At 59.5% G+C, this 57,671-nt stretch carries 43 protein-coding genes and 2 rRNA genes (2 of these 45 only partly in view); 18 read left to right on the forward strand and 27 right to left on the reverse strand.

Features of this window, described 5'->3' with window-relative positions:
- From E4T63_RS18675 to E4T63_RS18685, 3 genes are all read right to left on the reverse strand, one after another.
- Positions 1-1,134 carry the 5' portion of a lipoprotein-releasing ABC transporter permease subunit gene (locus tag E4T63_RS18675; RefSeq protein WP_041068958.1) on the reverse strand. Its footprint begins 111 nt before the window's first position, so 1,134 of the gene's 1,245 nt are visible here — the first part of the coding sequence; its start codon is at positions 1,132-1,134; the stop codon falls past the left edge of the window.
- A gap of 169 nt (positions 1,135-1,303) precedes the next feature.
- Positions 1,304-1,990, reverse strand: a complete 687-nt coding sequence (gene lolD / locus E4T63_RS18680) for a lipoprotein-releasing ABC transporter ATP-binding protein LolD (RefSeq protein ID WP_167797081.1) — start codon at positions 1,988-1,990, stop codon at positions 1,304-1,306.
- Between the two features lie 7 nt (positions 1,991-1,997).
- On the reverse strand, positions 1,998-3,248 hold the full coding sequence (locus E4T63_RS18685) for a lipoprotein-releasing ABC transporter permease subunit (protein ID WP_041068963.1): 1,251 nt from the start codon (positions 3,246-3,248) through the stop codon (positions 1,998-2,000).
- Between the two features lie 94 nt (positions 3,249-3,342).
- On the opposite strand from E4T63_RS18685, the gene E4T63_RS18690 reads away from it, so the two are divergent.
- Both E4T63_RS18690 and E4T63_RS18695 read left to right on the forward strand, forming a co-directional pair.
- A complete protein-coding gene (locus E4T63_RS18690; RefSeq protein ID WP_007968195.1) occupies positions 3,343-3,924 on the forward strand; it encodes a PilZ domain-containing protein in 582 nt (193 codons plus the stop codon).
- A gap of 14 nt (positions 3,925-3,938) precedes the next feature.
- Complete coding sequence (locus E4T63_RS18695; protein WP_003226579.1) at positions 3,939-4,661, forward strand: glycerophosphodiester phosphodiesterase; 723 nt, start codon at positions 3,939-3,941, stop codon at positions 4,659-4,661.
- 42 nt (positions 4,662-4,703) lie between these two features.
- Here E4T63_RS18695 and sthA read toward each other — a convergent pair whose 3' ends face one another.
- Together sthA and E4T63_RS18705 are read right to left on the reverse strand one after the other, a co-directional pair.
- Entirely contained in the window at positions 4,704-6,098 is a 1,395-nt protein-coding gene (sthA, locus tag E4T63_RS18700) for a Si-specific NAD(P)(+) transhydrogenase (RefSeq protein ID WP_003226580.1), read from the reverse strand.
- Positions 6,099-6,295: 197 nt separating this feature from the next.
- Positions 6,296-7,345, reverse strand: a complete 1,050-nt coding sequence (locus E4T63_RS18705) for an FAD:protein FMN transferase (protein WP_209318216.1) — start codon at positions 7,343-7,345, stop codon at positions 6,296-6,298.
- Between the two features lie 72 nt (positions 7,346-7,417).
- On the opposite strand from E4T63_RS18705, the gene E4T63_RS18710 reads away from it, so the two are divergent.
- On the forward strand, positions 7,418-8,719 hold the full coding sequence (locus tag E4T63_RS18710; RefSeq protein WP_096797170.1) for an MFS transporter: 1,302 nt from the start codon (positions 7,418-7,420) through the stop codon (positions 8,717-8,719).
- A gap of 181 nt (positions 8,720-8,900) precedes the next feature.
- On the opposite strand, the gene E4T63_RS18715 is transcribed toward E4T63_RS18710, so the two are convergent.
- Positions 8,901-10,364 (reverse strand): glyceraldehyde-3-phosphate dehydrogenase, encoded by a 1,464-nt coding sequence (locus tag E4T63_RS18715; protein WP_003226583.1) that lies wholly within the window; start codon positions 10,362-10,364, stop codon positions 8,901-8,903.
- A 354-nt stretch (positions 10,365-10,718) separates the two neighbouring features.
- Here E4T63_RS18715 and mfd point away from each other — a divergent pair, with 354 nt between their 5' ends.
- Genes mfd through E4T63_RS18730 form a run of 3 tightly spaced genes read left to right on the forward strand, consistent with a single transcriptional unit; the run spans position 10,719 to position 17,447 of the window.
- Positions 10,719-14,168: a transcription-repair coupling factor gene (gene mfd, locus E4T63_RS18720; protein WP_135296245.1), complete on the forward strand. Its 3,450-nt coding sequence runs from the start codon at positions 10,719-10,721 to the stop codon at positions 14,166-14,168.
- Positions 14,169-14,178: 10 nt separating this feature from the next.
- Positions 14,179-14,745: a CsiV family protein gene (locus E4T63_RS18725; RefSeq protein ID WP_135296246.1), complete on the forward strand. Its 567-nt coding sequence runs from the start codon at positions 14,179-14,181 to the stop codon at positions 14,743-14,745.
- A gap of 11 nt (positions 14,746-14,756) precedes the next feature.
- Positions 14,757-17,447 carry a DEAD/DEAH box helicase gene (locus E4T63_RS18730; protein ID WP_097088554.1) on the forward strand — a complete coding sequence of 897 codons (2,691 nt, stop codon included), beginning with the start codon at positions 14,757-14,759 and terminating at the stop codon, positions 17,445-17,447.
- Between the two features lie 125 nt (positions 17,448-17,572).
- Here E4T63_RS18730 and E4T63_RS18735 read toward each other — a convergent pair whose 3' ends face one another.
- From E4T63_RS18735 to E4T63_RS18750, 4 genes are all read right to left on the reverse strand, one after another.
- Positions 17,573-20,866, reverse strand: a complete 3,294-nt coding sequence (locus E4T63_RS18735) for a DEAD/DEAH box helicase (protein ID WP_135296247.1) — start codon at positions 20,864-20,866, stop codon at positions 17,573-17,575.
- A 9-nt stretch (positions 20,867-20,875) separates the two neighbouring features.
- Positions 20,876-21,613 carry an S-methyl-5'-thioinosine phosphorylase gene (locus tag E4T63_RS18740; protein ID WP_123588508.1) on the reverse strand — a complete coding sequence of 246 codons (738 nt, stop codon included), beginning with the start codon at positions 21,611-21,613 and terminating at the stop codon, positions 20,876-20,878.
- Between the two features lie 11 nt (positions 21,614-21,624).
- Positions 21,625-22,635 (reverse strand): beta-N-acetylhexosaminidase, encoded by a 1,011-nt coding sequence (gene nagZ, locus E4T63_RS18745; protein WP_135296248.1) that lies wholly within the window; start codon positions 22,633-22,635, stop codon positions 21,625-21,627.
- A gap of 158 nt (positions 22,636-22,793) precedes the next feature.
- Positions 22,794-23,501, reverse strand: coding sequence for a TetR/AcrR family transcriptional regulator (locus E4T63_RS18750; protein WP_007961819.1), 708 nt, complete (start codon positions 23,499-23,501; stop codon positions 22,794-22,796).
- Positions 23,502-23,730: 229 nt separating this feature from the next.
- Here E4T63_RS18750 and lexA point away from each other — a divergent pair, with 229 nt between their 5' ends.
- Together lexA and sulA are read left to right on the forward strand one after the other, a co-directional pair.
- Entirely contained in the window at positions 23,731-24,339 is a 609-nt protein-coding gene (lexA, locus tag E4T63_RS18755; protein ID WP_003226590.1) for a transcriptional repressor LexA, read from the forward strand.
- A gap of 10 nt (positions 24,340-24,349) precedes the next feature.
- On the forward strand, positions 24,350-24,823 hold the full coding sequence (gene sulA, locus E4T63_RS18760) for an SOS-induced cell division inhibitor SulA (protein WP_003226591.1): 474 nt from the start codon (positions 24,350-24,352) through the stop codon (positions 24,821-24,823).
- A 94-nt stretch (positions 24,824-24,917) separates the two neighbouring features.
- On the opposite strand, the gene E4T63_RS18765 is transcribed toward sulA, so the two are convergent.
- The 7 genes from E4T63_RS18765 to E4T63_RS18800 form a co-directional block, all read right to left on the reverse strand.
- A complete protein-coding gene (locus tag E4T63_RS18765) occupies positions 24,918-25,151 on the reverse strand; it encodes a hypothetical protein (RefSeq protein ID WP_003226592.1) in 234 nt (77 codons plus the stop codon).
- 106 nt (positions 25,152-25,257) lie between these two features.
- Positions 25,258-25,782: a DUF6586 family protein gene (locus tag E4T63_RS18770; protein ID WP_097088548.1), complete on the reverse strand. Its 525-nt coding sequence runs from the start codon at positions 25,780-25,782 to the stop codon at positions 25,258-25,260.
- A gap of 144 nt (positions 25,783-25,926) precedes the next feature.
- A complete protein-coding gene (gene topA, locus E4T63_RS18775; protein ID WP_095140031.1) occupies positions 25,927-28,557 on the reverse strand; it encodes a type I DNA topoisomerase in 2,631 nt (876 codons plus the stop codon).
- Positions 28,558-28,671: 114 nt separating this feature from the next.
- Positions 28,672-28,908: a DUF1653 domain-containing protein gene (locus tag E4T63_RS18780; RefSeq protein ID WP_134786957.1), complete on the reverse strand. Its 237-nt coding sequence runs from the start codon at positions 28,906-28,908 to the stop codon at positions 28,672-28,674.
- 100 nt (positions 28,909-29,008) lie between these two features.
- Positions 29,009-30,184, reverse strand: coding sequence for an acetyl-CoA C-acyltransferase FadA (gene fadA / locus E4T63_RS18785; protein WP_135296249.1), 1,176 nt, complete (start codon positions 30,182-30,184; stop codon positions 29,009-29,011).
- A gap of 29 nt (positions 30,185-30,213) precedes the next feature.
- Positions 30,214-32,361 carry a fatty acid oxidation complex subunit alpha FadB gene (gene fadB, locus E4T63_RS18790; protein WP_024013640.1) on the reverse strand — a complete coding sequence of 716 codons (2,148 nt, stop codon included), beginning with the start codon at positions 32,359-32,361 and terminating at the stop codon, positions 30,214-30,216.
- A 527-nt stretch (positions 32,362-32,888) separates the two neighbouring features.
- A complete protein-coding gene (locus tag E4T63_RS18800; RefSeq protein WP_098964812.1) occupies positions 32,889-33,326 on the reverse strand; it encodes a hypothetical protein in 438 nt (145 codons plus the stop codon).
- Positions 33,327-33,429: 103 nt separating this feature from the next.
- Between E4T63_RS18800 and E4T63_RS18805 the strand changes: the two genes are divergently transcribed.
- The gene (locus E4T63_RS18805) at positions 33,430-33,867 is read left to right on the forward strand and encodes a universal stress protein (RefSeq protein WP_135296250.1); all 438 of its coding nucleotides are present in this window, start codon (positions 33,430-33,432) and stop codon (positions 33,865-33,867) included.
- Between the two features lie 181 nt (positions 33,868-34,048).
- Here E4T63_RS18805 and E4T63_RS18815 read toward each other — a convergent pair whose 3' ends face one another.
- A complete protein-coding gene (locus tag E4T63_RS18815; protein WP_098964816.1) occupies positions 34,049-35,971 on the reverse strand; it encodes an ATP-binding cassette domain-containing protein in 1,923 nt (640 codons plus the stop codon).
- 214 nt (positions 35,972-36,185) lie between these two features.
- On the opposite strand from E4T63_RS18815, the gene E4T63_RS18820 reads away from it, so the two are divergent.
- Positions 36,186-38,114: a transglycosylase SLT domain-containing protein gene (locus E4T63_RS18820; RefSeq protein ID WP_027611441.1), complete on the forward strand. Its 1,929-nt coding sequence runs from the start codon at positions 36,186-36,188 to the stop codon at positions 38,112-38,114.
- Between the two features lie 85 nt (positions 38,115-38,199).
- Here E4T63_RS18820 and E4T63_RS18825 read toward each other — a convergent pair whose 3' ends face one another.
- On the reverse strand, positions 38,200-39,978 hold the full coding sequence (locus E4T63_RS18825; protein ID WP_098964819.1) for an ABC transporter transmembrane domain-containing protein: 1,779 nt from the start codon (positions 39,976-39,978) through the stop codon (positions 38,200-38,202).
- A 256-nt stretch (positions 39,979-40,234) separates the two neighbouring features.
- Here E4T63_RS18825 and E4T63_RS18830 point away from each other — a divergent pair, with 256 nt between their 5' ends.
- The gene (locus tag E4T63_RS18830; protein WP_027611439.1) at positions 40,235-40,414 is read left to right on the forward strand and encodes a PA1571 family protein; all 180 of its coding nucleotides are present in this window, start codon (positions 40,235-40,237) and stop codon (positions 40,412-40,414) included.
- A 78-nt stretch (positions 40,415-40,492) separates the two neighbouring features.
- Here E4T63_RS18830 and pdxB read toward each other — a convergent pair whose 3' ends face one another.
- A complete protein-coding gene (gene pdxB, locus E4T63_RS18835) occupies positions 40,493-41,635 on the reverse strand; it encodes a 4-phosphoerythronate dehydrogenase PdxB (protein ID WP_135296252.1) in 1,143 nt (380 codons plus the stop codon).
- Between the two features lie 171 nt (positions 41,636-41,806).
- Between pdxB and E4T63_RS18840 the strand changes: the two genes are divergently transcribed.
- Positions 41,807-43,216 (forward strand): MATE family efflux transporter, encoded by a 1,410-nt coding sequence (locus tag E4T63_RS18840; protein WP_027611437.1) that lies wholly within the window; start codon positions 41,807-41,809, stop codon positions 43,214-43,216.
- 136 nt (positions 43,217-43,352) lie between these two features.
- Here the strand turns inward: E4T63_RS18840 and tusA are convergent, their stop codons facing one another.
- Both tusA and rlmM read right to left on the reverse strand, forming a co-directional pair.
- Positions 43,353-43,604 carry a sulfurtransferase TusA gene (gene tusA / locus E4T63_RS18845; protein ID WP_003226616.1) on the reverse strand — a complete coding sequence of 84 codons (252 nt, stop codon included), beginning with the start codon at positions 43,602-43,604 and terminating at the stop codon, positions 43,353-43,355.
- Positions 43,605-43,782: 178 nt separating this feature from the next.
- The gene (rlmM, locus tag E4T63_RS18850; protein WP_135296253.1) at positions 43,783-44,856 is read right to left on the reverse strand and encodes a 23S rRNA (cytidine(2498)-2'-O)-methyltransferase RlmM; all 1,074 of its coding nucleotides are present in this window, start codon (positions 44,854-44,856) and stop codon (positions 43,783-43,785) included.
- A 222-nt stretch (positions 44,857-45,078) separates the two neighbouring features.
- Here rlmM and acnA point away from each other — a divergent pair, with 222 nt between their 5' ends.
- On the forward strand, positions 45,079-47,820 hold the full coding sequence (gene acnA, locus E4T63_RS18855) for an aconitate hydratase AcnA (RefSeq protein WP_135296254.1): 2,742 nt from the start codon (positions 45,079-45,081) through the stop codon (positions 47,818-47,820).
- A gap of 352 nt (positions 47,821-48,172) precedes the next feature.
- On the opposite strand, the gene E4T63_RS18860 is transcribed toward acnA, so the two are convergent.
- Together E4T63_RS18860 and E4T63_RS18865 are read right to left on the reverse strand one after the other, a co-directional pair.
- Positions 48,173-49,000: an aminoglycoside phosphotransferase family protein gene (locus E4T63_RS18860; RefSeq protein ID WP_432431708.1), complete on the reverse strand. Its 828-nt coding sequence runs from the start codon at positions 48,998-49,000 to the stop codon at positions 48,173-48,175.
- On the reverse strand, positions 48,990-49,478 hold the full coding sequence (locus E4T63_RS18865; protein ID WP_025111040.1) for an SRPBCC family protein: 489 nt from the start codon (positions 49,476-49,478) through the stop codon (positions 48,990-48,992). The genes E4T63_RS18860 and E4T63_RS18865 overlap by 11 nt, the downstream gene beginning before the upstream one ends.
- Positions 49,479-49,675: 197 nt before the next feature.
- On the opposite strand from E4T63_RS18865, the gene E4T63_RS18870 reads away from it, so the two are divergent.
- The 5 genes from E4T63_RS18870 (at position 49,676) to E4T63_RS18890 (ending at position 52,849) form a co-directional block, all read left to right on the forward strand.
- Positions 49,676-50,596, forward strand: coding sequence for an ADP-ribosylglycohydrolase family protein (locus tag E4T63_RS18870; protein WP_134786965.1), 921 nt, complete (start codon positions 49,676-49,678; stop codon positions 50,594-50,596).
- Between the two features lie 56 nt (positions 50,597-50,652).
- Complete coding sequence (locus E4T63_RS18875) at positions 50,653-51,057, forward strand: lysozyme inhibitor LprI family protein (protein WP_135296256.1); 405 nt, start codon at positions 50,653-50,655, stop codon at positions 51,055-51,057.
- A 220-nt stretch (positions 51,058-51,277) separates the two neighbouring features.
- Positions 51,278-51,883, forward strand: coding sequence for a DUF2975 domain-containing protein (locus E4T63_RS18880; protein WP_095140016.1), 606 nt, complete (start codon positions 51,278-51,280; stop codon positions 51,881-51,883).
- 9 nt (positions 51,884-51,892) lie between these two features.
- Positions 51,893-52,099 (forward strand): helix-turn-helix domain-containing protein, encoded by a 207-nt coding sequence (locus tag E4T63_RS18885; protein WP_003226632.1) that lies wholly within the window; start codon positions 51,893-51,895, stop codon positions 52,097-52,099.
- 78 nt (positions 52,100-52,177) lie between these two features.
- Positions 52,178-52,849, forward strand: a complete 672-nt coding sequence (locus E4T63_RS18890; protein WP_135296257.1) for a hypothetical protein — start codon at positions 52,178-52,180, stop codon at positions 52,847-52,849.
- Positions 52,850-52,917: 68 nt separating this feature from the next.
- On the opposite strand, the gene mrdA is transcribed toward E4T63_RS18890, so the two are convergent.
- The 3 genes from mrdA to E4T63_RS18905 form a co-directional block, all read right to left on the reverse strand.
- A complete protein-coding gene (gene mrdA / locus E4T63_RS18895) occupies positions 52,918-54,810 on the reverse strand; it encodes a penicillin-binding protein 2 (RefSeq protein WP_027611428.1) in 1,893 nt (630 codons plus the stop codon).
- Positions 54,811-55,046: 236 nt separating this feature from the next.
- Positions 55,047-55,162 (reverse strand): 5S ribosomal RNA (rrf, locus tag E4T63_RS18900).
- Between the two features lie 153 nt (positions 55,163-55,315).
- A 23S ribosomal RNA gene (locus tag E4T63_RS18905) occupies positions 55,316-57,671 on the reverse strand (it continues 536 nt past the right edge of the window).

Here is a 57,671-nt window from a genome sequence, read left to right on the forward strand (position 1 = left end):
CCCGCCCTGCAATTCCGAAGGCAGGTTGCTGACGAAGTACACGTCGGAACTGAAGATGTGCTGCCCGGTAACGCGCTCAACCCAGCCGACCATCTCGCTGACATTCAGTGCCGCGATCACGCCGAGCACGCCGCCAATCAGTGTGCCGACAATGCCGATCACCGTACCCTGCACCATGAAGATCGCCATGATCTGCCGTGGCGTGGCGCCGATGGTACGCAGGATCGCGATGTCTGCGCCTTTGTCGTTCACCACCATGATCAGCGTGGCGATGATGTTGAACGCCGCCACAGCGACGATCATCAGCAACAGCAGGCCGATCATGGTTTTTTCCATTTTCATCGCGCTGAACAGGCTACCCTGGGTGTGAGTCCAGTCGTCAGCCTTGAACTCGGCACCGAGGCCTGCGGCGATGTCCGAGGAGACTTTCGGCGCGGCGTACAGATCCTTCACCGCCAGGCGCACGCTCTGCACCTGATTCGGCTGCCAGTGCTGCATGGTCGCGGCATCGGCCACGTGGATCAGCCCCATCGAACCGTCCAGTTCGGCGCCGACCTTGAACACACCGACCACGTTCAGGCGCTGCATGCGCGGGGTAATGCCCCCCGGTGCGGTGCTGACCTCCGGGACGATCAAGGTGATCTTGTCGCCGACGTTGAGGCGGAAGCGGCGCGCGGTGATTTCACCGATCACTACACCGAACTCGCCCGGTTTCAGGTCATCGAGACGTCCCTGCACAATGTGCTGGGCCACGATCGACACCTTGCCTTCCTGGGCCGGATCAACACCGCTGATCTGGATCGGCTGCATCAGGCCCTTGTAGGACAGCATGCCTTCCATCTCGGTGAACGGCACGGCGGCGGTCACTTCAGGATTTTTCAGCGCGGCGGCGGCGACCGGCTGCCAGTCATCGATCGGCTTGACGCCAACGATGGTCGCGTGCGGCACCATGCCGAGGATGCGCGAGCTCATTTCACGCTGGAAGCCGTTCATCACCGACAGCACCACGATCATCGCCAGCACGCCGAGGGCGAGCCCGATCATCGAAGTCATCGAGATGAACGAAACAAAGCGATTGCGGCGCTTGGCGCGGGTATAGCGCGTGCCGATAAAGATCGATAACGGTCTGAACATTCGCTGGGGCACCGTATAAAAAATCAAGCTTAAAAAAGCGGCCAATCGCTTGAGAGCGTAGCGAGCGAAGGAAAGACAAGGCAAAAACAGGCGAGGAAGCGGAGTCTACTGGCTGTAAATGAGCATTCCGAGCCTGTTTTTAACGCAGTATTTCCGAGCGCAGTAGCTCTCAAGGGATTGGAGTCAGGCAGCCTTCCTGCAATTGAAGGACGCGGTCCATCTGGCGGGCCAGGTTCATGTCGTGAGTCACCACCAGGAACGCCGTGCGCATCGAAGTGCTGAGTTCCAGCATCAAGTCCTGGATGCCTTCGGCGGTGTGCGAATCAAGGTTGCCGGTTGGCTCGTCGAGCATCACCAGGCCTGGATTGTTCACCAGCGCACGGGCGATAGCCACACGCTGGCGTTCACCACCGGACAGCTCGGCCGGTTTGTGCTCCAGACGATGGCCCAGCCCCACCCGCTCCAGCAACGCGGTAGCGCGCTGACGTGCTTGCGGGATCGCGGTCTTGCCGATCAGCAGCGGCATGCAGACGTTTTCCAGCGCGGTGAATTCCGGCAGCAAGTGGTGGAACTGGTACACGAACCCCAAGGCACGGTTACGCAGCAGGCCACGCTTCTTCTCGCTCAGCGCCGACAGTTCTTCGCCGTCGAGCCAGACGCTGCCTTCAGTCGGCGTGTCGAGACCGCCGAGCAGGTTGAGCAAGGTACTTTTGCCGGAACCGGACTTGCCGACGATCGCCACACGCTCGCCCGGGTGCAACTCCAGTTGCAGACCGGCCAACACTTGCACCGACTCCGGGCCTTCCTCGTAGGATTTGCCCAGGTTGCGGCAGCTCAAAATTGCTTTATCACTCATGCCCGACTCACTCATAACGTAGCGCCTCCGCCGGCTGGGTGCGCGCAGCACGCCAGGCGGGATACAGGGTGGCGAGGAAACTCAGGACCAACGCAGCAGCGCAGACCATGACCACGTCCTGGCTCTGCACCTGCGACGGCAGGTAATCAATGAAATACACATCGGCGTTGAGGAACTTGTGGCCGATCAGCCCTTCGAGGGCGGAAATCGCCGCACTGACGTTGAGCGCAGCGAGAATACCGAGCACCGCACCAATCGCCGTACCGACCACGCCGATCACGGTGCCCTGCACCATGAACGTGCGCATGATCGTCCCCGGCGTGGCGCCGAGGGTACGCAGAATGGCGATGTCGCTCTTCTTGTCATTTACCACCATCACCAGCGTGGAAATGATGTTGAACGCAGCCACCGCGACGATCAGCAGCAACAGCAGACCGATCATGGCTTTTTCCATGCGGATCGCCTGATACAGGTTGCCGTGGGTGCGGGTCCAGTCGCGGGCGTAGTAATGGTCTTCGCCCAGTTGCTGGGCGATGGTCCAGGCCACGCGCGGCGCCTGGAACAGATCATCGAACTTCAACCGGATGCCCTGCACCTGATCAGGCTTCCAGCGGTGCATTTTCGCCAGATCCTGCAGGTTGGTGACGCCCAGATAGCCGTCCAGCTCACCGGCGCCGACATGGAAGATGCCGACCACGGTAAAGCGCTTCATGCGCGGGAACATCCCGGCGGGGGTCACGCTGACCTCCGGCGCGACGAAGGTGACCTTGTCACCGAGGCCCACGCCGAGCTTGGTCGCAGCCTTGTCGCCGATGACGATGCCGAAGCTGCCCGGCGTCAGGTCGTCGAGTTTGCCCTGCTTCATGAAGTTGTCGATGATCGACACATTGCGCTCGAGCGCGGGGTCGATGGCGTTGAGCAACACCTTGGACACCTGGCCGTTGTTGGTCAGCAAACCCTGCATCTGAGTAAACGGCGCAACGGCCGTCACCTCAGGGTTGCGCTTGACCTTGGCGGCCAGGCTCTGCCAATCGTTGATCGGTTCGCCGGTTTCAAGAGTCGCGTGGGGCACCATGCCCAACACGCGGGTGCGCATCTCATGATCGAAGCCGTTCATCACCGAAAGCACCACGATCATCACGATCACGCCGAGGGCGAGCCCGATCATCGAAGTCAGGGAAATGAATGACACAAAATGATTGCGACGCTTTGCACGGGTATAACGCGTGCCGATAAATACGAAGAGAGGTCTGAACATGTCGGGGCTTGTTCGGAGGGAAAAGGAACGTCCTTGTGGCGGGGGTCGATAACCAGCTTTACACTCAGACCACCGCCGCTACCATGGGTTCGCCATGTCGACATTAGATGAAGAAGATCGCCGCGAATACTACCGTATCGAGGACATGATCGCACTGGAAATTCGGCCCCTGTCCGCTCCCGAAGCCGCAGGCCAGGAAGTGTTGCAGGATGCTTCCCCGCTGTTCAACCTGCTCAGCGAACTGCACCTGAGCGAATTCGAGTCGCAGCACCTGTTACGCCAGATCAGCGAGCGCGACCGGGCGATCGCCGCGTTTCTCAAATCCCAGAACAAACGCATCGACCTGCTCAGCCAGGTGGTCGCCCTGACCGTGCTCGGCCATATCGGCGAGCCGCAACCGGTGATCATCTCCGAAGGCGGGATCGACTTTCAGCACCCGACCCCGATTGCCACTGGCGCGCACCTTTCGGTGAAACTGGTGCTGATGCCGCAGGCACTGGGCCTGCTGCTGCGCGCCCGCGTCACCCATTGCGACCGCAAGGGCGACGGCTACGACGTCGGCACCGAGTTCGAACACTTGACCGACGCCCAGCGCCAGTTGCTCGCCCGCTATATCTTGCAGAAACAGGCCCAGGAACGACGCCTGGCCCGTGAACAGAACGAATCAGGCATTTAAATTAAGGAAGCACCGTGACCCTCATCTACGGCCACCGCGGCGCCAAGGGCGAAGCACCGGAAAATACCCTGACCAGTTTTCAGGAATGTCTCAAGCACGGCGTGCGCCGTTGCGAACTGGATCTGCACCTGTCCAAGGACGGCGAGCTGATGGTGATCCACGACCCGACCCTCAAGCGCACCACCGACCGGCGCGGCAAGGTGGTCGAGCACACCGCCGCCGAACTGGTGACCTACGACGCGCGCAAGGGCGGCCCGGGCTGGATCAAGCCGTGCCCGATTCCGACACTGGAAGAGCTGTTCGAAAAATGTGATTTCGAGCACTGGCAGCTGGAAGTCAAAAGTGCATCGCGCACCCGCGCCGCGACTACCGTACTGGCGATTCGCGAAATGGCCCAGCGTCATGGCCTGCTGGACAAGGTCACCATCACTTCGAGCTCGCGGGAAGTGCTGAAAGCGGCGCTGGACCTGGTACCGGACGTGTCGCGTGGACTGGTGGCCGAATACGCCTGGCTCGACCCGCTAAAGGTCGCGGCCAGCTATGGCTGTGAGATTCTGGCTCTGAACTGGACGCTGTGTACGCCGGAACGCCTGCAGAAGGCGCAGCGTCAGGGGCTGCATGTCTCGGTGTGGACCGTCAACGAGCCTGCGCTGATGCGCAGACTCGCCGACTTCGGCGTTGACAGCCTGATTACAGACTTTCCCGGTTTGGCCACTGCCACCCTCGAGAATTGCTGAAATCGGTCTCCCCGGCCGGCTCAGGCCACCGGCCGGAGCCCGTCAAAAAAGCCGGTTGAGGCCGTCGTACGCCGCTACCCGATAGGCTTCGGCCATTGTCGGGTAGTTGAACGTGGTGTTGACGAAGTACTTCAGCGTATTCAACTCGCCCGGCTGGCTCATGATCGCCTGACCGATGTGCACGATCTCCGACGCCTGATAACCGAAGCAGTGGACGCCCAGCACTTCCAGGGTTTCACGGTGGAACAGGATCTTCAGCATGCCTTGCGGCTCGCCGGCGATCTGCGCACGCGCCATGCTCTTGAAGAACGCCTTGCCGACTTCGTACGGCACCTTGGCCTGGGTCAGCTCCTGCTCGTTCTTGCCGATCGAACTGATCTCCGGAATGGTGTAGATACCGGTCGGCACGTCATTCACAAAGCGCCAGCTGCCGTTATCGACGATGCTGCCGGCAGCCGAACGACCTTGGTCGTGGGCGGCACTGGCCAGGCTCGGCCAGCCGATCACGTCGCCAGCGCCATAGATGTTCGGCACGCAGGTGCGGTAGGCCTCGTCGACTTCGATCTGGCCACGGCTGTTGACCTTGACCCCGATGTTTTCCAGACCGAGCTGGTCGGTGTTACCGGTACGGCCGTTGCACCAGAGCAAGGCATCGGCCTTGATCTTCTTGCCGGACTTCAGGTGCAGGATAACCCCGTTATCGACGCCCTCAACGCGATCGTAGTCCTCGTTGTGGCGCACGGTGATGTTGTTGTTGCTGAAGTGATAGCTCAACGCCTGGGAGATTTCCGAGTCGAGGAAGCTCAACAACTGACCACGGTTGTCCACCAGCTCAACCAATACACCCAGACCGCTGAAGATCGAGGCGTATTCGCAACCGATCACACCGGCGCCGTAAACGATGAGTTTGCGCGGGGTGTGGCCGAGGCTGAGGATGGTGTCGCTATCGTAGATACGCGGGTGATTGAAATCGATGTCCGCCGGGCGATAAGGGCGCGAACCGGTGGCGATGATGATGTGCTTGGCCACCAGCTTCTCGACCACGCCGTTGGCGCAGACCACTTCGATGGTTTGCTCGTCGGCGAAGCTGCCGGTGCCGAAGAACACGTCGACGCGGTTACGGGCGTAGTAGCCAGTGCGCGAAGCGACTTGTTTGGAGATAACCTTTTCAGCGCTTTTCAACACGTCCGGGAAGGAGAACCAGCGCGGTTCGCCGATCGCCCGGAACATCGGGTTGGTGTTGAACTGCATGATCTGCCGCACCGAGTGACGCAGGGCCTTGGACGGGATGGTTCCCAGGTGGGTGCAGTTACCGCCGACCTGGCGACGGCTGTCGACCATCGCCACCTTGCGCCCTGCTTTGGCGGCGTTCATTGCCGCGCCTTCTCCCGCCGGGCCGGAACCCAACACCACCACGTCGTAGTTGTAGACAGCCATGCGTACTCCTCAGAACAGGCCGCGGTGCCAGCAGCACCGGCGGCTAAATCACGCCGAATCGCGGCGCGAAGGAACAATTGGGGGTCAGTAAAGAACCCGGACACAGTCTATAGAAGCGTCAACGCCGCGCACATTAACCCTTGGTCGCGTCGTAGGCTACTTTTGCCTGCACTACAACGCCAGCTTTCGTACTGTTTTCAGTCAACTTTTGCGCCACTGAGGCGTTCGAAAGCCGCACTGGTGCGGATTACAAAACCTGTATCGGCACGAATCACGAAGAATGCACCAATGTCATGTTTTTCGGCATAGTCCCAAGCCCGTTCAGGCCCGAGAATCAGCAACAGCGTCGATAGTCCATCGGCCATCAACGCTGAAGGATGAATTACCGTGACTGACGCCAGGTTATGTAGGACCGGTGCCCCGCTCCGTGCATCGAAGGTGTGGGAATAGCGCCGGCCGTTCTGCAGGAAATAGTTGCGGTAATCACCGGAGGTGGAAACCCCGTAGCCGTCGACCTGAATGATCCGTTCGGCCACCTGTTGATCGTCTCGCGGCTCTTCCAGCGCAATACGCCAGGATGAGCCATCAAGCTTCTTGCCCTTGGCCTTTAGCTCACCGGTGGCTTCGGCGAGATAGTCATGGATGCCCATCGACTCGAGCCTGGCGGCGATGGTGTCGACCGCGTAACCGGCGGCGATGCTGTTGAAGTCGACTTCGACAGCGGCGTCCTTGCACAAGCGGTCGCCGTCGATATGCAAATGGCGGTAGCCGACTCGCTGCAGGGTTTCGGCCAGCGCGGCGGAGTCGGGGACTTTCTCTTCACGCCCTTGCGGGCCGAACCCCCACAGGTTCATCAGCGGTTCGACAGTCAGGTCGTAGGAACCTTCGCTCTGCTCCGACAGCTGCTCGCCGACACGGACCAATTCGAGCACGGCAGCCGGCAGGGTCTGACAGCTGTTCGCCGGCAAGGCATTGAAACGTTCGATGTCGGAGTCACTGCGATAGGTCGACATCTGCCGATCCACTTCCGCGAGGATACCTTCCACTTCCCGGCGAACTTGCGCCGGCTCGGCAATACCCGCGTGTCGCACGTACTTGATCGAATACGTACTGCCCATGGTCGCCCCCCCAAAGCTTTCCATGGACTCACCGCTGCCGCAGGCAGCGAGAAAAACCGCGACACTCACAAGCCAAACCCACCGTCCAGTGAACAATTCTTCATCTCCCCATAAAAGCGCGCCAGCCATTATGGATCAAAGGCCCGCACGCTCCCCAACGGATGCAACGCGTCATAAGAAACCAATAATGAGTAACTGAAAATGTCCTCGACCACGGGCAAAGGCAAAGCGATTTTTCGCGTTGTCAGCGGCAATTTTCTCGAGATGTTCGACTTTATGGTCTATGGCTTCTACGCCACGGCCATCGCCAAAACCTTCTTCCCGGCCGACAGCGCCTTCGCTTCCCTGATGCTGTCCCTGGCCACCTTCGGTGCCGGTTTCCTGATGCGTCCGCTGGGCGCGATCTTCCTTGGTGCCTACATTGACCGTCACGGTCGTCGCCAGGGCCTGATCATTACCCTTGCGTTGATGGCCGCCGGTACGATCCTGATCGCCTGCGTGCCGGGCTATGCCACTCTGGGTGTCGCAGCGCCGTTGATCGTGCTGTTCGGTCGCTTGCTGCAAGGCTTCTCGGCCGGCGTCGAGCTGGGCGGTGTTTCGGTGTATCTGGCGGAAATCGCCACGCCGGGCCGCAAAGGCTTTTTCGTCAGTTGGCAGTCCGCCAGCCAGCAGGCGGCGGTGGTGTTTGCCGGCCTGCTCGGAGTGGGTCTCAACCACTGGCTGAGCCCGGAACAGATGGGTGACTGGGGCTGGCGCGTGCCGTTCCTGATCGGCTGCATGATCGTTCCGGTGATCTTCGTCATTCGTCGTTCGCTGGAGGAAACCCCGGAATTCCAGGCGCGTAAACATCGCCCTACGCTGCGGGAAATCGTCCGCTCAATCGGTCAGAACTTTGGCATCGTCATCGCCGGCATGGCGCTGGTGGTGATGACCACGGTTTCGTTCTACCTGATCACCGCCTACACCCCGACCTTCGGCAAGGCTGAACTGCATCTGTCGGATTTCGACGCGCTGCTGGTGACCGTGTGCATCGGTCTGTCGAACTTCTTCTGGCTGCCGGTGATGGGCGCGGTGTCCGACAAGATCGGGCGCAAACCCCTACTGCTGGCGGCGACGATTCTGGCGATCCTGACCGCCTATCCGGCGCTGTCGTGGCTGGTGGCGAACCCGAGTTTCAGTCATCTGCTGATCGTCGAACTGTGGCTGTCGTTCCTGTACGGTTCGTACAACGGCGCGATGGTCGTGGCTCTGACCGAAATCATGCCGGTGGAAGTGCGCACCACCGGATTCTCGCTGGCCTATAGCCTGGCGACGGCGACCTTTGGTGGCTTCACGCCAGCAGCCTGTACTTATCTGATCCATGTGCTGGACAACAAGGCTGCGCCGGGTATCTGGCTCAGCGGTGCGGCGGTGCTGGGACTGATTGCGACGCTGGTGCTGTTCCGTGGCAATAAGCATGAGCTGCGGACTGCGCAAGCGGCCGTGGCAGGTGGCGCCCGATAAAACGCCTTAGGGAGCAAGCCCCCTCCCACAAGGTCCGGTGGTGCCAACATGATTGTGTGAACACCGCCAAACCTGTGGGAGGGGGCTTGCTCCCGAAGAGGCCGGTACAGGCAATAAAGATTCAGCAGGCATAAAAAAACGCCCCGACCTAAGTCGGGGCGTTTTCATTTGCAGCGAAGGCTTAGCGCGGGAACGCTGGCGGGTTTACACCGGCCATGTCTTCCATCACGCGAACCACCTGGCAGCTGTAGCCGAACTCGTTGTCGTACCAGACGTACAGAACAACGCGGTTGTCCTGAACGATGGTCGCTTCAGCGTCGACCACACCGGCGTGACGCGAACCCACGAAGTCAGTGGACACCACTTCCTGCGAGTTGACGAAGTCGATTTGCTTGTGCAGATCGGAGTGCAGCGCCATGTAGCGCAGGTACTCGTTCATCTCTTCACGGCTGGCGGCTTTCTCAAGGTTCAGGTTGAGAATGGCCATCGACACGTTTGGCGTCGGAACGCGGATCGCGTTACCGGTCAGCTTGCCGGCCAGCTCAGGCAGGGCCTTGGCAGCGGCGGTGGCAGCACCGGTCTCGGTGATGACCATGTTCAGCGCGGCGGAACGGCCACGGCGATCGCCCTTGTGGAAGTTGTCGATCAGGTTCTGGTCGTTGGTGTACGAGTGAACGGTTTCGACGTGACCGTTGATGATGCCGAACTTGTCATTCACAGCCTTCAGCACCGGCACGATGGCGTTGGTGGTGCAGGAAGCGGCGGACACGATCTTGTCGTCAGCGGTGATTTCGTTGTGGTTGATACCGTGAACGATGTTCTTCAGCTTGCCTTTGCCAGGCGCGGTCAGAACAACGCGAGCGACACCCGGGCATTGCAGGTGCTGACCCAGGCCATCGGCGTCACGCCATACACCGGTGTTGTCCACCAGCAGCGCGTCTTTGATGCCGTACTGGGTGTAATCCACCTCGGTCGGGTTCTTCGCGTAGATCACCTGGATCAGGTTACCGTTGGCGGTGATGGTGTTGTTTTCTTCGTCGATGACGATGGTGCCGTTGAACGGACCGTGTACCGAATCGCGACGCAGCAGGCTGGCGCGCTTGGTCAGGTCGTTTTCGGCGCCTTTGCGCACGACGATGGCACGCAGACGCAGACCGTCGCCACCACCGGTTTTCTCGATCAGGATGCGCGCCAGCAGACGACCGATACGACCGAAGCCGTACAGCACAACGTCAGTGCCTTTGCGGGCCGAAGCGTTTTGCTGACCAACCACGTCAGCCAGTTCTTCACGCACGAACTGCTCGGCGCTGCGGCCATTGCCTTCGCTGCGGAATTTGAACGCCAACTTGCCCAGGTCTACCGAAGCCGCGCCGAGCTTGAGCTCGCTCATGGCTTTCAGCAGAGGGAATGTTTCGTGGACGGAGAGTTCGCTATCGTCGGAGGAACGGTGGCGAGCAAAGCGGTGAGCTTTGAGAATCGCGATGACAGACTGGTTGATCAGGCTGCGGCCATAGATCGAGCTCACCACGTTGTTATTGCGGTAGAGCTGACCGATAAGCGGAATCATCGCTTCTGCGAGTGCTTCACGGTCGATCCATTCACCAAGACACTGGTCGGGCTTCTGAGTCACGGGAACCTTCCACATGTAGGGGCAGAAAAAAGGGGCTACATTATGCCGCCGAGAACCTCTTGTAGCAATGCGCGCTTGTCGCGCAATCGGTAACAAAATTCCGTTCAAAAAAATTACGCCCCGCGCCAGCCCAGTAAAACCGGGGCTTCCAGCGCAGTCAATTTTTCGACGACTGTTAGACGATGTCTGTAACCCTCCGTAACACCAGTCGATTTCGGCACTACATAACCACTAAAAAAGTGCTCGTTTTTATGGTTACCACTACATTTTGCGCAAACCGCGAAGATAGACGCAGTCTGCAACTGACAGCCGGCACCTGACGCCGCTACAATTACCGACTTTGTCGCAAAGCCTGGAGCTCAACCTTCCGTGCCCGTTCTGCGTCTACCGCTTCTCCCTGCCGCGGCAGGTAAACAGCATTGGGGCAACCTGCCCGGTGCTGCCCTCAGCCTCGCGATTGCCGAGGCTGCCAGCGCTGCCAAGCGCTTCACCCTGCTACTGACCGCCGACAGCCAGAGTGCCGAACGGCTGGAACAGGAGCTGAGTTTCTTCGCCCCGGATTTGCCCGTGCTGCATTTCCCCGACTGGGAAACCCTGCCGTACGATCTGTTCTCGCCGCACCAGGACATCATCTCCCAGCGTATCGCCAGCCTTTATAGACTGCCGGAACTGGCGCACGGCGTGCTGGTGGTGCCGATTACCACCGCCCTGCATCGCCTGGCGCCGACCAAATTCCTGCTCGGCAGCAGTCTGGTGCTGGATGTCGGGCAGAAGCTCGATGTCGAACAGATGCGCGCGCGGCTTGAGGCCAGCGGCTATCGCTACGTCGATACGGTCTACGAGCACGGCGAGTTCACCGTGCGCGGCGCGCTGATCGACCTGTTCCCGATGGGCAGCAAACTGCCCTATCGCATCGACCTGTTCGATGACGAAATCGAAACCCTGCGCACCTTCGACCCGGAAAACCAACGTTCCATCGACAAGGTCGATTCGGTCAAGCTGCTGCCGGCCCGAGAGTTCCCGCTGCAGAAAGATGCGGTCACCCGCTTCAAGGCGCGCTTTCGCGAGCGTTTCGATGTCGACTTCCGACGCTGCCCGATCTTCCAGGACTTGAGCAGCGGCATCACCCCGGCCGGTATCGAGTACTACCTGCCGCTGTTCTTCGACGAAACCTCGACACTGTTCGATTACCTGCCGCAGGACACTCAAGTGTTCTCGCTGCCGGGTATCGAACAAGCGGCAGAAAATTTCTGGAACGACGTGCGCAATCGCTACGAAGAGCGCCGCGTCGATCCATCGCGCCCTCTATTGCCGCCTGCGGAATTGTTCCTGCCGGTGGAAGACTGCTTCGCCCGCCTCAAGAGCTGGCCACGGGTCGTCGCCAGCCAGCAGGACGTCGAATCCGGTGCCGGCCGCGAGCGCTTCCCGGCGCAGGCACTGCCAAACCTGGCGATCGAAGCCAAGGCCACACAACCACTGGCGGCGCTCTCGACATTCCTCGACGAATTCCCCGGACGCGTGCTGTTCACCGCCGAATCCGCGGGCCGGCGTGAAGTCCTGCTGGAGCTGCTGGAACGGCTGAAGCTGCGGCCGAAAACCGTCGACAGCTGGCCGGACTTCGTTTCGAGCAAGGATCGCCTGGCGATCACCATCGCGCCGCTCGACGAAGGCTTGATGCTCGATGACCCGGCGCTGGCGCTGGTGGCGGAGAGCCCGTTGTTCGGTCAGCGCGTCATGCAGCGTCGTCGCCGGGAAAAACGCGCCGACGCCAACAACGATGCAGTGATCAAAAACCTTACCGAACTGCGCGAAGGCGCGCCGGTGGTGCACATCGATCACGGTGTCGGGCGTTATCTGGGCCTGACGATTCTGGAGATCGACAACCAGGCGGCCGAATTCCTCACTCTGGAATATGCGGAGAACGCGAAGCTCTACGTGCCGGTGGCCAACCTGCACCTGATCGCCCGTTACACCGGCAGCGATGACTCACTGGCGCCGCTGCACCGCCTCGGCTCCGAGACCTGGCAGAAAGCCAAGCGCAAAGCCGCCGAACAGGTGCGCGATGTCGCCGCTGAGCTGCTCGACATCTATGCCCGTCGTGCCGCCCGCGAAGGCTACGCGTTTGCCGACCCGAAAGCCGATTACGCGACCTTCAGCGCCGGTTTCCCGTTCGAAGAAACGCCGGACCAGCAAGCGACCATCGAAGCGGTGCGCGAAGACATGCTCGCGCCAAAGCCGATGGATCGTCTGGTCTGCGGCGACGTCGGTTTCGGCAAGACCGAAGTGGCGATGCGCGCCGCGTTCATCGCCGTGCACGGCGGGCGTCAGGTCGCGATTCTGGTGCCGACCACCCTGCTCGCCCAGCAGCACTACAACAGCTTCCGCGACCGCTTCGCCGACTGGCCAGTGACCGTGGAAGTGATGAGCCGCTTCAAATCGGCCAAGGAAGTCAACGCGGCGATCGCCGATCTGGCGGAAGGCAAGATCGACATCGTCATCGGCACGCACAAGCTGCTGTCCGACGACGTGAAGATCAAAAACCTGGGTCTGGTGATCATCGACGAAGAACACCGTTTCGGTGTCCGGCAGAAAGAACAGCTCAAGGCCCTGCGCAGCGAAGTCGACATTCTCACGCTGACCGCCACGCCGATTCCGCGCACGCTGAACATGGCGGTGTCGGGCATGCGCGATCTGTCGATCATCGCCACGCCGCCGGCGCGACGCCTGTCGGTGCGCACCTTCGTCATGGAGCAGAACAAGAGCACGGTCAAAGAGGCCCTGCTGCGTGAACTGCTGCGCGGTGGGCAGGTTTACTACCTGCACAACGACGTGAAGACCATCGAGAAGTGCGCTGCCGATCTCGCCGAACTGGTGCCGGAAGCACGGATCGGCATCGGTCACGGACAGATGCGCGAACGCGAACTCGAACAGGTGATGAGCGACTTCTATCACAAGCGCTTCAACGTGCTGATTGCCTCGACCATCATCGAGACCGGCATCGACGTGCCGAGCGCCAACACCATCATCATCGAGCGCGCCGACAAGTTCGGTCTGGCGCAATTGCACCAGTTGCGCGGACGTGTCGGCCGCAGTCACCACCAGGCTTACGCGTACCTGCTAACCCCGCCGCGCCAGCAAATCACTTCGGACGCGGAAAAACGTCTGGAAGCGATTGCCAACACCCAGGATCTGGGCGCCGGTTTCGTGCTGGCGACCAACGACTTGGAAATCCGTGGTGCCGGCGAACTGCTGGGCGACGGCCAGAGTGGGCAGATTCAGGCCGTGGGCTTCACGCTGTACATGGAAATGCTCGAACGCGCGGTGAAGTCGATCCGCAAGGGCGAACAGCCGAACCTCGATCAACCGCTCGGCGGAGGCCCGGAGGTCAACCTGCGTGTGCCGGCGCTGATTCCGGAAGACTATCTGCCGGACGTTCACGCCCGCCTGATTCTGTACAAGCGCATCGCTTCGGCCACCGACGAGGAAGGCCTGAAGGATCTGCAAGTGGAGATGATCGATCGTTTCGGCCTGCTGCCGGAGCCGACCAAGAATCTGGTGCGCATCACCGCGCTGAAGTTGCAGGCCGAACAACTGGGCATCAAGAAAGTCGACGGTGGCCCGCAGGGTGGACGCATCGAGTTCGCCGCGCAGACGCCGGTCGACCCGATGACCTTGATCAAACTGATCCAGACTCAGCCAAAACGCTACAAATTCGAAGGCGCCACGATGTTCAAGTTCCAGGTGCCGATGGAACGCCCGGAAGAGCGCTTTAATACTGTAGAGGCGCTGTTCGAGCGCCTCCTCCCGAAAACTGTTTGAAGGACGCCGCATGCGCCTGTTTCGCTCACTGACTTTGCTACTTGCCTTGGTAGCCCCTTCGGTTTTCGCCGATGACCTGTATCAGGTCGAAATGATTCTGGTGCGCCAGAACGCCGTGCCGGCTATCGTCAGCCGCGCCGCCCCGGAAGACTGGGCCACCGGCGCTCAACGCCTGGGTGATGACAGCCTGCGCACACCTGCGCTCGGCGACGTTGCCAGCAAACTCAGCGCCAGCGGTGATTACAGTGTGCTGATGCACAAGGCCTGGCAGCAGACCCTCGGCGAAGCGCCGACCAAGGTGGCCGTCAGCGACGGCAAGGAACAGTTCGGCCAGTTCCCGATCGAGGGCACGCTGGAAATGAAACTCGGGCGCTTTACCGACGTGAACGCCGACTTCTGGGTCAACCAGATCGACGCCAACGGCATGGTCACTGCCAGCGAACACCTGAAACAGGACAGCCACACCAAAAACGGCCAGCTCAACTATCTCGACAACGGCCACCTGGCGCTGCTGATCAAGATCACCTCCCTGACGGCGCCCGCCCCTCGGCAAGCCCCTGAAGCGATTCCGGACTGATCGAAGTCCTTATGTCCCCGCCCCTGAGTAAACCGTTGGCACCCTCCTGGGTCAGCCGATTCAAGGAACAGAGCCTGGAGCGTGGCCGCCGCTACGCCCTGGAGAACCGGGTACGCATCGCGCAGGTGGGCGATGCGACCATCACCGCCAGTTGCGAAGGCTCCGGCGGTAACGTCTACCGTCAGACCATTCACTTGCGCGAGTCAGCCAAAGACACCCTGTTGCTGGTTGACGCCACCTGCACCTGCCCGGTGCGCAATAACTGCAAACACTGCGCCGCAGTACTCCTGCAAGTGCAGGAAACCCTCGAATACCCTGCCGCTGCGAAAGACGCCGAGCTGCTGGAAAAGCTCCAGGCAGTTTTGGAAAACCGCAGCCCTAAGGCGCCGCCGCAAGTGCTGGTGGACAACGTGCAACCGCTGCCGCGCCTGTGGCTGGCCAGCGTCGAATTCAGCGCGTTCGAGCCGCGCAACGGCAAGATGCAGCGCTATATTCAGCATCGGGCGGCGCTGTCGTTCAGCTATCTGGATGAATACGTCAGCGGACAGAAAAACAGCGACATTCTGATTCGTCAGGAAACCCAGACCCTGCGGATAAAACGCCATCCGGAAGTGGAACAGTCCTACCGCGAACAGTTAAGAATCCTCGGCTTCCGTATCGCCACGCGCCAGAGCAAAGCGCTGCCGGAAAGCGCCGGTGAGCTGTACGAGATGGTCAACGACAGCGCCTGGCTGACGTTTACCCTCAACGAACTGCCGAAGCTGCGCACCCAAGGCTGGGAATTGCAGATCGACGAGGAGTTCGGTTTCGACCTGACCGCCGTCGACGACTGGTACGCCACCGTCGAACAGGCGCCGGAGCGCGACTGGTTCGATCTGGAACTGGGGATCATCGTCAATGGTGAACGCCTGAGCCTGCTGCCGATCCTGCTCAACCTGATGCGTTCGCACACGGAAATCCTCAACCCGGAACGCCTCGCGCGGCGCCGCGATGACGAGCTGATTCTGGTCAATGTGCCGCAACGCAACAGTGAGCACGGGCCGCTGCAAGTGGCGCTGCCCCTTGGCCGACTAAAACCGGTACTGGCAACGCTGGGCGAGTTCTACTTGCAGGAACCGGGCGAAACCACCCTGCGCCTGAGCAAGGCCGACGCCACGCGCCTTAATTCGCTGGAAGGCATTCCCCTGCTGTGGGAAGGCGGCGAGCAGATCCGCAGTTTCGCCCAACGTCTGCGCGATATTCGCGATTACAGCGCGAAAGCGCCGGAAGGCTTGAACGCGACGTTGCGTCCCTATCAGCTCGAAGGCTTGAGCTGGATGCAGTCGCTGCGTCAGCTTGAGGTCGGCGGGATTCTGGCGGACGACATGGGTCTGGGTAAAACCTTACAGACCCTGGCGCATATTCTCAGTGAGAAAAACGCCGGGCGTCTGGATCGACCGTGCATGGTGGTGATGCCCACCAGCCTGATCCCGAACTGGCTCGACGAAGCCGCGCACTTCACGCCGCAACTGAAAGTGGTCGCGCTGTACGGTGCCGGCCGCAAAAAGCATTTCGAGCATCTGGCCGACTTCGACCTGATCCTGACCACCTATGCACTGCTGCCCAAGGACGTCGAACGGCTGGCACAACAGCCGCTGCACGTTCTGGTGCTCGACGAAGCGCAGTACATCAAGAACCCTAACAGCAAGGCCGCGCAGGCCGCTCGCGAACTCAACGCGCGCCAGCGCCTGTGCCTGAGTGGCACACCGCTGGAAAACCACCTCGGCGAGTTGTGGTCGTTGTTCCACTTTCTGCTGCCGGGCTGGTTGGGCGATGTCAAAAGCTTCAATGCCGACTACCGCGTGCCGATCGAAAAGCGCGCCAGCGAAGTCAGGCTGCAGCACCTCAATGGGCGGATAAAACCGTTTCTGCTGCGCCGCACCAAGGAACAGGTGGCCACCGAACTGCCGCCCAAAACCGAGATCATCCACTGGGTCGATCTCAATGAGGCGCAGCGCGACGTGTACGAAACCATGCGCCTGGCGATGGACAAGAAAGTCCGCGACGAGATCACTCGCAAAGGCGTGGCGCGCAGCCAGATCATCATTCTTGAAGCCCTGCTCAAGCTGCGTCAGGTCTGCTGCGATCTGCGCCTGGTCAACGACGCCACCCTGCCCGCCCGTGGCAGCAGCTCGGGCAAACTCGACAGCCTGATGGAAATGCTCGAAGAGTTGTTCGAAGAAGGTCGGCGGATTCTGCTGTTCTCGCAGTTCACCTCGATGCTGTCACTGATCGAAGACGAACTGAAGAAACGCAACGTGGCCTACGCCTTGCTGACCGGCCAGACCCGCGATCGGCGCACGCCGGTGAAGGAATTCCAGAGCGGCAAGCGTCAGATTTTTCTGATCAGCCTGAAGGCCGGCGGCGTCGGCTTGAACCTGACCGAAGCGGATACGGTGATCCATTACGATCCGTGGTGGAACCCGGCGACCGAGAACCAGGCAACCGACCGCGCCTATCGAATCGGCCAGGAGAAGCCGGTGTTCGTCTACAAGATGATTGCCCGCGGCACGGTGGAAGAGAAGATTCAGCACCTGCAGAAGGAAAAGTCTGACTTGGCGGCAGGCGTACTGGATGGGCGCAAGGCCGGGGACTGGAAACTGCAGAGCGATGATATTGAAGCGCTGTTTGCGCCGTTGCCGGATAAGCTCGACAAGCGTTGAGATGTGCAGTGTTTGCTAGATAGCTTTCGCGAGCAAGCCCGCTCCCACAGTTGGATCGCATTTCCCCTTGTGGGAGCGAGCCTGCTCGCGAACGGATCACCTCAGTTGAAGGTTCAAACTGAAGCTTACTGCCTGGAAGCGGGCAACGGCGCAAACAGCGCTTCGATATCACTCTGTTCCAGTTTGAATCCAACCGTCGTACCACCTTCAAGCACCGCCCCGGCCAGCGCTGCTTTCTCCTGCTGCAGCGCCTGGATTTTTTCCTCCACGGTACCTTTGGCAATCAACTTGTAAACAAACACCGGATTGTTCTGCCCGATACGATAAGCGCGATCGGTTGCCTGATTCTCCACTGCCGGATTCCACCAAGGGTCGAAGTGGATCACCGTGTCCGCAGCCGTCAGGTTCAGACCGGTACCGCCAGCCTTGAGGCTGATGAGGAACAACGGCACCTTGCCGCCCTGGAAATTCTTGACTGGCGTGCGCCGGTCGGTGGTGTCGCCAGTCAGCAACGAATAACCGATAGCGCGCTGCTGCAACTCCTGCTCGATCAGCGCCAGCATCGAGGTGAACTGGGAGAACAGCAGGATGCGCCGACCTTCGCCGAGCAACTCTTCGAGCATCTCCATCAGGCTGATCAGCTTGCCGCTGCCCGAGCGCAATGCCTTCGCCGTGAGAGGCATGTTGATCAAGCGCAGATCGCAGCAGACCTGACGCAGCTTGAGCAAGGCATCAAGAATGATGATTTGACTGCGCGCCACACCACTGCGGGCAATTTCGTCGCGCACTTTTTTGTCCATCGCCACGCGCACCGTTTCATAGACGTCGCGCTGGCCGTCGCTGAGTTCAACCCAATGGATGATTTCGGTTTTCGGCGGCAGCTCAGTGGCGACCTGATCTTTCTTGCGACGCAGCAAAAACGGCTTGATGCGCGCCGTCAGGTGCTGCATGCGCTGGACATTGCCATGTTTCTCGATCGGTGTGCGGTAATCGCGGTTGAAGGATTTGCTGTCGCCCAGCCAGCCAGGCATGAGGAAATGAAACTGCGACCACAGCTCGCCGAGATGGTTTTCCAGCGGCGTGCCGCTCAGACACAAGCGCTGACGGGCCTGCAAGTCACGTGCGGCCTGCGCCGCTTTGCTCAGCGGGTTCTTGATGTTCTGCGCTTCGTCGAGAATCAGCACGCTCCACGACTGCGGCCGCAGCGTTTCAAGATCCCTGGGCAGCAAGGCGTAAGTGGTCAGCACCAAGTCGTATTCGGCGAGATTGGCGAAGTCTTTTTGCCGCCCGGCCCCATGCAGCGCCAGGACCTTCAACTGAGGCGTGAAGCGCTGGGCCTCGTCGAGCCAGTTGGGAATCAGGCTGGTCGGCATCACCGCCAGTGCCGGGCAATCGAGGCGACCGGCGTGCTTTTCCGTGAGCAGATGCGCCAGGGTCTGCAGGGTTTTGCCCAAGCCCATGTCATCGCCAAGAATGCCGCCGACCTCCAGCTCCCGCAGAGTCTGCATCCAGCCAAGGCCTTCGAGCTGATATGGGCGCAGTTGCGCATTAAGGCCGGCCGGCGCAGCAATATGGGTGTGACTGGAATTGTGCAGCCGCTTGGCAAAAGTGCGCAGGCGTTCGCCGCCCTGCCATTCCAGTGGCATGCCATCGAGCATACTCAGGCGCGCGGCGTCTGGAGCAGTCAAGCGCAGCGCATCGCCCTGATGTCCGCCCAGGTACAGCTCGCCCAGCGTCGCCATCAGCGGTTTGACCCGACTCAGCGGCAACGCCACCTTGGCGCCTGCCGGGTCGCCAAAACCGCTGGGCTTGAGTTCGATCAGGAGTTTTTCGTCGTCGCTGCGTTGCGCCAGATTCACCGGGTCGAGCAAACGTGGCTGGGTGCGCAACAGATGCAGAAGGATCGGCAACAAGCTGTAGCGCTCGCCATTGACGACGATGCCCAGTTGCAGATCAAACCATTGATGCCCGGCCTCTTCTTCGACCTCCGCGTACCAGTGTTCGACCGGCTGCACATCGAAATGGAAGCCGGGACTGATTTCGATTTCCCAGTCCGCGGCGCGCAGTGTGGCAAGCCCTTCATGCATGAATCCGAGCCAGGCGGAATCATCCGGCAAAGTGAACATCTCGCCGGGACGATCCATAGCGCTCTTGCGCGTGGCTTTTTTGAAGCCGAGCTTTTGCAGGCTCTGGCGCAACTTCTTTTCCATCGCAGGCTGGCGTCGAATGCGCTGGGTTTCAGTGCCATTGAGGATCATCACTTCCGGATTACGATCCACCGCCGGATGACCATTGTAGGTAAACACCAGAGCGGCGCGGTGCTCCAGAACGTATTCCCAGCGCGAACGCTCCCGGCCGCTGACCAAGGTCAGTTGCGGCTGCGGAAGCACGTCATCGATGATTCGTTCGGTGAGCTTATGCGGCGGCGGGATTTTGGTCATCGCGCTCATGCGATGGCTGAACTGCATCGCCTGACGCGCCGGGATGTCTGGGGCGAGGGTCAAATGGCAGGCCAGTTTTTCTTCCAACTCACTGAATAGAGGGCCAACCTGTCGCTGCTCACGATCGAGGTAATAAAGCGGCTCCAGCGCCAGCACGGTTTCCTGCGCAGCCTCGGCACTGCTCCACTGGGCGCGGAACCCACCGTCGGCCTGCTCGGCCCAAGAGAACAGACCCATGCGTTTCGCGCCCGGCGTCAGTGCCTGCAAGTTTTCGAAGTCGAGGAACAGGCGGGAGGTGCACAGGAGCATTTCCAGCAGTTCGGCGCCACTGCTGCCTTCCAGCGGATAGCCGCTGTAATAGGCGTGATGGGAATGCATGGCGACCAACAGCCTGGCAACGCGCAGATCCAGTTCGGACAGATAACCGGGCTGACGCATGAGCATGTCCGCCAGCGAATACATCGGTTTTACTTCGCGTAACTCGCTGTTCTTGAGCTGGGAGACCTTGAAAATATCGAGCAGCCACTTGCCGCTCACTGACGTTGGCTTGAGCTTGTAAAACAGGCGCGTGCCTGCGGTTTGCGCGCCTTCTCCGATGGGCTTGGCCGGCACGGGAATGGTCGAAAGCCAATGTTCCAGCGCCCGCCCCAACTGGGCCTGAGCGTCACTTTCGGACGCTTCATGATCACGGCCCTGCAGGTGATAGAGCACCGCAGCGCAGTGTTTGCAGTCGATTGAGACAGGACAGGTGCACAGGCAACGCAAGGTGACGGAACCCAGCCGATCTTCGGACAGGTAAATGGTTTGTTCATACGCCTGATCTTCCGAACCGACGCAGAACGCCTCGATCTTTCTGTCATCGATCTCGATGATCTCTACCCGATCATCGACAGCATAAGCACGGGCCTTGGCCAACGCCTTGCTACTGAATGCGTGAGTCCATGCCAGCCCTTTAAGCCGCTCGATGAAACTGCTCATGGACAGTCCTTAGCTGGCCAACACCCGCGCCAACGTCGATTTCACCTTGCCCATCCCGTCATGCAGCGCCTGCTCGATCTCGGCCATGGTGATCACCGCCGTGGTCTTGCCTGCTGCCGGATTCACCACAAGCGACAGGCAGGCGTAATCCAGATCCAGCTCACGGGCCAGTGCCGCTTCCGGCATGCCGGTCATGCCGACGATGTCGCAGCCATCGCGCTCCAGACGCACGATCTCCGCCACGGTTTCCAGACGCGGGCCCTGGGTGCAGGCGTACACGCCCTGATCGCTGTATTCGCAGCCTTCGGCAGCCAGCGCGGCGATCAGTTGCTGACGCAGCGACTCGCTGTAAGGGAAGCTGAAATCGATGTGGGTGACGTGCTCCAGATCATCGGCGAAAAACGTGTGTTCGCGACCGCTGGTGTAATCGACGATCTGGTGTGGCACACAGAAATGCCCGGTGCCCATGGCCGGATGGATCCCGCCCACCGCGTTGACCGCGATGATCGCCTCGGCGCCGGCCTGCTTCAGCGCCCACAGGTTGGCACGGTAGTTGACCTTGTGCGGCGGGAAACGATGGGGATGGCCGTGACGGGCGAGGAACAGAACTTCCTTGCCGGCATATTCCCCGATCTGCACTTCAGCCGACGGCGAACCGTAAGGCGTATCCACCGCCAACGACTGACGAATGCTCAGGCCTTCGAGCTGGGTCAGGCCGGTGCCACCGATGATTGCGTAAACCGTCATAGCAAAAATCCTTAATCGATCAGTTGAGCGTCTTTGAGCGCGCCGATGGCGGTGAGCCAGCGCGGATCCTGACGGTAGTCGGTGCTGGCGAACGCCTGCCCGCGCATTCGCGCAATGCGTGCGGACGGCTTGACCTTCATCCGTTGCGCAGCACTCAGGGCCAGTTCGGCCGCAGCGCGGTCATTGCACACCAGGCCCATGTCGCAACCGGCAGTCAACGCGGCTTCGATCCGGCTGGCAGCGTCGCCGACCACGTGGGCGCCGGCCATCGACAGGTCGTCGCTGAAGATCACGCCGTCAAACTGCAACTCGCCGCGCAGGATGTCCTGCAACCAGCGACGGGAGAACCCGGCCGGCTGCGAATCGACTTGCGGATAGATGACGTGCGCCGGCATGACCGCAGCGAGTTGCTTGCTGAGTCTGGCGAACGGTACGAGGTCGTTGGCGCGGATCTCGTCGAGACTGCGCTCGTCATTCGGGATCGCGACGTGGGAGTCGGCTTCGGCCCAACCGTGACCGGGGAAATGCTTGCCGGTAGCGGCCATGCCCGCGCTGTTCATGCCGCGGATGAAGGCGCCGGCGAGCAATGCGGCGCGCTCGGGATCCCCTTCGAACGAACGAGTGCCGACCACGGTGCTGCGCTGGTAATCCAGATCCAGCACCGGGGCGAAACTCAGGTCGAGGCCGACCGCCAACACTTCGGTGGCCATGACCCAGCCGCATTGTTCGGCGAGGTATTCGGCGTTCGGGTTGTCGGCGATGGCACGCATCGCCGGCAGGCGCACGAAGCCCTGACGCAGACGCTGCACGCGACCGCCCTCCTGGTCGACCGCCAGCAGCAGATCCGGGCGAATGGCGCGGATCGCAGCACTCAGCTCGCGCACTTGGCGCGGGTGCTCGATGTTGCGCGCGAAAATGATCAGGCCGCCCACTTCGGGCTGGCGCAACAATTGGCGATCTTCGGCCGTCAGCCAAGTACCGGCGACGTCCACCATCAACGAGCCTTGCAGGCCAGCAGTCATAGAGATTCCTTGAAAACGAAAAACCCGATCCGCCAGAAATCGCTACCGTGAGCAGGGCTCGGCAGGCCAATAATTTCTATGGAGATCGGGTTCAGAACGAAAGTCGGCATGGGCGGCTAGCTTAGCGGATACAAGCAGCCGCGCCCACCCGTGTGCGGTTAAACCTTGGCGGCCACCGGAGTCGATTTGCTGCGCGGGCGAAGCTGCGCAGTCGCCATCGCGGGGTCGGTGACACCGGTTTCGGCACGCATGCCGGCGGCAAGGAACGGCACCATCAGACGCATCACCTGTTCGATCGAGGTGTTGACGCCGAAATCGGTCTCGGCAATCGCGCGCAAGGCCTTGATCCCGGACATGCTGAACGCCGCAGCGCCGAGCATGAAGTGCACGCGCCAGAACAGTTCGATAGGTGGAATGCGTGGAGCGGCTTCATTGACCAGCAGCATGTAGCGGCGGAACACCTTACCGTACATGTCTTCCAGATAACGACGCAGGTGACCCTGGCTCTGGCTGAACGCCAAACCGAGCAAACGCATGAAGATCGACAGGTCGTTACCGCTGCGTGGCTGCACCACGAGCGCTTGCTCGACGAGGATTTCCAGCAACTCTTCAAGGGTCGGCTTGTTTTCAGGCTTGGCCTGGCGACGCTCCAGCTCTTTATCGAGGCTGATGCAGAACGGCCCGAGGAAGCGCGAGAAAACCGCCTGGATCAGCGCTTTCTTGGAGCCGAAATGATAGTTCACCGCCGCCAGGTTTACCCCGGCCTTGCTGGTGATCAAACGCAATGAGGTTTCAGCGAAACCTTTCTCCGCGAACAACTGCTCGGCAGCATCAAGAATGCGTTCAACGGTTTCCGACTGGGCCATGGCTACTCCGCCTGACAAACACTTGTTTGAAACATACGTTTCAGCCCAAGCCTTGTCAAGCCTGCCAGTTCGTTTTGGGAATGGTCGGTCAGCTATTTAACCACACTCGACCGGCGCATTAATAAGCACGGGAACCGACCGTCCGGCGGGCTGCAAAAAAACGGGCATTGCCAAGACCGCTTCACTGTATATAATCCCAGTCACTGTATAAAAAGACAGAGCGATCAATATGCTAAAGCTGACGCCACGCCAAGCCGAGATTCTGGCCTTTATCAAACGCTGCCTCGAAGACAACGGCTACCCGCCAACCCGCGCGGAAATCGCTCAGGAGCTCGGTTTCAAGTCGCCCAACGCGGCGGAAGAACACCTCAAGGCCCTCGCCCGCAAAGGTGCAATCGAAATGACCCCGGGCGCCTCCCGCGGTATTCGTATCCCCGGCTTCGAAGCCAAGGCTGACGACTCTACCCTGCCGATCATTGGCCGGGTGGCTGCCGGCGCACCGATCCTCGCCCAGCAGCACATCGAAGAGTCCTGCAATATCAACCCTGCGTTCTTCCACCCTCGTGCTGATTACCTGCTGCGCGTACACGGCATGAGCATGAAGGACATCGGTATTTTCGACGGTGACCTGCTGGCGGTTCACACCACCCGCGAAGCACGCAATGGTCAGGTCGTGGTTGCGCGAATCGGCGACGAAGTCACCGTCAAACGCTTCAAGCGCGAAGGCAGCAAAGTCTGGTTGATTGCCGAAAACCCTGAGTTCGCCCCTATCGAAGTCGACCTGAAAGATCAGGAACTGGTGATCGAAGGCTTGAGTGTCGGCGTAATCCGCCGCTAAAGGAGGCTTTATGCAGTTCCCACACACACCCCAGCAAACACAACTGCCTCTATTCGAAGCGTTTCTGGCACAACCGATGGCACCGATCCTGAAAGATGTGGTCGAGCGCCCATGGATTGCCGAACCGGAAGTATTCAGTGAGCTGTCACTGCGCGGTGCGGCCGGGAACTGCCTGAACCTGCTTGCCCCGATTCTTCGCGAACTGAGCGAGGATCAGGATGCACGCTGGCTGACGCTGATCGCCCCTCCAGCCAGCCTGACCCAGATCTGGCTGCGAGAGGCCGGCCTGAACCGTGAACGCATTCTGCTACTGCAACCTCGTGGTGCGCAAAGCGCTCAGCAACTGGCCTGCGAAGCACTGCGCCTGGGTCGTAGCCATACGGTGGTAACCTGGCTCAATCCGCTGAACACAAGTTCACGGCAACAACTGATCAGCGCAGCCCGCACGGGCGACGCTCAGAGCCTGAACATTCGATTGGGTTGATTCACTTGTAACGCGCGCTGTGTGAAGCGCAGGGCTTCTCCAGGGACAGAGAAGCCGATCTGATGTTGCAGCGGCAAGCGCCGACAGGCGGATCTCAGTGAAGAACCCGCGGCCCTTCTTCCTTATCAAATTCGCCTTCGACCATACGGCCGGCCATCTGTACGCCGACGCTCAACATCGCTTTCGCGATTTCCACATGCTGGCCTTGCAGGAATGCTTTAGCATCCTCGGAGAAATCCAGCGTCACCAGAGAACCCTCGTCCTCAGCCCTGCGCAGTTCGATTCGGCCGTCTGGTAACTCGACAATTTCTAGAAAGGACGTTGGCATATAGGTCTGTTCTCCACGAAAGGCAGGGATTATATAGACATCATTCGGGCTTCGCTCGGGATCTTGACCAGCAGCATGTTTCAGATTGCCACCGTGTCAATTGTCCTCAGCATTCGTTCAAGCCTTCGCGAAAGCGGATTGCCAGGCCCTTGAGATTCTGCCGCCAGCTCTCCAGCTCTTCCCGACTCAACTCCTGCGGCGCCTCTTCTTCATCGAGATTAATGGCCTGAATCAATGGCTGTGTCACATCGCCCTTGGGCTTGTGTGGCACCCGTGGCGGCTGGAACAACGCTGAGTGCGCCGCCAGCAATTTCGCCAGCCAGGTTTCAGGGTTACCAGCCAGCTCAACCATCTCGGCCAGTTCCGGGATCGCAATCGATTCCAGGACTTCGCGAGTCAGCAACGCTTCTGCTCGCGATGCATTGGCCTGAGGCAGACGATAAAAACCGGCGATCTCGTGACACAGTCCCAGAAGCGCGCCGTAGAGGTGAAACAACGCCGACTCACGTCCAGCCTGAATCAGCGCCAACGAATTCATCGCCCGCCCCTCTTCGGCGCGAGCCAGAGCCTCCAGTGACAGGCCGGCGAAATAGATCTTCTGATTGGTGCGGGTATAGAGTTCGTGCGCCATGCCGGCAGTCTCCACAGCGAAATAATTGCGTCACACAGACCCGACAGTGTCGTGGATCAGCGGATCCGACCGCAAGCACAAAACAAAAAGGCCGCATGAAAACCCGAGGGTCATCATGCGGCCTTTTGTGGATCAGGCTAACGCTTACTCAGCCTTGGCTTTTGTACGCTTGTCTTCAACAGTCCACTTGCCACCGTCGTAGAACGCTTTCCAGCCGGTAGGCTTGCCGTCGACCTCGGTCTGCACATATTGCTCCTTGGTCTTGCGGCTGTAACGGATTACTGCCGGCAGACCATCAGGATCCTTCTGCGGTGCTTCGCAGAGGAAGTGGTACTTCGGATCGATCTCATCCTTGTGCGGCAGAATCTCGATCACCAGCGGAGCACGGGTCTCGCGGTTTTTCGGGAACTGGCTGGCCGCCAGGAACAGACCGGAAGCACCGTCGCGCAGAATGTAGGTGTCGTTGACCTTCTCGCATTTCAGCTCAGGCATCTTCACCGGATCCATCTTCGGCGGCGCTGCGTCACCACTCTTCAGCAGTTTGCGGGTGTTCTTGCAGGTCGGGTTGGTGCAACCGAAGAACTTGCCGAAACGGCCGGTCTTGAGCTGCATCTCGCTGCCGCACTTGTCGCATTCCAGGCTCGGACCTTCGTAGCCCTTGATGCGGTAGTTGCCCTCTTCGATTTCATAGCCGGCACAATCCGGGTTGTTACCGCAGATGTGCAGTTTGCGCTTCTCGTCGAGCAGGTAGGCGTCCATCGCGGTGCTGCAGATCGGGCAGCGATGCTTGCCGCGCAGCACCAGCGACTCCGACTCGCCCTCGTCGTCCGCAGCGATCTCGTCGCCCGGCACCAGGTTGACGGTGGCCTTGCAGCGCTCTTTTGGTGGCAGGCTGTAACCCGAGCAGCCGAGGAACACGCCGGTCGATGCCGTACGGATCTGCATCGGACGACCGCACGTGGTGCACGGAATATCAGTCATGACCGGCTGGTTGGCACGCATGCCGCTTTCCGGGTTCTCGGCCACTTCGAGCTTCTTCTTGAAGTCGCCGTAGAACTCGTCCAGCACGTTTTTCCAGTCGCGCTCGCCCTGAGCCACATCATCGAGGTTCTCTTCCATGCCGGCGGTGAAGCCGTAGTCCATGAGGTTCGAGAAGCTCTCCGACAGACGCTCGGTGACGATATCGCCCATCTTTTCCGAGTAGAAACGACGGTTGTGCAGGGTCACGTAGCCGCGATCCTGAATAGTCGAAATGATCGCTGCGTAAGTCGAAGGACGACCGATGCCGCGTTTTTCCATTTCCTTGACCAGGCTGGCTTCCGAGTAACGGGCCGGCGGCTTGGTGAAATGCTGCGACGGATCGAGCTTGATCAGCTTCATTGCATCGCCCTGCGCCATGTCCGGCAGAACATCGTCATCGCCAGGCTTGGTGATTTGCGGCAGAACGCGGGTGTAACCGTCGAACTTGAGGATGCGGCCTTTGGCACGCAGCTCGAAGTCGCCAGCGGCAACGCTGACGGTGGTCGACAGATATTGCGCCGGCAGCATCTGGCAAGCGAGGAACTGGCGCCAGATCAACTCGTAGAGGCGCTCAGCATCACGCTCCATGCCTGCAAGCTTGCTTGGCGTGGTGTTGGCATCGGAAGGACGAATCGCTTCGTGAGCCTCTTGTGCGCCTTCCTTGCTGCTGTAGACGTTCGGCGTTTCCGGCAGGTACTTCTTGCCGAACTCGTCCTCGATATAGGTACGCGCCATCGCCACGGCATCAGCCGAGAGGTTGGTCGAGTCGGTACGCATATAAGTGATGTAGCCGGCTTCGTACAGACGCTGGGCCATCATCATGGTTTTCTTCACGCCGAAGCCCAGGCGGTTGCTCGCGGCCTGCTGCAGGGTGGACGTGATGAACGGCGCCGACGGCTTGCTGCTGGTCGGCTTGTCTTCGCGCTTGACGATGCTGTAGCTGGAGGACTTGAGCTTCTCCAGCGCGGCTGTGGCCTGAGCTTCGTTTAGCGGTTTGAAGGCTTCACCCTTCTCGCGCGCCACTTCGAAACGTACGGTCGAACCCTTGGCGGTGCCAAGATCAGCGTGCACTTCCCAGTACTCTTCCGGGTTGAATGCACGAATCTCGCGCTCACGCTCGACCACCAGCTTCACGGCAACCGATTGCACGCGACCGGCCGACAGGCCACGGGCGATCTTGGCCCACAGCAGCGGCGAGACCATGTAACCCACAACGCGGTCGAGGAAACGACGCGCCTGCTGGGCATTTACACGATCAATGTCCAGCTCGCCCGGCTCGGAGAAAGCTTCCTGAATCGCCTTCTTGGTGATTTCGTTGAACACCACGCGCTTGTAGCGGCTGTCGTCACCACCGATGGCTTCGCGCAGGTGCCAGGCAATGGCTTCCCCCTCGCGATCCAAGTCGGTTGCGAGATAGATGGTGTCAGCATCCTTGGCGAGCCGGCGCAGCTCTTCGATGACCTTCTCTTTGCCCGGGAGGATCTCGTACTGGGCTTTCCAGCCATGCTCCGGATCGACACCCATGCGCGAGACCAATTGCTTGCGCGCTTTCTCTTTCGGCGTGAGCACCGGCCCCTCGCCCGCGGCAGCCTTGCCGCGCTTGGCGGCTGGCTCTTTGCTGGCGCTAGCCGAACCGCTGGTGGGCAGGTCTCGGATATGGCCGATACTCGACTTCACCACGTATTGGTTGCCCAGATACTTGTTGATGGTCTTGGCCTTAGCCGGGGATTCCACAATGACCAGCGATTTGCCCATGGATCAGAAAATTCCTGAATTCTAGAAGTGAAAGGCGGTTGGCGCCTGACGCGGCACCGCTATATATAGTGGCTACAAGGTGAGGTCAAGCACAGGGTTCTGTGCGCACTCGCCTTATGCCTTGGAAAAAAGGCTCGGTTCGGCGTGCACCAAAGCAAAGCGTGGCACCTGCTCGCCGTCAACCTCGACCGACTCGACGAACATGCTCAAAGGGCGTACCCAAAAGCCGTAATCGCCATACAGGGCTTGGTAAAACACCACTTCTTCTTCGGTCTCGGAATGCCGCGCAACATTGAATACACGGTACTGCTGACCTTTGTAATGTTTGTAGAGCCCAGGTTGTATCGGCATGCTTCGGCCCTCACTCAAATTTTTTCAAAATAAATACAAAAATAAATCCGCAAAAAACAAAAACCGGGGCACTTGGCCCCGGCTTCCATCGACGAGACGCTTAAACGCGTTCGAAGACGGTGGAGATGCCTTGGCCAAGACCAATGCACATAGTGGCCACCCCAAAGGTGCCGCCATTCTGCTTCATCACGTTCAGCAAGGTGCCGGAAATACGGGCACCGGAGCAACCGAACGGGTGACCCAGGGCGATCGCGCCGCCGTGCAGGTTAACCTTCTCGTTCATCTTGTCGAGCACTTTCAGATCTTTCAGCACTGGCAGGGCCTGTGCAGCGAAAGCTTCGTTGAGCTCGAAGAAGTCGATATCGTTGATGCCGAGGCCCGCACGCTTCAGGGCTTTTTGTGTCGCCGGCACTGGACCATAGCCCATGATCGCCGGATCCACACCCGCCACTGCCATCGAACGGATCACGGCCATCGGCTGGATCCCCAGATCCTGTGCACGCTGCGCCGACATCACGATCATGCACGAAGCACCATCGGTGATCTGCGACGAAGTACCGGCTGTCACGGTGCCGCCTTTTGGATTGAAGGCAGGTTTGAGGGCCGCCAGACTTTCCAGGGTGGTTTCCGGACGAATGGTTTCGTCGTAGTCGAACAGCTTCAGGAAGCCGTTTTCGTCGTAGCCCTGCATCTGGATGATTTCGTCTTTGAACTTGCCTTCCACCGTCGCTTTATGGGCGAGCTGGTGGGAGCGCACGCCAAAGGCATCCTGCTGCTCACGAGTGATGCCATGCATCTTGCCGAGCATTTCAGCGGTCAGACCCATCATGCCCGAGGCTTTCGCCGCGTACAGCGACATGTGCGGGTTCGGATCGACACCGTGCATCATGCTCACGTGGCCCATATGCTCGACGCCGCCAACCACGAATACGTCACCGTTGCCGGTCATGATCGCTTGCGCTGCAGTGTGCAGGGCACTCATCGACGAGCCGCACAGACGGCTGACGGTCTGGCCGGCCGAGGTGTGCGGAATCTGGGTCATCAGCGACGCCATGCGCGCGATGTTCCAGCCCTGCTCCAGGGTCTGGTTCACACAGCCCCAGATCACGTCCTCGACTTCAGCAGGATCGACCTTGGCGTTGCGTTCCAGCAGTTTGCTGATCAGGTGCGCCGACATGTCTTCGGCGCGGGTGTTGCGGTGCATGCCGCCCTTGGAGCGGCCCATCGGAGTACGACCGAAGTCGACAATCACGACGTCTCTAGGATTCAAGCTCATAAGTTCACTCTCACTCTAGTTGGGGGCGCTTAACCGAAGAAGCTCTGGCCGTTTTTGGCCATTTCGCGCAGCTTCGCGGTCGGGTGGTACAGCGCGCCCAAATCAGCGTACTGGTCAGCCAGGGCAACGAACTCGGCCACACCGATCGAATCGATGTAGCGCAGCGCACCGCCACGGAATGGAGGGAAACCGATACCGTAGACCAGACCCATGTCGGCTTCGGCGGCGGTTTCAACGATGCCGTCTTCCAGGCAGCGCACGGTTTCCAGGCACAGCGGGATCATCATCCAGTTGATGATGTCTTCGTCAGTGACTTCGCGCTGCTCGTAAACGATCGGCTTGAGCACTTCCAGCACCGACGGATCGGCAACCTTCTTCTGCTTGCCTTTCTTGTCGGCTTCGTAGGCGTAGAAGCCCTTGCCGTTCTTCTGGCCCAGACGCTTGGCCTCGTACAGCACGTCGATGGCCGAGCGACGGTCATCCTTCATGCGATCCGGGAAGCCTTCAGCCATCACGTCACGACCGTGGTGACCGGTGTCGATGCCGACCACGTCCATCAGGTACGCCGGGCCCATCGGCCAGCCGAATTTTTCCATGACCTTGTCGATGCGGACGAAGTCCACACCAGCGCTGACCAGTTTGGCGAAACCGCCGAAGTACGGGAACAGAACGCGGTTGACCAGGAAACCCGGGCAGTCGTTGACGACGATCGGGTTCTTGCCCATTTTCTTGGCGTAGGCAACGGTGGTGGCAATGGCCAGCTCGCTGGACTTCTCGCCACGGATCACTTCCACCAGCGGCATCATGTGCACCGGGTTGAAGAAGTGCATGCCGACGAAGTTTTCCGGGCGCTTGAGGGCCTTGGCCAGCAAGCTGATGGAAATCGTCGAGGTGTTGGACGCGAGGATGGTGTCCTCTTTGACCTTGTCTTCGACTTCAGCCAGCACAGCTTGCTTGACCTTCGGGTTCTCGACCACGGCTTCAACAACCAGATCGACGTGACCGAAGTCACCGTAGGACAGGGTCGGACGAATACCGTTGAGCACTTCAGCCATTTTCGCGGCGGTCATGCGGCCTTTGTCAACGCGGCCAACCAGCAGTTTGGCGGCTTCGGCCAGACCCTGCTCGATACCGTGTTCGTTGATGTCCTTCATCAGGATCGGCGTGCCTTTGGAGGCCGACTGATAGGCGATACCGCCGCCCATGATGCCGGCGCCCAGTACGGCAGCCTGCTTCACGTCCTTGGCGATTTCGTCGTAGGCCTTGGCCTTTTTCTTCAGCTCCTGATCGTTCAGGAACAGACCGATCAAGCTCTGCGCGGCAGAGGTCTTGGCCAGTTTGACGAAACCGGCGGCTTCGACTTCCAGCGCCTTGTCACGACCGAAGTTCGCGGCTTTCTGGATGGTCTTGATCGCTTCGACCGGCGCCGGGTAATTCGGGCCTGCCTGCCCTGCCACGAAACCTTTGGCGGTTTCGAAAGCCATCATTTGTTCAATGGCGTTCAACTTGAGTTTTTCAAGTTTTGGCTGACGCTTGGCCTTGTAGTCGAACTCGCCGGAGATGGCGCGTTTGATCAGCTCAAGGGCAGCTTCCTGCAGCTTCTCCGGAGCAACCACGGCGTCGACGGCGCTGACTTTCAGCGCGTCCTCAGGACGGTTTTCCTTACCGGCGGCAATCCACTCGATGGCGTTATCGACGCCAATCAGGCGCGGCAGACGCACGGTGCCGCCGAAGCCTGGGTAGATGCCCAGTTTGACTTCCGGCAGACCGATCTTGGCCTTGGTCGACATGACGCGGTAGTCCGCCGCCAGGCACATTTCCAGACCGCCACCCAGGGCGATGCCGTTGATCGCGGCCACGGTCGGAACGTTGAGGTCTTCGAAATCGCTGAAGATCTTGTTGGCTTCGAGATTGCCAGCAACCAGCTCGGCATCCGGCAGCTTGAAGTTGTCGACAAATTCGGTGATGTCGGCGCCGACGATGAACACGTCCTTGCCACTGCTGACGATCACGCCCTTGATCGAAGCATCTGCCTTGATGGTGTCCACGGCCTGACGCAGTTCGTTCAGGGTAAGACGGTTGAACTTGTTGACGGACTCACCCTTGAGGTCGAATTTCAATTCGACGATGCCACTTTCAAGAGCTTTAACCGTGATGGCTTTACCTTCGTAAATCATCAACTGATCTCCACGATATGGAAGCTGAACAGTACACGTCGGACGCAGGTAAATGGCTCGGCAGGACGCTTTTTCGTCGATGCTGACGCCAATCCACCCGGCACACCCGCCAACGCGATAGTCGGGATTCTGTAGGAGCAGTCTGTAAGACAAACGCTCAATTCATACGCCCGTTTGATTTGGGTACGTCACCTTCACGGAATTTCCAACAATTGTCAATCGCCCAAAATACGGGTTGAAATGCGACTTTGTGGTCATTTCCGTTGCACACAGATCCGCAACACGCAGCTGCATGCAAAGCCATTCATAGAATCAATAGTTAGAAAAGTCGCCCTAATTCCCGGCGAGCCTTGTTTAACAGGCTACGCTGGCTGGACTACAGGGAGATTCGCTGCCACTAAAAAACGAGTCAGCGATAAAAAACAGTTACCGGCCTGCCTGGCCACCCAGCCCGATGAATCATGTCGGGCTTTTTATTGCTCGTCTGCCGGACGCTCCCCACCCTTGCAGTGGGAAAAGTCCGCGAGTCAGGCCAGCGCTTTCAGAGTCGCGTCGATATCCTGCAAAACCGTAGCTTCGCCCTTCTCGCCCCAGTACAGCGCGATCATCTGCTTGTCGGCCTCGACCTTGAACACGTTGCCCGGCAACTTTTCGAAATGATCGAGCAGCAACTGGTCCTCGCAGACTTCCTGCCACTGATTGACCCATACCCCCGGCGATTTCTGCCAGTAGGTCCAGCACGCCGGCTGAGTGCCACGCCGCGGCCGATGATATTGCGCGCACGGGCTGGGCGGCTCCTGAGACAGCCAGTGCGGCCACTCCTGAGGCGCCAGCTGCATGGCCAGCCCGATGCGTCGCGCCTCCATGCGCAGGGCCATGCGGCCGCTCTGCACGCGCGACGGGCGCAACCACGCCAGTGGACTCAAAACCACCAGCAGGATTGACACCACCAACCAGACCGTCATATCTCTACTCCCGACTTAAGGTGAGCGCATTGTGTCACTTTGGAACCAATGCGCTTGAAACCAGCCATACTTAACAATATTGAACCGTCACGAGGAGCACCTCATGCCCTACAACCATATCCTGGTCGCCGTAGACCTGACCGAAGAGTGCGACCCTGTGATTCACCGCGCCCGAGAGCTGTCGGCGAGCAATAGCGCCAAGCTGTCGCTGGTGCATATCGTCGAACCGATGGCGATGGCGTTTGGCGGCGACGTGCCGATGGATCTGTCACAACTGCAACAGCAGCAGTTCGATCAGGCCAAGGAGCGACTTGAACGCCTGAAAGCCAAATACGCCGAACTTGAGGGCGCCAATTGCCACCTGACCTATGGCCAACCACGCCAGGAAATCCATCATTTCGCCAAGGAAAACCATTGCGACCTGATCGTAGTCGGCAGCCACGGCCGTCATGGTTTGGCGCTATTGCTGGGCTCCACAGCCAACGACGTGTTGCATGGCGCACCTTGCGATGTGCTCGCGGTGCACCTGATCAAACGCTGAAACACAAAACCCTGTGGGAGCGAGCTTGCTCGCGAAGGCGTCGGCACATTCAACATTGATGCTACCTGACATACCGCTTTCGCGAGCAAGCTCGCTCCCACATTGGAATCTTCACCTATATCCGTATATGAAAAGCCCGGCGCTCATCACTGAACGCCGGGCTTTTTCATGGCCGGATCAATCAGGCATCCAGCTCGGCCCAACGCTCCACCAGTGCATCCAGCTCAGCCTGCAACTGCTCCAGCGAAGCAATCACTTTGGCCGTTTCTGCCGGCGGACGCTGATAAAAACCGGCTTCAGCCATCTCAGCCTCGACCGCAGCGATCTGCTGCTCCTTGGCATCGATGTCGCCCGGCAATGCTTCCAGCTCGCGCTGCAGCTTGTAGCTCAGCTTCTTCTTGGCTGCCGGCGCGGCAGCGGCAGGTGCGGCAGCCACGACAGGTTCAGCGGTGACCACAGCCGAATTCAGATCAGCCTTGCCCGACTTGCTCTCGGTCACGCCCAGCAGGCGCGGCGAACCGCCCTGACGGATCCAGTCCTGATAGCCACCGACGTATTCACGGACCTTACCTTCACCTTCGAAGACCAGGGTGCTGGTGACCACGTTGTCGAGGAACGCCCGGTCGTGACTGACCATCAGCACAGTGCCGTTGAAGGTCAGCAGCACTTCTTCGAGCAGCTCGAGGGTTTCCACGTCGAGGTCGTTGGTCGGTTCGTCGAGGACCAGCAGGTTCGCCGGTTTGCTGAACAGTTTGGCCAGCAGCAAACGCGCACGCTCGCCACCGGACAGCGCCTTGACCGGCGTGCGCGCACGCTGCGGGCTGAACAGGAAGTCACCGAGGTAGCTCAGGACGTGGCGGCTCTGGCCGTCGATATCGATGAAGTCGCGACCTTCGGCGACGTTGTCGATCACGGTCTTTTCCAGATCCAGCTGATGGCGCAACTGGTCGAAGTAGGCCACATCGATGCGCGTGCCCTCTTCCACCTTGCCACTGGTCGGTTGCAGACCGTTGAGCATCAGCTTCAGCAGGGTGGTCTTGCCGGTACCGTTGGCGCCGAGCAGACCGATACGGTCGCCGCGCTGCAGGACCATCGAGAAGTCCTTGATCAGGTACGGGCCATCCGGGTGATGGAAGCTGACATTCTCCAACACCATCACTTGCTTGCCGGACTTGTCGGCGGTTTCCAGCTGGATGTTCGCCTTGCCGGTACGCTCGCGACGCTCGCTGCGCTCAACACGCAGGGCTTTCAGGGCGCGAACGCGACCTTCGTTACGGGTACGACGGGCCTTGATGCCCTGACGGATCCACACTTCTTCCTGAGCCAGACGCTTGTCGAACAGCGCGTTGGCAGTTTCTTCCGCGGCCAGCGCAGCTTCTTTGTGCACCAGGAAGCTGGCGTAGTCGCCGTTCCAGTCGATCAGGCCGCCGCGATCCAGTTCGAGGATGCGCGTGGCGAGGTTCTGCAGGAAAGAACGGTCGTGCGTGATGAACAGCACGGCGCCCTGGAAATCCTTCAGGGCTTCTTCAAGCCAGGCAATCGCACCGATGTCCAGGTGGTTGGTCGGTTCGTCGAGCAGCAGCAGATCCGGTTCCGAGACCAGCGCCTGCGCCAGCAGCACGCGACGACGCCAGCCGCCGGACAACTCGGCGAGGGTCTTGTCGGCCGGCAGTTGCAGGCGGCTCAGGGTGCTGTCGACCAGGGTCTGCAAGCGCCAGCCGTCACGGGCTTCGAGGTCGTGCTGAACGTGCATCAGCTTGTCCAGATCGGCGTCGGTGACGATGTTCTGGCTCAGGTGATGGTATTCGGCGAGCAAGGCGCCAACGCCGTCGAGGCCTTCGGCAACCACGTCGAATACGGTCCGCCCGTCGGCCACCGGCAATTCTTGCGGCAATTCACCGATTTTCAGACCGGGGGCACGCCACACCGAGCCGTCATCGGGCTTCTGGTCGCCCTTGACCAGTTTCATCATGCTGGATTTGCCAGTGCCGTTGCGGCCGATGATGCACACCCGCTCACCACGGGCGATCTGCCAGGACACCTTGTCCAACAACGGCATCGCGCCGAATGCAAGGGACACATCGCTGAATTTGAGCAGGGTCATGAGCTTCTCCAAAAACCGGGCGCGCATTCTACCTGAGTTAGGCTCTCAGCAGGCCGGCAATTTGTCTGCCGAAGCACTCTGCACAACATTTGTTGCGAACTTGTGCTGCAAGACCGGCAAAGCTTTCGCCCGTTGCTGGCAAAAGGCTAAGCTACAGACAATTCAGTGCTGGCCGCGGCCGGTGCTTGTCATGATTTCTCTGCCCGGATGTCTCATGCGCAGTCGCCTTTTCAGTGTCTTGTCCTGTTTGCTACTTACCGCCGCTGCCGCTCAATCCGCTCAGGCGGTGGACCTGTCCACCCAACGCCAGTATTACGATGAAGCCAAGCGTGCCTTGGCCAAGGGCGATACCGGCCCGTACTTCCGTTATAGCCAGGCCCTCGCCGATTACCCGCTGGAACCGTACCTGGCCTACGACGAACTGACCGCGCGTCTGAAAACCGCGAGCAACGCCGAAATCGAGAAGTTCCTCGCCGAGCACGGCGACCTGCCCCAGGCCAACTGGATGAAGCTGCGCTGGTTGCGCTGGCTCGCCGACCGTGGCGATTGGGCGACCTTCACCAAGTATTACGATCCGAAACTCAACTTCACCGAACTGGACTGCCTCAATGCGCAGTTCCAGATCAGCAGCGGCCATAAGGCCGAGGGCTATGCCAACGCCGACAAACTGTGGCTGACCGGTAAATCGCAACCGGCTGCCTGTGACGGGCTGTTCGGCATCTGGGCCGCCGACGGTCAGTTGACCGAACAGAAACGCTGGGAACGCACCAAACTCGCCGCCCAGGCGCGCAACTATCCACTGGCTAACAGTCTGGTCAACGGCCTGACCACCCTCGCCCCGCGCGGTCGGCTGCTGGTAGACGTGGCGCAGAAACCCGAGCTGCTCAATCAGCCGTCGCGCTTCACCCCGGCCGACGAGCCGATGTCCGACGTGGTCAGCCTCGGCCTGCGCCGCCTCGCCCGTCAGGATCCGGACAAGGCCATGGCCCTGCTCGACGGATACGCCAGCAGCATGCATTTCTCCCGTGACGAGAAAGTCGCGATTGCCCGGGAAATCGGCCTGACCCTGGCCCGGCGCTTCGACAGCCGCGCGCTGGACGTGATGACCAAATACGATCCGGAACTGCGTGACAACACCGTGTCCGAATGGCGCCTGCGTTTGCTGCTGCGACTGGCACGCTGGGACGATGCGTATCAGTTGACTCGTCGTCTGCCACAGGATCTGGCGACCACCAACCGCTGGCGTTACTGGCAGGCCCGCAGCCTGGAACTGGCGCAACCGCAGAACCCGGAAGCGCAGACCCTGTACAAGAATCTGGCGAAGGAACGCGACTTCTACGGTTTCCTCGCTGCCGACCGCTCGCAACTGCCTTACTCGCTGATGAACAAGCCGCTGGTACTCAGTCAGGCCACCATCAACAAGGTGCGCAACACTCCCGGCGTGCGGCGCGCGCTGGAATTCCATGCGCGTGGGCAGATCGTTGACGGTCGCCGCGAGTGGTATCACGTCAGTCGCCATTTCAATCGTGACGAAATGGTCGCTCAGGCCAAACTGGCCTACGACCTGAAATGGTATTTCCCGGCCATCCGCACCATCAGTCAGGCGCAATACTGGGACGACCTGGATATCCGCTTCCCGATGGCCCACCGCGACACCCTGGTGCGTGAAGCCAAGACGCGCGGCCTGCACTCAAGCTGGGTGTTCGCCATCACCCGCCAGGAAAGTGCCTTCATGGACGACGCCCGCTCCGGCGTTGGTGCCAGCGGTCTGATGCAGTTGATGCCCGGCACTGCCAAGGAAACCGCACGCAAGTTCAGCATCCCGCTGGCCTCGCCGCAACAAGTGCTCGATCCGGACAAGAACATCCAGCTCGGCGCCGCTTACCTGAGCCAGGTGCACAGCCAGTTCAACGGCAACCGCGTCCTCGCCTCCGCCGCCTACAATGCCGGCCCCGGCCGCGTGCGCCAGTGGCTGCGCGGTGCCGATCACCTGAGCTTCGACGTGTGGGTGGAAAGCATCCCGTTCGACGAAACCCGCCAGTACGTGCAAAACGTGCTGTCATACTCGGTGATCTACGGGCAGAAGCTCAATTCGCCGCAGCCGCTGGTGGACTGGCATGAGCGGTATTTCGACGATCAATGACAGGTGCTGAATACCTGAAATGAAAATTGCCCGCATCAATCGATGCGGGCATTTTTTTTGCCGTCAGCAAAGATCTGCGGCAGTTCTACACCGCCACCGCATGCCCGTCGTTGAACTGCAGCGCTGCCAACCGCGCATACAGCGGATTGCTTACGATCAGTTCCTGATGGGTACCGATGGCCACCAGGCTACCCTGATCCATCACCGCGATCCGGTCGGCGTTTTTCACTGTGGCCAGGCGATGCGCGATTACCAATGTGGTGCGATTTTGCATCAGGCTTGGCAACGCTTCCTGAATCAAGTGCTCGCTCTGCGCATCGAGGGCGCTGGTGGCTTCGTCCAGCAGCAGAATCGGCGCATCCACCAGCAACGCGCGGGCAATCGCCAGGCGTTGACGCTGGCCGCCGGAAAGTCCGAGGCCGGCGTCTCCCAAGTGGGTCTGATAGCCATTGGGCATCTTCTCGATGAAGTCATGGGCGTGGGCAATTCTTGCCGCTTCCTTGACCTGTTCCAGCGTCGCATCTGCATTGCCGTAACGAATATTCTCTTCGACGCTGCCGAAAAACAGCGCAGGCGATTGCGAGACCAGGGCGAAATTGCGGCGCAGATCCAGCGGGTCGAGGCTGGTCAGCGGCACACCATCTATCAGGATCCGGCCTTCAAGCGGGTCGTAGAAGCGCAACAGCAAGTCATACACCGTGGACTTGCCGGCACCGGATGGCCCGACAAGGGCCAGGGTCTCGCCGGCCCTGATGGTCAGGCTCAAGCCGTTGACGGCGTAGCTGTCCGGACGCGACGGGTAGGAAAAGCGCACATTCTGCAATTGCAGTTCGCCCTTGATCCGTTCTGGCAACGTCACCAGCCCGAGGGTCGGTGGCTGGATGATGTTCTGCGAACTGAGCAGTTCCGCGATGCGCTCAGCGGCACCCGCCGCACGCTGCAACTCGCCGATGACTTCACTCAACGTGCCGATCGCACTGCCGACGATCAGGCTGTAGAAAACGAAAGCCGCCAGTTCGCCACCGGTGATGCGCCCGGCAATCACGTCCATGCCGCCGACCCACAACATCACCGCCACCGCGCCGAGCACCAGCACGATCACCACGGTGATCATCCACGAGCGTTGAAAGATGCGCTTGCGTGCGGTGTCGAACGCGTCCTCGACCGTCGTGGCGAAACGCCGCTCGTCCTGCACCTGATGGTTGTAGGCTTGCACGGTCTTGATCTGGCCCAGGGTTTCGGAGACATAGCTGCCAATGTCGGCCACCCGGTCCTGACTCAGCCGCGATAGATTGCGCACGCGCCGACCGAAAATCAGAATCGGCGCGACCACGAACGGCAAGGCAATCACCACGATGCTGGTGAGTTTCGGGTTGGTGATAAACAGCAGAACCACCCCGCCGATCACCATCAACAGGTTGCGCAAAAACATCGACAGTGACGAGCCGATCACCGATTGCAGCAACGTGGTGTCGGCAGTCAGCCGGGACTGAATCTCCGAACTGCGGTTGTTTTCGTAAAACCCGGGATGCAGGTACACCAGATGGTTGAACACCTCACGCCGGATATCCGCCACACAGCGCTCACCGATCCACGACACCCAGTAAAAACGCGCGAACGTGCCGACTGCCAGGCCCAGCACCATCAGCATGAAGATACCGATGCTCTGGTTCAGTTGATGCGGCGACTGCGTCATGAAGCCCCGATCGACCAGCAATTTGATCCCCTGCCCCATCGACAAAGTGACGGCCGCGGTGACGATCAACGCCAGCAGCGCAGCGCCGACTTGCCAACGATAAGGCGCCAGAAACCGGCTGGTCAGACTCAGCGCTCGACGGTGCCGGGAAGAAAGCTTCGAGATCATTCAGGTACACATCCGTGTTGGTGAAAGGGCTAGCCTAAACCTTCTATGGGGCGGAACTCTGTAAATCACAATGAGTCAGGTTAAATATGCCCCCAAAGACTAGGCCATAGTTGCTATTGGTCTAATGTCCCGGTTGAGACGAGCGGTCATTTCTGTTGGACTGGAGGTGCCGCTTTTGACAGACCCAAGGGTGTTGTCACAGCCTGGTCACGTGGCGGTTTTAATCTACGTGCACAACCTGATGAGGAGACAGGCCATGTCCTTGCAACACAGCAGCGATGACAAGATTCAAGTGATCCGCACCAAGCCCGGCCAACCTCTGGGTTGCTCGATTATCGACAAGGATGGGCGTGAAGTACCGATCACTGAAGACATGATCCAGGACGCGTGCCGCGAACTGGAGAAGCGATTGGTCAAGCCTGCCGAACAAAAGTGATATAGCCACCGTCTTCCTGACCCGGCCCCTGTTTGGCCGGGTTTTTTCTGCCTGCCGTTTTGTTCTGCGCAGGGATTTTCAGACAGCCACCGCCCCCAGCGCCGCCACAATCTGTTGCAACTGCGGCGAATCACCGTCGATCCGCACCTTCAGCCCCTCGATCTCGCGCCGCACCGGATACTGCTTGCGCAACACATCGAAGGCCGCACGCTGTTCACCGACATTGCCTACAAGACTCCGGCGAAAATCCGCGTCATCGCGGCGTGGGTCGTACACCCCGCGGCACAGCATCGCCAGCGCCCAGGCCGGATCGCTGTCGGCGTGCAGGGTCACTTCTGACAGCCACGGTGCCGGCAACAGGTCACTGAGCTGGATGCTCGGCGGCTGAACGATAAATTCGCAATAAGCCTGATAGATCTGCGCCGTCCCGCGCTGCTTGCCATCGAGGCTGTAGCCGGCAATGTGCGGCGTGGCCAACACGCAGAGTTCGGCAAGGGCGACATCGACCTCAGGCTCGGCTTCCCAGACGTCGAGCACCGCTTGCAGGTCCTCGCGCTCCAGCAGCACGTTACGCAACGCAGCGTTATCCACCACCGGCCCACGGGCGGCGTTGATCAGCCAGGTGCCGGGTTTGAGCTGTTGCAAACGCTGTTCGTCAAACAGATGCCAGGTCGCGCCTTCGCCGGTACGGGTCAGCGGCGTGTGCAGGCTGATCACGTCGCACTGCTCGATGATCTGCTCGAGACTGACGTAATCGCCGCCCTCGGCTGCCTGACGCGGCGGATCGCAAACTTTGACATTCCAGCCCAGGCCCTTGAGGACCTTGATCAACCGGCCGCCGACTTCACCGGCACCGATGACGCCGTAAGTACGTTGTGGCAGATCTACGCCTTCAATTTCCGCCAAAGTCATCAGGCTGCCCAGCACGTAATCGACCACGCCCCGCGCATTGCAACCAGGCGCGCTGGACCAGCTGATGCCGGCCTCGTTGAAATAATCGAGATCCAGATGATCGGTACCAATGGTGCAGGTGCCGACGAAACGCACTTTGCTGCCTTCGAGCAACGCGCGGTTGACGTTGGTCACCGAGCGCACCAGCAACACATCGGCCTGCTCGACCGTTGCACGATCGATGGAACGGCCCGGCACCCGGCGGATCTCGCCGAAACCGGCAAAAAAGGCATCGAGCAGCGGAATATTTTCGTCGGCAACAATCAGCATGGCGGGCTCCTTGAGGGGATCGGCAGTTTAGGTGCAGATCCACCGTTGGGCCAGCGCCACAGTGGATGGCATCGATGATTACAAATCCGCAACAGAGGATTTTTCCTGACTGTCACGTCAGCGGCGTAGAATGCGGCGCCTTGCGCATCAACACCTGTGGACGCTTTGCCTGTGAATTCTGTTACTGATCAACCTCTCGCTGCCTCACTCACCCGCCCCGCGCGAATTCGCCTGGAGTTCAGGAACCTGCTCGCCCTGGCCTTGCCGATCATCATCGCGCAACTGGCGACTACCGCGATGGGCTTCGTCGATGCGGTGATGGCCGGCCGCGTCGGGCCGAAAGATCTGGCGGCGGTAGCGCTGGGCAACTCGATCTGGGTCCCGGTGTTTCTGCTGATGACCGGCACCCTGCTGGCCACCACGCCGAAAGTCGCTCAGCGTTTCGGCGCCGGCACCCACAGCGAGATCGGCCCGATCGTGCGTCAGGCACTGTGGCTGGCGCTGGTGGTGGGCCTGATCGCGACAGCGATGCTGGTCGCCGCCGAACCGGTGCTGCACCTGATGAAGGTCGATCCCGAGCTGATCGGCCCGTGCATGCAATACCTGCACGGCATTGCCAGCGGCCTGCCAGCGGTGGCGTTCTATCACGTGTTGCGCTGCACCAGTGACGGCATCGGCCGTACCCGCCCGGCGATGGTGCTGGGGCTGTGCGGTCTGGCGCTGAACATTCCGCTGAACTACATCTTCATCTATGGTCACTTCGGCGTGCCGGCCATGGGCGGCGTGGGTTGCGGCTGGGCCACGGCCATCGTGATGTGGGTCATGGCGCTGGGGCTGGCCGGTTACGAGCGCTGGGCGCCGGCCTATCGTTCAAGTGAAATCTTCAGCCGCTTCGACTGGCCACAATGGGCGGTGATCAAGCGTCTGCTGGCGATAGGTCTGCCGATTGGCATCGCGGTGTTTGCCGAGTCGAGCATCTTTGCGGTGATCGCCCTGCTGATCGGCAGTCTCGGCGCCACCGTGGTGGCCGGGCATCAGATCGCGCTTAACGTCAGCTCGCTGGTGTTCATGATTCCGTATTCGCTGGGCATGGCGGTGACCGTACGCGTCGGCCAGGCACTGGGCCGTGAAGAGCCGCGTGAAGCACGCTTTGCAGCCGGCGTCGGCATGGGCACTGCACTGGCTTACGCCTGTATTTCGGCGAGCATGATGCTGTTGCTGCGCGAGCCGATTGCGTCGATCTACACGGCTGATCCGACGGTGATCCACATCGCGGCGATGCTGATTGTGTACTCGGCGCTGTTCCAGTTTTCCGACGCAATCCAGGTCACCGCCGCTGGCGCTCTGCGCGGTTATCAGGACACCCGGGTGACGATGATCCTGACCCTGTTCGCCTACTGGGGCATCGGCCTGCCGGTAGGTTACGCCCTTGGCCTGACCGACTGGCTCGGCGAACCGCGTGGCCCGAGCGGCTTGTGGCAGGGTTTGATCGTCGGTTTGAGCTGCGCGGCACTCATGCTGTCGATCCGCCTGACCCGCAGTGCGCGCAAGCGTATTCGGATCAGTCGCAGCGCCGGCTGAAGCCCTTACGCAGGATAAAAAATGTGGGAGCGGGCTTGCTCGCGAAAACGGTGTTTCAGTCGACATTTACAGTGACTGACACACCGTTTTCGCGAACAAGCCCGCTCCCACATTGGGTTTTGCGTTTGCCTGAGGGTCAGGCTTGTTTCTTGCGGATCCAGTACAGATAAGTACCGGCCTCTTCGTGTTGCCCCACCAGTTCGTGGTCGAGAAACACGCAGAACTTGGGAATGTCGCGACGGGTCGAGGGATCGGTGGCGATCACCTTCAGTAGACCGCCAGGCACCAGGTCGCGGATGTGCTGATGCAGCATCATCACCGGCTCCGGGCAATTGAGACCGGTGGCGTCGAGGGTGCCGTCGACCGGGGTATCGATCATTTCACTCATGATTCACTCCTGAAACTGGCCGGCATTGTCGCGCATTGCCGGGTGCTCAGTCATCTGTAGCGAGGGGATTTATCCCCGATGGCTTGCGGGGCGGCCGCAAAGACTGGGGATGCGCTACATCCCATCGGGGATAAATCCCCTCACCACAGAGATCATTCCCACAGGGTTTAGTGGTGACTTAGCGGGATTTGGCTTTCTTGATGTCATGCCGACGCAAATGGCAGGTCACTTCCTCGCGGTCGTGATACAGCTGCTTGCAACCAATATCGACCTTGATCCCGCGCGCCTTGAAGCCATCGGCGATGCGTTCGAGCAAGCGCTTCACTTCGGCATAACGCTGCTTCATCGGCAACTTGAGATTGACTACCGCTTCGCGGCAATGGCCCTCGCCGATCCACTCTTCAAGCATCGCCGCGTTACGCGCCGGCTTCTCGACGATGTCGCAGACCATCCAGTCCACCGGCTGCTTGGGCTTGAAGGTGAAGCCGTCGGCCATCAAGTGCTGCACCAGCCCGGTGTCCATCAGACTTTCAGCCATCGGGCCGTTGTCGATGGCGGTCACCAGCATGCCGCGGTTAACCAATTGCCAGGTCCAGCCGCCCGGTGCTGCGCCGAGATCGACGCCGGTCATGTCGCTGTGCAGGCGCTCGTCCCACTGATCACGCGGGATGAAGTGGTGCCAGGCCTCCTCCAACTTCAAGGTCGAACGGCTTGGCGCCTCGCGCGGAAACTTCAGGCGCGGAATGCCCATCGGCCACATCGCCGAGTTGCCGGCGTCGGCCATGCCGAGAAACACTTCGCGACCACTCTTGAAGGTCAGCAGCAGGCGCGGTTTGTTCGCGTCGTCCACCAGTTTGCCGGCGCCGGTCAGTGCCTTGCGCAGCGGGCCTTCGAATTTCTTGCAGAAGTTCGACAGCTCTTTACCGTCGTTGGTGTCGACCACTTCCAGCCACAGGCTGCCGCAGACCGGGAAGTCCGCCATGTGCTCGAGGATCACGCTGATACGGTCGGTTTCCGGCAGATTGATGAAGACGCCACGCGCCCATTGCCGCGGGAAAATCAGCTCGGCAAAACGCTGACCGCGCATCAGGCGCTCGGCGCCGTCTGCTTCGGTGCAGACAAACTCGGCGTACGCGGTGGCCGGCTTGGCCTTGGCGTAACCGGCGACGTTGAGTTGGGCGGCGAGGTCGGAAATCTCCGAACAGACTTCGCCTTCGAAGCCTGGCCGGCAATGCATGAATAGGGTGTTCATTCTTACTCCTGGGCAGAGGGCGGACATTCGGCCCCTGCACGCTGCTCAAGCCTTGCGGTGAAGCAAAGCCTGTCACGAAAACCGGCGCATGATAGCCGATGTCGGAACCTTGGACTTGCCCATAGAGTCCAGTTATTAGCCAGCTACTGAAAACAGGGCTACGTTGATAGCTCTGCCCGTCCCCTCCGTCCGTAGCCGTGCGGACTCAAAGGAGTGATCGTAATGCCGTCCCTCGATAGTCTGAAGACCCTTAAAACTCTACAAATCGACGATAAGACCTACCACTATTTCAGCCTGCCCGATGCCGCCAAGAGCCTTGGCAATATCGACCAGCTACCGATGTCGCTGAAAGTCCTGCTGGAAAACCTGCTGCGCTGGGAAGATGAAAAAACTGTCACTGGCGCCGACCTCAAGGCCATCGCTGCCTGGCTCAAGGAGCGCCGCTCCGACCGGGAAATCCAGTACCGCCCGGCTCGGGTATTGATGCAAGATTTTACCGGTGTACCTGCGGTGGTGGATCTCGCCGCGATGCGCGCCGCCATGGCCAAGGCCGGCGGTGATCCGCAGCGAATCAACCCGCTGTCGCCGGTGGATCTGGTGATCGACCACTCGGTGATGGTCGACAAATTCGCCACCCCGAGCGCCTTCGAACAGAACGTCGACATAGAAATGCAGCGCAACGGCGAGCGTTATGCGTTCCTGCGCTGGGGCCAGAGCGCCTTCGATAACTTCAGCGTGGTGCCACCAGGCACCGGGATCTGCCACCAGGTCAACCTCGAATACCTCGGGCGCACGGTGTGGACCAAGGATGAGGACGGCCGCACCTACGCCTTCCCCGACACCCTGGTCGGCACCGACTCCCACACCACCATGATCAACGGCCTCGGCGTACTCGGCTGGGGCGTCGGCGGGATCGAGGCGGAAGCGGCGATGCTCGGCCAACCGGTGTCGATGCTGATTCCGGAAGTGATCGGTTTCAAACTCACCGGCAAACTCAAGGAAGGCATCACCGCCACCGACCTGGTGCTGACCGTCACGCAGATGCTGCGCAAGAAAGGTGTGGTTGGCAAATTCGTCGAATTCTACGGTGACGGTCTCGCCGACCTGCCACTGGCCGACCGCGCGACCATCGCCAACATGGCCCCGGAATACGGCGCGACCTGCGGCTTCTTCCCGGTCGATGAAGTTACCCTCGAATACCTGCGCCTGTCTGGTCGCCCGGCCGAAGTGGTGAAACTGGTCGAGGCCTACACCAAGGCCCAGGGCCTGTGGCGCCTGCCCGGTCAGGAACCGGTGTTTACCGACAGCCTGGCGCTGGACATGGGCAGCGTCGAAGCCAGCCTGGCCGGGCCAAAGCGTCCGCAGGATCGGGTCTCGCTGCCGAACGTCGCGCAGGCCTTCAGTGACTTCATGGACCTGCAATTCAAGCCCACCAGCAAAGAAGAAGGCCGTCTGGAAAGCGAGGGCGGCGGTGGCGTGGCCGTGGGTAACGCCGATCTGGTCGGCGAAACCGAGTACGAATACGAAGGCCACACCTATCGCCTGAAAAACGGCGCGGTGGTGATTGCCGCGATCACCTCCTGCACCAACACCTCAAACCCGAGCGTGATGATGGCGGCCGGTCTGCTGGCGAAAAAAGCCGTGGAGAAAGGCCTGACCCGCAAGCCGTGGGTGAAGAGTTCGCTGGCACCCGGCTCGAAAGTGGTCACCGACTACTACAAGGCGGCGGGGCTGACGCAATACCTCGATCAACTGGGCTTTTCGCTGGTCGGTTATGGCTGCACCACGTGCATCGGCAACTCCGGGCCACTGCCGGAACCGATCGAGAAAGCCATTCAGAAAGCCGACCTCACCGTGGCGTCGGTGCTCTCCGGCAACCGCAACTTCGAAGGCCGGGTGCATCCGCTGGTCAAGACCAACTGGCTGGCCTCGCCACCGCTGGTGGTCGCCTACGCCTTGGCCGGCAGCGTGCGCACCGACATCAGCACTGAACCGCTGGGTAACGACCAGCAGGGCAATCCGGTGTACCTGCGCGACATCTGGCCGAGCAGCAAGGAAATCGCCGAGGCGGTGAATCAGGTGAACACCGCGATGTTCCACAAGGAATACGCCGAAGTGTTTGCCGGCGACGAGCAATGGCAAGCGATCCAGGTGCCGCAGGCCGCCACCTATGTGTGGCAGGACGATTCGACCTACATCCAGCATCCACCGTTCTTCGACGACATTTCCGGACCGTTGCCGGTGATCACCGACGTCAAGGGCGCGCGGGTTCTGGCGCTGTTGGGCGATTCGGTAACCACTGACCACATCTCCCCTGCCGGCAACATCAAAGCTGACAGTCCGGCCGGGCGCTATCTGCGCGAAAAAGGCGTGGAGCCGCGGGACTTCAACTCCTATGGCTCACGGCGTGGCAACCACGAAGTGATGATGCGCGGCACATTCGCCAACATCCGCATTCGTAACGAGATGCTCGGCGGCGAAGAAGGTGGCAACACAATCTACATCCCGAGCGGCGAGAAAATGCCGATTTATGATGCCGCCATGCTGTATCAGGCCTCGGGCACGCCGCTGGTGGTGATCGCCGGTCAGGAATACGGTACCGGCTCCAGCCGTGACTGGGCGGCCAAAGGCACCAACCTGCTGGGCGTCAAAGCGGTGATCGCTGAAAGCTTCGAGCGTATCCACCGTTCCAACCTGGTGGGCATGGGCGTGTTGCCGCTGCAGTTCAAGCTCGATCAGAACCGCAAGAGCCTGAACCTCACCGGCAAGGAAACCCTGGATATTCAGGGCCTGACCGGTGTCGAGCTGACGCCGCGCATGAACCTGACTCTGGTGATCACCCGTGAAGACGGGCGCCAGGAGAAAATCGAGGTGCTGTGCCGCATTGATACGTTGAATGAGGTGGAGTACTTCAAGTCCGGCGGGATTCTGCACTACGTGTTGCGGCAGCTGATCGCCTCTTGATTGCTTGATTCCTGTGGTGAGGGGATTCATCCCCGATGGACTGCGCAGCAGGCCCTTTTTTGGGGTCGCTTCGCTACCCATCGGGGATAAATCCTCTCGCTACAGGTGCTCGACACAAGCCTTCAGCGCTTTTGTACAGGCGAAAAAAAACCCGCCGAAGCGGGTTTTTCCCAAGACCATTATCGACTCCCTGTCGGCAGCGATCCTTGCTATGGTCGATCATCCGTGATCCTGAAACACTCCCTGTGTCTCAGTTGATGGGTGTAGATTACGCCGTGGATCCAATCGGCAATAGTCGCAAAAGCTACCACCGCGTGTAAGACATTCGCTATAGAAGCCCTTCCGAAAACCCTTAGTCCTCCCAGTCATCCAGCAGGCAAGCGGCGATTTGCGCGACCTGCAGCTGTTCGGCAGCCTGTTGCTGCGCATCGTCCTCCAGGAACCAGGCGGCCGACAACCCGGCAAATGCCAGCACCCATTGCAGCAAGCGTCGGCGATCAAGCCCGGACGCCTCGACGATCACCTCGACCTGCCGGCGCAATCGCTGTGAATCGCCAGCCGTCGGCAAGTCCGGGTTGCAGATCAGGTTGGCGTAGTCATAACCGCGCTCGCCGCGTACTCGTTTGGGATCAATAGCGAGCCAGCCGTGTGCAGCGAAATCGAGAACATTGTCGTGGTGCATGTCACCGTGCAGCACCACCACGTCCTGCGGATCTGCGAGCAAGGCTTCAGCCGTTTGCAGGCTCAGGGCATAGGTCCCGCCATGTTCGGCCGCGGCCACGCGCAGCGAGGCGAACCACGGTGCCAGCTCCACCAGCGGCGGTGGCGGCGTCGGGCGCGGCGCATGCAAGCGCGATAGTGTCGTGCACATGATCTGCGTGGCTTCGTCGTCCTCACCGTTGAGCGCCATGTGCATCAACGAACGCCGGCCCATAGCCCGTTCCAGCAACAAACCTTCCTCGTGATGGGCCAGCACCCGCGCTGCGCCCTCACCGTCCCACCAAGTCATCAGTCGATTGCCGAATTGCTCGTCGGTATCGAGCGCAACCTTGAGCATGGCCGGCGTGTCGCCAAAACGCACCGGCAACAGACGGCTGCCGGGGGTGATGACCGGCTCACCGTCCGGTACCAGCGCCCAGCGTTGCAACCAGGGTTCGAAGATTGCGCAGTCAGTCACCATCACGCTCGCGGGTCTTGGCGCTTTCGGCGAGAAACTGTTCAAGTCGACTCAGCTGTTCCTCCCAGCCACGGCTGTCCATGTAATACGCCTCCTTCTGCCGCACGTCGGGAATGTGCGCGAAGCCGGACTCGGACACTTTGAGCAAAGTGCCGCCCTCGTAATCCTGCAGCTCGAACTTGACCAGCGTCGTCGGCTCCTGTGAATAGTCGATCTTTGGATTGACCGCGTACGGGTGCCAGCGAAACGAAAACAACTGCTGTGGCTCGACCCGCTCGACGAGCACGTTCCACAACACGTGTTCATAACCAGGATACGTGACCTGCCCTTGCGTCCATTCCCCGGCAATGAACCGCCTGCCCTCCAGCGCCACACCAAACCACTGGCCAAAAGCCTCGGCATCGACCAATGCGCGCCAGACATAAGAACGCGGCGCCTTCAGCGTGATTTTGCGTTCGAAACTATTGGGTACCGGTTTCATAAGTCACCTCCTGTTTTGAACAGTAGGCTTGTATGACCACATGTCCAACCTGAAGTTGTATCAAAGGGCTGCACCTGTTCAGTCCAAAGGAAACATTCGGCGGCATTTCCGATCGTTGAATGAGTGAATGACTGACGCAACCCTCTCGCTGAACCTGTTACCTTTTCCAGCGAAATGGAAACAAACAAGGACGAAGCATGCAGCCATCTCTATCCGAACGTTATCGCGGCGCTCTGCTCGGTCTCGCTTGCGGCGACGCCGTCGGCACCACGGTGGAGTTCAAGCCACGAGGCTCATTCCAGCCGCTGACGGACATGGTCGGCGGTGGCCCCTTTCACTTGAAGCCCGGACAATGGACGGATGACACCTCGATGGCGCTTTGCCTGGCGGAGAGTCTTCTGAGCAAAAACACATTCGATGCGGCGGACCAGATGGGACGCTATCTGAACTGGTGGCGGTGGGGATATCTGAGCTCGACGGGGGATTGTTTCGATATTGGCATGACCGTCAGTCAGGCACTGTCGCAGTATCAGCAAACCGGTCAGGCCTTTGCCGGGTCAACCGACCCGTTTACCGCCGGCAACGGCTCGCTCATGCGTTTGGCGCCGGTGGTGCTGTTTTTCTTCCCTGACGTCCAGCAGATCCGCAACTTCGCCAGCGACAGTTCGCGGACAACCCACGCGGCCCCTGAAGCCATCGAATGCTGTCAATTGTTTGCCGAACTGATCGCCAACGCGCTGTTCGGTATCTGCAAAAGCGAACTGTGCAGGCTGCCGCGCTCAGCTTTCACTGAGCCTAAAGTTGCCGCGATTGCTCGAGGAGATTATCTGGCCAAATCAGTCAATGATATCCGTGGCAGCGGCTACAGCGTTGAGTCGTTGGAAGCCGCGCTGTGGTGTTTTCATCACACCGACAGTTTTACAGCGGCGATTCTGCAAGCCGCCAACCTCGGCGATGACGCTGACACCACTGCCGCGATCGTCGGTCAATTGGCCGGGGCCTATTATGGCGTTCGGGCGATTCCTGCTCACTGGCTGGAAATACTTCATGACGGCGAGGAGATTGCAGCCACAGCGGATCGCCTGCTCGAAGCCTCCCGACTGCGCGTTCCTGAATAGAAGCACCATAGCCGCTAAACTGCTCTGCACTTTCATCCGACACAGTGAGATTAACCATGCTCCCACGCCTGCTCCTGGCCCTGACACCCGTCCTGTTCACGCCTCTCGCCCACGCCGCCGTCGACTGCGCCAACACCAGCAATCAGGTCACCATGAACCAGTGCGCCGGGCAGGAATTCAAGGCAGCGGACAAGGAGCTGAACGCGGTGTATCAGCAGATCACTAATCGTTTGAAGGACAACGCCGACAGCAAAAAGCTTCTGGTGAGCGCGCAGCGGGCGTGGATCGGCTTTCGTGATGCCGAATGCAAGTTTTCCGCGTCCGGTGTGGACGGCGGGAGTGTTTATCCATTGATTTACAGCAATTGCCTGACCGAGGTGACAAAGGTGAGGGTCGGGGCGCTGAAGCAGTATTTGAAGTGTCAGGAAGGTGACATGAGTTGCCCGGTGCCAGGGGCCTGATGTTGCAGAGGGTTTCAGTCTTGCCAACAGGTTTGTTGATTCCACACTTGGAGCACCTGTCGCACGCTGACCAGCCTACCGACTCCCCGCACCCTGCGAGCAACCATGCGGCGCCGGATTAGAAGAGGATGCTCAAGCATCAAAATCAAAAATTAATTATTGTAATTAGATAATTTATCATCGAGAATTCGCTACCAAATTGTAGCAACCAGGAATTTTCATGAGTACTCACATCAACGGATTGGCGCTGCAGCGCATGCATTGGATCGGGCTGCTGGCAGCAATTCTCGTCTGGGTTCTGGGGGTAACGGAGGTCGGCGGCAACGCAACGATCTGGTTCTTCAAAAAGGATGAAATGCTGGCCGGCCTGCTCTATGCCTTTGCTGAGGGCTCGCCGCAATTGCTTGACCCGTTTGTCGAAGGGGCATTGCTTGATCCCGACACCTGGCTGTCATCAACGGTCACGGCGCTGATCGTCTTTCTGGATTTCCTGCCCGTGGTCCTGTCGGCTTACGCGTTATGGCTGACCGGTTTGTTCTTTTTGCGCTTGTCGCGCGGCGAAACCTGGACCGACCGCAACATCAGGGTCCTCTGGCGAGTAGGCGTGCTCTGCATCGTTTCTCCGGCAACCTACCCGCTAATAGAGACCTTGCAAGGTCTGGCGTTGTCGATAGATCTGCCGCCGGGGGATCGGATTTTCCAGTTCTCGATCGGCATGTCTTCCGCTTCTGCCTACGAAATAATCAAAGGCGTATTACTCTGTATTTTTTCAATTATCATGCGTGACGCAAAAGTACTCAGCGATGAGCAAAGCCAATACATATAGAACAATATAATGACCATTATTGTCCGCCTTGACGTAGTCATGGCCACGCAAAAAATTCGTTCAAAAGAGTTAGCCGCCCTGCTCGGGATCACCGAGGCGAATCTGTCATTGCTCAAAAACGGCAAAGTCAAAGGCGTGAAGATGGCAACTCTGGACAAGCTCTGCGCTGCGCTCGATTGCCAGCCTGGCGATCTGCTGGAATACCAGAAAGACTAGCCCGCTGGCGGCGGTTTATTTATCGCCCCCTCATCCGTTTAACTTTTATTCAATCCTTAGTTGCAAGGCGTCTTTGTCATGTCCCGTTATTTGTTCTGCGTCCTATTAATGCTGACCGCGTTGCTTGGCGGCTGCGCCACGCAAATAGACGTAGCACTCAACGCAATACCTGATCCGGACTATCCGTTCGATCGAAAGGCAACCGTGCTGGTGACCTCGACCAACAGCGCCGATGAGAACGCACTGAATGCCCGCTACTATCTTCGCAACATGGTCAACGCACTGAAAGACAGAGGCTTTCAGGAGGTTTATACCGACGCCAGCCTGCCCAGGAATCACGCGCCGATCAAAATGACCGTCACTCTCGATATCGGCAGCCGGCAAGTGTCTTATCGCTATACCGCCACCGACTATGGGCAAGTTCCAACCAGCACTACGACCGTGTGCAAGAACGCCAAGAAGAAAGATGACCGACTGACCTGTACCAGTAAGCCCAATACGACCTATGGCCCGGTGGGAACGTCAGAGCGTATCGGCTACACCACCCTCAGTACCTTCACTGTCACCGCCCGGGATGAGGCGAGTAAGCGCACGGTGTATCTGCTGCGGGCGTCGTCTTATAACGAGGACTGTCAGGCCGCCAAGGTCGAAGCGTTTCTGGTCGAGCAGGGCCTGCAGAATTTGAACTTCCAGGATCGCATGCAACGCAACTACAGCGTCACGATGCCCGAGGGTTACAGCTGCAAGTAGTCAGTTGCTAAAACGTGAGAGCTTCACAGCTCAGCCAGCGTGAGGCGGTGCTGTGAAGCTGACTCGGGTTAGACGTGGGGATCACCCGGCGGCTTGGCCGGCGCCGCGTATTGCGGCTTGAGGTGGCCGTCCTGGTCCAGCAACCAGGCGTCCATGATCTGCCGCACCACAGGGCCGGCCACTCGACCACCGGCCTCACCGTTTTCGATCATCACCGAGATGGCGATCTTCGGGTGCTCCGCCGGAGCGAAACCAACGAACAAGGCGTTGTCGCGATGACGTTCGAGGGTTTTCTCCCGGTTGTAGCGCTCGCCTTGCTTGATCGCTACCACTTGTGCGGTACCACTCTTACCGGCAATGCGATACTGCGCACCTGCCGCTGCGGCGCGCGCGATACCCCGGGCATCGTGCATCACCATCTGCATCCCGTGGTTGACCTGATCCCAGTCACGCGGGTTTTTAAGCAGGATATTCGGCATCGGATGCTCGTCGACCGGCGCCACACCATCGACCGTCTTCGCCAAGTGCGGACGATTCCATACGCCCTTGTTGGCAATCAGTGCGGTAGCCTGAGCCAGTTGTAGCGGCGTAACCTGCATGTAACCCTGGCCGATACCCAGGATCACCGTTTCCCCCGGGAACCAGGCCTGACGGCGCGTGGCACGCTTCCAGGCCTGAGACGGCATCAAACCGGGTGACTCTTCGAACATGTCCAGCGAGACCTTTTCGCCAAGGCCGAACATCGCCATGTAGTCGTGCAGGCGATCGATGCCGAGCTTGTGTGCCAGATCGTAGAAGTAGGTGTCGTTGGAGCGCATGATTGCCGCGTCCATGTCCACCCAGCCATCGCCACTGTGGTTCCAGTTGCGGTACTTGTGATCGAAATCCGGGAGTTGGTAGTAGCCTGGGTCAAAGACGCGGGTCTGCGGCGTCACGACACCGGCATCGAGGCCGGCGATTGCCACTTCCGGCTTGATGGTCGAGCCCGGCGCATAGAGGCCGCGCAACACACGGTTGAACAGCGGGCGGTCGATGGAATCGCGTAGCGCCGAGTATTCCTTGGAGCTGATGCCAGTGACGAACAGGTTCGGGTCGAAACTCGGATTGCTGACCATGGCCAGCACTTCACCGGTGGACGGGTCGAGAGCCACCACCGAGCCACGACGGTCGCCCAGTGCGGCTTCCGCAGCCTCCTGCAGTTTGACGTCGAGACTTAGAACGATGTTTTTGCCAGGGACCGGATCGGTGTGCTTGAGCACCCGTAGCACCCGGCCTTGGGCGTTGGTCTCAACCTCTTCATATCCGACGTGGCCATGCAGCTGCGCTTCATAGAAACGTTCAATGCCGGTTTTACCGATGGATTGTGTGCCGCGGTACTCTACCGAATCGAGGGTCTTGGATTCTTTTTCGTTGATCCGGCCAACGTAGCCAATCGAATGCGCGAAGTGCGCCCCCAACGGGTAATGCCGAACGAACTGCGGCTCGACATCAAGGCCCGGCAGACGGAACTCGTTAACCGCCAACACGGCGATTTGTTCCTCCGTCAGCTCGTAGAACAGTGTCACCGGGGTGAATGGGTGACGGGACTGCTTCATGGCCTTATCGAAAATCGTACGATCTTCGGCGGGTAAATGCAGCAGATTAATTACCTCGTCCAGCTCCTGATTAACATCAGTGGCGCGTTCGCGGGTAATGATCAGGTTGTAACTGGGACGGTTATCAGCGAGCAGCACACCATTGCGATCGTAGATCAGGCCTCTTGTCGGCGGAATCGGCAAGACGTGCACGCGGTTGTTTTCAGAGATGGTCGAGTGGTAGTCGTATTCAACCACTTGCAGGATGTACAGGCGTACCACCAGCGCGCAACTGATGGCAAAGACGAACAGAGCGCAGGCGATCAACCGCTTGTTGACCAGACGCGTCTCTTTTTCGTGATCCTTGATCGGGATGGGTTCAGGCATTTCTACAGCAACTCTTTGACATAAATTGAGTGCCGATCCGTGGGCATGACATCAGTCCGTTAAAAAACGAGCTGCACCATACCAAAAACCGAGTGGTCACTTCAGAAGGATTTTCCCTAATGGCAGTCCCGGCGACGGTTGGAACTCTCGTGCCGTCTGACTCTGACAAGAGAAGCACTTTCCTGCGGGCAAAACAAAACCCCAACTGCTTTCGCAATTGGGGTTTCGGAATTTAATCTTGACGATGACCTACTCTCACATGGGGAAACCCCACACTACCATCGGCGATGCATCGTTTCACTTCTGAGTTCGGGATGGGATCAGGTGGTTCCAACGCTCTATGGTCGTCAAGAAATTCGGGTACTGACTCGTGACCGGTTGGCCTCGCTTCAGCAAATCGGGTATGTGATACAGGTGTTTGTGAGCATCGCGAACTTTCGGTTCATTGCGTCTTCACACACCGCAATCTGGTCTCTTTCGAGCATGCAGATTGCTTGGGTGTTATATGGTCAAGCCTCACGGGCAATTAGTATTGGTTAGCTCAACGCCTCACAGCGCTTACACACCCAACCTATCAACGTCGTAGTCTTCGACGGCCCTTCAGGGAACTCAAGGTTCCAGTGAGATCTCATCTTGAGGCAAGTTTCCCGCTTAGATGCTTTCAGCGGTTATCTTTCCCGAACATAGCTACCCGGCAATGCCACTGGCGTGACAACCGGAACACCAGAGGTTCGTCCACTCCGGTCCTCTCGTACTAGGAGCAGCCCCTCTCAAATCTCAAACGTCCACGGCAGATAGGGACCGAACTGTCTCACGACGTTCTAAACCCAGCTCGCGTACCACTTTAAATGGCGAACAGCCATACCCTTGGGACCGGCTTCAGCCCCAGGATGTGATGAGCCGACATCGAGGTGCCAAACACCGCCGTCGATATGAACTCTTGGGCGGTATCAGCCTGTTATCCCCGGAGTACCTTTTATCCGTTGAGCGATGGCCCTTCCATACAGAACCACCGGATCACTAAGACCTACTTTCGTACCTGCTCGACGTGTCTGTCTCGCAGTCAAGCGCGCTTTTGCCTTTATACTCTACGACCGATTTCCGACCGGTCTGAGCGCACCTTCGTACTCCTCCGTTACTCTTTAGGAGGAGACCGCCCCAGTCAAACTACCCACCATACACTGTCCTCGATCCGGATAACGGACCTGAGTTAGAACCTCAAAGTTGCCAGGGTGGTATTTCAAGGATGGCTCCACGCGAACTGGCGTCCACGCTTCAAAGCCTCCCACCTATCCTACACAAGCAAATTCAAAGTCCAGTGCAAAGCTATAGTAAAGGTTCACGGGGTCTTTCCGTCTAGCCGCGGATACACTGCATCTTCACAGCGATTTCAATTTCACTGAGTCTCGGGTGGAGACAGCGCCGCCATCGTTACGCCATTCGTGCAGGTCGGAACTTACCCGACAAGGAATTTCGCTACCTTAGGACCGTTATAGTTACGGCCGCCGTTTACCGGGGCTTCGATCAAGAGCTTCGCGTTAGCTAACCCCATCAATTAACCTTCCGGCACCGGGCAGGCGTCACACCCTATACGTCCACTTTCGTGTTTGCAGAGTGCTGTGTTTTTAATAAACAGTCGCAGCGGCCTGGTATCTTCGACCGGCATGAGCTTACGGAGCAAGTCCTTCACCCTCACCGGCGCACCTTCTCCCGAAGTTACGGTGCCATTTTGCCTAGTTCCTTCACCCGAGTTCTCTCAAGCGCCTTGGTATTCTCTACCCAACCACCTGTGTCGGTTTGGGGTACGGTTCCTGGTTATCTGAAGCTTAGAAGCTTTTCTTGGAAGCATGGCATCAACCACTTCGTCACCTAAAAGGTAACTCGTCATCAGCTCTCGGCCTTAAGATCCCGGATTTACCTAAGATCTCAGCCTACCACCTTAAACTTGGACAACCAACGCCAAGCTGGCCTAGCCTTCTCCGTCCCTCCATCGCAATAACCAGAAGTACAGGAATATTAACCTGTTTTCCATCGACTACGCTTTTCAGCCTCGCCTTAGGGACCGACTAACCCTGCGTCGATTAACGTTGCGCAGGAAACCTTGGTCTTTCGGCGTGGGTGTTTTTCACACCCATTGTCGTTACTCATGTCAGCATTCGCACTTCTGATACCTCCAGCAAGCTTCTCAACTCACCTTCACAGGCTTACAGAACGCTCCTCTACCGCATCACTTGCGTGATACCCGTAGCTTCGGTGTATGGTTTGAGCCCCGTTACATCTTCCGCGCAGGCCGACTCGACTAGTGAGCTATTACGCTTTCTTTAAAGGGTGGCTGCTTCTAAGCCAACCTCCTAGCTGTCTAAGCCTTCCCACATCGTTTCCCACTTAACCATAACTTTGGGACCTTAGCTGACGGTCTGGGTTGTTTCCCTTTTCACGACGGACGTTAGCACCCGCCGTGTGTCTCCCATGCTCGGCACTTGTAGGTATTCGGAGTTTGCATCGGTTTGGTAAGTCGGGATGACCCCCTAGCCGAAACAGTGCTCTACCCCCTACAGTGATACATGAGGCGCTACCTAAATAGCTTTCGAGGAGAACCAGCTATCTCCGAGCTTGATTAGCCTTTCACTCCGATCCACAGGTCATCCGCTAACTTTTCAACGGTAGTCGGTTCGGTCCTCCAGTCAGTGTTACCTAACCTTCAACCTGCCCATGGATAGATCGCCCGGTTTCGGGTCTATTCCCAGCGACTAGACGCCCTATTAAGACTCGCTTTCGCTACGCCTCCCCTATTCGGTTAAGCTCGCCACTGAAAATAAGTCGCTGACCCATTATACAAAAGGTACGCAGTCACCCAACAA

The sequence above is a fragment of the Pseudomonas fluorescens genome (assembly GCF_004683905.1).
GTDB lineage: Bacteria > Pseudomonadota > Gammaproteobacteria > Pseudomonadales > Pseudomonadaceae > Aquipseudomonas > Aquipseudomonas putida_A.

Excerpts from the sequence above, each read along its gene's own strand:
- E4T63_RS18815 (WP_098964816.1), bottom strand. The coding sequence starts at position 35,971 with ATGACCCTGCTCAAATTCAGCGATGTGTCCCTTGCATTCGGCGCGATG.
- nagZ (WP_135296248.1), bottom strand. The coding sequence starts at position 22,635 with ATGACTGCTGGCCTGCAAGGCTCGTTGATGGTGGACGTCGCCGGTACT.
- E4T63_RS18765 (WP_003226592.1), bottom strand. The coding sequence starts at position 25,151 with ATGCCAACGTCCTTTCTAGAAATTGTCGAGTTACCAGACGGCCGAATC.
- E4T63_RS18725 (WP_135296246.1), top strand. The coding sequence starts at position 14,179 with ATGCGCCTGTTTCGCTCACTGACTTTGCTACTTGCCTTGGTAGCCCCT.
- E4T63_RS18805 (WP_135296250.1), top strand. The coding sequence starts at position 33,430 with ATGCCCTACAACCATATCCTGGTCGCCGTAGACCTGACCGAAGAGTGC.
- E4T63_RS18870 (WP_134786965.1), top strand. The coding sequence starts at position 49,676 with ATGCAGCCATCTCTATCCGAACGTTATCGCGGCGCTCTGCTCGGTCTC.
- sulA (WP_003226591.1), top strand. The coding sequence starts at position 24,350 with ATGCAGTTCCCACACACACCCCAGCAAACACAACTGCCTCTATTCGAA.
- E4T63_RS18875 (WP_135296256.1), top strand. The coding sequence starts at position 50,653 with ATGCTCCCACGCCTGCTCCTGGCCCTGACACCCGTCCTGTTCACGCCT.
- rlmM (WP_135296253.1), bottom strand. The coding sequence starts at position 44,856 with ATGAACACCCTATTCATGCATTGCCGGCCAGGCTTCGAAGGCGAAGTC.
- E4T63_RS18690 (WP_007968195.1), top strand. The coding sequence starts at position 3,343 with ATGTCGACATTAGATGAAGAAGATCGCCGCGAATACTACCGTATCGAG.
- mrdA (WP_027611428.1), bottom strand. The coding sequence starts at position 54,810 with ATGCCTGAACCCATCCCGATCAAGGATCACGAAAAAGAGACGCGTCTG.
- E4T63_RS18860 (WP_432431708.1), bottom strand. The coding sequence starts at position 49,000 with ATGGTGACTGACTGCGCAATCTTCGAACCCTGGTTGCAACGCTGGGCG.
- E4T63_RS18825 (WP_098964819.1), bottom strand. The coding sequence starts at position 39,978 with ATGATCTCGAAGCTTTCTTCCCGGCACCGTCGAGCGCTGAGTCTGACC.
- E4T63_RS18750 (WP_007961819.1), bottom strand. The coding sequence starts at position 23,501 with ATGGCCCAGTCGGAAACCGTTGAACGCATTCTTGATGCTGCCGAGCAG.
- E4T63_RS18890 (WP_135296257.1), top strand. The coding sequence starts at position 52,178 with ATGTCCCGTTATTTGTTCTGCGTCCTATTAATGCTGACCGCGTTGCTT.
- E4T63_RS18885 (WP_003226632.1), top strand. The coding sequence starts at position 51,893 with ATGACCATTATTGTCCGCCTTGACGTAGTCATGGCCACGCAAAAAATT.
- lexA (WP_003226590.1), top strand. The coding sequence starts at position 23,731 with ATGCTAAAGCTGACGCCACGCCAAGCCGAGATTCTGGCCTTTATCAAA.
- fadB (WP_024013640.1), bottom strand. The coding sequence starts at position 32,361 with ATGATTTACGAAGGTAAAGCCATCACGGTTAAAGCTCTTGAAAGTGGC.
- E4T63_RS18710 (WP_096797170.1), top strand. The coding sequence starts at position 7,418 with ATGTCCTCGACCACGGGCAAAGGCAAAGCGATTTTTCGCGTTGTCAGC.
- E4T63_RS18705 (WP_209318216.1), bottom strand. The coding sequence starts at position 7,345 with ATGGCTGGCGCGCTTTTATGGGGAGATGAAGAATTGTTCACTGGACGG.
- E4T63_RS18740 (WP_123588508.1), bottom strand. The coding sequence starts at position 21,613 with ATGACGGTTTACGCAATCATCGGTGGCACCGGCCTGACCCAGCTCGAA.
- E4T63_RS18800 (WP_098964812.1), bottom strand. The coding sequence starts at position 33,326 with ATGACGGTCTGGTTGGTGGTGTCAATCCTGCTGGTGGTTTTGAGTCCA.
- pdxB (WP_135296252.1), bottom strand. The coding sequence starts at position 41,635 with ATGCTGATTGTTGCCGACGAAAATATTCCGCTGCTCGATGCCTTTTTT.
- fadA (WP_135296249.1), bottom strand. The coding sequence starts at position 30,184 with ATGAGCTTGAATCCTAGAGACGTCGTGATTGTCGACTTCGGTCGTACT.
- topA (WP_095140031.1), bottom strand. The coding sequence starts at position 28,557 with ATGGGCAAATCGCTGGTCATTGTGGAATCCCCGGCTAAGGCCAAGACC.
- acnA (WP_135296254.1), top strand. The coding sequence starts at position 45,079 with ATGCCGTCCCTCGATAGTCTGAAGACCCTTAAAACTCTACAAATCGAC.
- lolD (WP_167797081.1), bottom strand. The coding sequence starts at position 1,990 with ATGAGTGATAAAGCAATTTTGAGCTGCCGCAACCTGGGCAAATCCTAC.
- E4T63_RS18735 (WP_135296247.1), bottom strand. The coding sequence starts at position 20,866 with ATGAGCAGTTTCATCGAGCGGCTTAAAGGGCTGGCATGGACTCACGCA.
- E4T63_RS18730 (WP_097088554.1), top strand. The coding sequence starts at position 14,757 with ATGTCCCCGCCCCTGAGTAAACCGTTGGCACCCTCCTGGGTCAGCCGA.
- E4T63_RS18685 (WP_041068963.1), bottom strand. The coding sequence starts at position 3,248 with ATGTTCAGACCTCTCTTCGTATTTATCGGCACGCGTTATACCCGTGCA.
- E4T63_RS18830 (WP_027611439.1), top strand. The coding sequence starts at position 40,235 with ATGTCCTTGCAACACAGCAGCGATGACAAGATTCAAGTGATCCGCACC.
- E4T63_RS18820 (WP_027611441.1), top strand. The coding sequence starts at position 36,186 with ATGCGCAGTCGCCTTTTCAGTGTCTTGTCCTGTTTGCTACTTACCGCC.
- E4T63_RS18865 (WP_025111040.1), bottom strand. The coding sequence starts at position 49,478 with ATGAAACCGGTACCCAATAGTTTCGAACGCAAAATCACGCTGAAGGCG.
- E4T63_RS18770 (WP_097088548.1), bottom strand. The coding sequence starts at position 25,782 with ATGGCGCACGAACTCTATACCCGCACCAATCAGAAGATCTATTTCGCC.
- sthA (WP_003226580.1), bottom strand. The coding sequence starts at position 6,098 with ATGGCTGTCTACAACTACGACGTGGTGGTGTTGGGTTCCGGCCCGGCG.
- E4T63_RS18780 (WP_134786957.1), bottom strand. The coding sequence starts at position 28,908 with ATGCCGATACAACCTGGGCTCTACAAACATTACAAAGGTCAGCAGTAC.
- E4T63_RS18715 (WP_003226583.1), bottom strand. The coding sequence starts at position 10,364 with ATGTGGAAGGTTCCCGTGACTCAGAAGCCCGACCAGTGTCTTGGTGAA.
- tusA (WP_003226616.1), bottom strand. The coding sequence starts at position 43,604 with ATGAGTGAAATGATCGATACCCCGGTCGACGGCACCCTCGACGCCACC.
- E4T63_RS18880 (WP_095140016.1), top strand. The coding sequence starts at position 51,278 with ATGAGTACTCACATCAACGGATTGGCGCTGCAGCGCATGCATTGGATC.